General features: G+C 69.4%; 52 protein-coding genes and 6 pseudogenes. 33 read left to right on the top strand and 25 right to left on the bottom strand.

Annotated elements, in window-relative coordinates:
• Positions 1-43 precede the first annotated feature (43 nt).
• Positions 44-499 (top strand): Lrp/AsnC family transcriptional regulator, encoded by a 456-nt coding sequence (locus ACBI99_RS44080; protein ID WP_375075208.1) that lies wholly within the window; start codon positions 44-46, stop codon positions 497-499.
• 434 nt (positions 500-933) lie between these two features.
• Here ACBI99_RS44080 and ACBI99_RS44075 read toward each other — a convergent pair whose 3' ends face one another.
• Positions 934-1,440: a tyrosine-type recombinase/integrase gene (locus ACBI99_RS44075; protein ID WP_375075207.1), complete on the bottom strand. Its 507-nt coding sequence runs from the start codon at positions 1,438-1,440 to the stop codon at positions 934-936.
• Positions 1,441-2,083: 643 nt separating this feature from the next.
• On the opposite strand from ACBI99_RS44075, the gene ACBI99_RS44070 reads away from it, so the two are divergent.
• The 6 genes from ACBI99_RS44070 to ACBI99_RS44045 all read left to right on the top strand — a co-directional run bounded on the left by ACBI99_RS44070 (position 2,084) and on the right by ACBI99_RS44045 (position 6,402).
• Positions 2,084-2,422, top strand: a complete 339-nt coding sequence (locus ACBI99_RS44070; RefSeq protein WP_375075206.1) for an ArsR/SmtB family transcription factor — start codon at positions 2,084-2,086, stop codon at positions 2,420-2,422.
• 9 nt (positions 2,423-2,431) lie between these two features.
• Positions 2,432-3,661, top strand: a complete 1,230-nt coding sequence (locus ACBI99_RS44065) for a GNAT family N-acetyltransferase (RefSeq protein WP_375075205.1) — start codon at positions 2,432-2,434, stop codon at positions 3,659-3,661.
• A 118-nt stretch (positions 3,662-3,779) separates the two neighbouring features.
• The gene (locus tag ACBI99_RS44060; RefSeq protein WP_375075204.1) at positions 3,780-4,433 is read left to right on the top strand and encodes an arsenate reductase ArsC; all 654 of its coding nucleotides are present in this window, start codon (positions 3,780-3,782) and stop codon (positions 4,431-4,433) included.
• Between the two features lie 88 nt (positions 4,434-4,521).
• Positions 4,522-4,902, top strand: coding sequence for an ArsR/SmtB family transcription factor (locus ACBI99_RS44055; protein WP_375075218.1), 381 nt, complete (start codon positions 4,522-4,524; stop codon positions 4,900-4,902).
• Complete coding sequence (gene arsB, locus ACBI99_RS44050) at positions 4,902-5,996, top strand: ACR3 family arsenite efflux transporter (protein WP_375075203.1); 1,095 nt, start codon at positions 4,902-4,904, stop codon at positions 5,994-5,996. Before ACBI99_RS44055 ends, arsB begins: the two co-directional genes overlap by 1 nt.
• Positions 5,989-6,402 (top strand): arsenate reductase ArsC, encoded by a 414-nt coding sequence (locus ACBI99_RS44045; RefSeq protein WP_375075202.1) that lies wholly within the window; start codon positions 5,989-5,991, stop codon positions 6,400-6,402. Before arsB ends, ACBI99_RS44045 begins: the two co-directional genes overlap by 8 nt.
• A gap of 58 nt (positions 6,403-6,460) precedes the next feature.
• Here the strand turns inward: ACBI99_RS44045 and ACBI99_RS44040 are convergent, their stop codons facing one another.
• Positions 6,461-7,441 carry a hypothetical protein gene (locus ACBI99_RS44040; protein ID WP_375075201.1) on the bottom strand — a complete coding sequence of 327 codons (981 nt, stop codon included), beginning with the start codon at positions 7,439-7,441 and terminating at the stop codon, positions 6,461-6,463.
• Positions 7,442-7,507: 66 nt separating this feature from the next.
• Between ACBI99_RS44040 and ACBI99_RS44035 the strand changes: the two genes are divergently transcribed.
• Positions 7,508-7,771 carry a hypothetical protein gene (locus tag ACBI99_RS44035; RefSeq protein WP_375075200.1) on the top strand — a complete coding sequence of 88 codons (264 nt, stop codon included), beginning with the start codon at positions 7,508-7,510 and terminating at the stop codon, positions 7,769-7,771.
• A gap of 35 nt (positions 7,772-7,806) precedes the next feature.
• Here the strand turns inward: ACBI99_RS44035 and ACBI99_RS44030 are convergent, their stop codons facing one another.
• From ACBI99_RS44030 to ACBI99_RS43990, 9 genes and pseudogenes are all read right to left on the bottom strand, one after another.
• Positions 7,807-9,060, bottom strand: a complete 1,254-nt coding sequence (locus ACBI99_RS44030) for a M28 family metallopeptidase (protein ID WP_375075199.1) — start codon at positions 9,058-9,060, stop codon at positions 7,807-7,809.
• Positions 9,057-9,317: a hypothetical protein gene (locus ACBI99_RS44025; protein WP_375075198.1), complete on the bottom strand. Its 261-nt coding sequence runs from the start codon at positions 9,315-9,317 to the stop codon at positions 9,057-9,059. Before ACBI99_RS44025 ends, ACBI99_RS44030 begins: the two co-directional genes overlap by 4 nt.
• Before the next feature lie 151 nt (positions 9,318-9,468).
• Positions 9,469-10,526, bottom strand: a pseudogene (locus ACBI99_RS44020) (ArsO family NAD(P)H-dependent flavin-containing monooxygenase).
• Positions 10,523-10,906, bottom strand: a complete 384-nt coding sequence (locus ACBI99_RS44015; protein WP_375075197.1) for an ArsR/SmtB family transcription factor — start codon at positions 10,904-10,906, stop codon at positions 10,523-10,525. Before ACBI99_RS44015 ends, ACBI99_RS44020 begins: the two are co-directional and overlap by 4 nt.
• Positions 10,907-10,917: 11 nt before the next feature.
• The gene (locus tag ACBI99_RS44010) at positions 10,918-12,174 is read right to left on the bottom strand and encodes an MFS transporter (RefSeq protein ID WP_375075196.1); all 1,257 of its coding nucleotides are present in this window, start codon (positions 12,172-12,174) and stop codon (positions 10,918-10,920) included.
• A complete protein-coding gene (locus tag ACBI99_RS44005) occupies positions 12,171-12,434 on the bottom strand; it encodes a hypothetical protein (protein ID WP_375075195.1) in 264 nt (87 codons plus the stop codon). Before ACBI99_RS44005 ends, ACBI99_RS44010 begins: the two co-directional genes overlap by 4 nt.
• A gap of 14 nt (positions 12,435-12,448) precedes the next feature.
• A complete protein-coding gene (locus tag ACBI99_RS44000) occupies positions 12,449-13,864 on the bottom strand; it encodes an FAD-dependent oxidoreductase (protein ID WP_375075194.1) in 1,416 nt (471 codons plus the stop codon).
• A gap of 25 nt (positions 13,865-13,889) precedes the next feature.
• Positions 13,890-14,069: a hypothetical protein gene (locus ACBI99_RS43995; protein ID WP_375075193.1), complete on the bottom strand. Its 180-nt coding sequence runs from the start codon at positions 14,067-14,069 to the stop codon at positions 13,890-13,892.
• A gap of 231 nt (positions 14,070-14,300) precedes the next feature.
• The gene (locus ACBI99_RS43990; RefSeq protein WP_375075192.1) at positions 14,301-14,633 is read right to left on the bottom strand and encodes an ArsR/SmtB family transcription factor; all 333 of its coding nucleotides are present in this window, start codon (positions 14,631-14,633) and stop codon (positions 14,301-14,303) included.
• A 65-nt stretch (positions 14,634-14,698) separates the two neighbouring features.
• Between ACBI99_RS43990 and ACBI99_RS43985 the strand changes: the two genes are divergently transcribed.
• The 3 genes from ACBI99_RS43985 to ACBI99_RS43975 are packed head-to-tail and all read left to right on the top strand — an operon-like array spanning position 14,699 to position 18,046.
• Entirely contained in the window at positions 14,699-15,766 is a 1,068-nt protein-coding gene (locus ACBI99_RS43985) for a flavin-containing monooxygenase (RefSeq protein WP_375075191.1), read from the top strand.
• A gap of 1 nt (position 15,767) precedes the next feature.
• On the top strand, positions 15,768-16,625 hold the full coding sequence (locus tag ACBI99_RS43980; protein WP_375075190.1) for a hypothetical protein: 858 nt from the start codon (positions 15,768-15,770) through the stop codon (positions 16,623-16,625).
• Positions 16,622-18,046 (top strand): FAD-dependent oxidoreductase, encoded by a 1,425-nt coding sequence (locus ACBI99_RS43975; RefSeq protein WP_375075189.1) that lies wholly within the window; start codon positions 16,622-16,624, stop codon positions 18,044-18,046. The genes ACBI99_RS43980 and ACBI99_RS43975 overlap by 4 nt, the downstream gene beginning before the upstream one ends.
• A gap of 311 nt (positions 18,047-18,357) precedes the next feature.
• Here the strand turns inward: ACBI99_RS43975 and ACBI99_RS43970 are convergent.
• Both ACBI99_RS43970 and ACBI99_RS43965 read right to left on the bottom strand, forming a co-directional pair.
• Positions 18,358-19,491 (bottom strand): annotated as a pseudogene (locus tag ACBI99_RS43970) (transposase); the annotation flags it as partial.
• Positions 19,492-20,758: 1,267 nt separating this feature from the next.
• A pseudogene (locus tag ACBI99_RS43965) lies at positions 20,759-21,259 on the bottom strand (DUF4158 domain-containing protein); the annotation flags it as partial.
• Positions 21,260-21,900: 641 nt separating this feature from the next.
• Between ACBI99_RS43965 and ACBI99_RS43960 the strand changes: the two are divergent.
• The 4 genes and pseudogenes from ACBI99_RS43960 (at position 21,901) to ACBI99_RS43945 (ending at position 26,302) form a co-directional block, all read left to right on the top strand.
• On the top strand, positions 21,901-24,414 hold the full coding sequence (locus ACBI99_RS43960) for a cation-translocating P-type ATPase (protein ID WP_375075188.1): 2,514 nt from the start codon (positions 21,901-21,903) through the stop codon (positions 24,412-24,414).
• A gap of 323 nt (positions 24,415-24,737) precedes the next feature.
• Positions 24,738-25,597 (top strand): annotated as a pseudogene (locus tag ACBI99_RS43955) (transposase); the annotation flags it as partial.
• Between the two features lie 225 nt (positions 25,598-25,822).
• Positions 25,823-26,014, top strand: coding sequence for a hypothetical protein (locus ACBI99_RS43950; RefSeq protein WP_375075220.1), 192 nt, complete (start codon positions 25,823-25,825; stop codon positions 26,012-26,014).
• A gap of 57 nt (positions 26,015-26,071) precedes the next feature.
• Positions 26,072-26,302, top strand: a complete 231-nt coding sequence (locus tag ACBI99_RS43945) for a hypothetical protein (RefSeq protein WP_375075187.1) — start codon at positions 26,072-26,074, stop codon at positions 26,300-26,302.
• Between the two features lie 189 nt (positions 26,303-26,491).
• Here the strand turns inward: ACBI99_RS43945 and ACBI99_RS43940 are convergent, their stop codons facing one another.
• Positions 26,492-26,830 carry a hypothetical protein gene (locus tag ACBI99_RS43940; protein WP_219517795.1) on the bottom strand — a complete coding sequence of 113 codons (339 nt, stop codon included), beginning with the start codon at positions 26,828-26,830 and terminating at the stop codon, positions 26,492-26,494.
• Between the two features lie 414 nt (positions 26,831-27,244).
• Here ACBI99_RS43940 and ACBI99_RS43935 point away from each other — a divergent pair, with 414 nt between their 5' ends.
• Positions 27,245-27,418: a leucine zipper domain-containing protein gene (locus ACBI99_RS43935; protein WP_372455439.1), complete on the top strand. Its 174-nt coding sequence runs from the start codon at positions 27,245-27,247 to the stop codon at positions 27,416-27,418.
• Positions 27,419-28,197: 779 nt separating this feature from the next.
• Here the strand turns inward: ACBI99_RS43935 and ACBI99_RS43930 are convergent.
• The gene (locus ACBI99_RS43930) at positions 28,198-28,821 is read right to left on the bottom strand and encodes a response regulator transcription factor (protein ID WP_375075186.1); all 624 of its coding nucleotides are present in this window, start codon (positions 28,819-28,821) and stop codon (positions 28,198-28,200) included.
• Positions 28,818-30,020: a sensor histidine kinase gene (locus ACBI99_RS43925; RefSeq protein ID WP_375075185.1), complete on the bottom strand. Its 1,203-nt coding sequence runs from the start codon at positions 30,018-30,020 to the stop codon at positions 28,818-28,820. The genes ACBI99_RS43930 and ACBI99_RS43925 overlap by 4 nt, the downstream gene beginning before the upstream one ends.
• Before the next feature lie 146 nt (positions 30,021-30,166).
• Here ACBI99_RS43925 and ACBI99_RS43920 point away from each other — a divergent pair, with 146 nt between their 5' ends.
• Both ACBI99_RS43920 and ACBI99_RS43915 read left to right on the top strand, forming a co-directional pair.
• Complete coding sequence (locus tag ACBI99_RS43920) at positions 30,167-31,234, top strand: FtsX-like permease family protein (protein ID WP_375075184.1); 1,068 nt, start codon at positions 30,167-30,169, stop codon at positions 31,232-31,234.
• Positions 31,231-31,920 (top strand): ABC transporter ATP-binding protein, encoded by a 690-nt coding sequence (locus tag ACBI99_RS43915; RefSeq protein ID WP_219517787.1) that lies wholly within the window; start codon positions 31,231-31,233, stop codon positions 31,918-31,920. Before ACBI99_RS43920 ends, ACBI99_RS43915 begins: the two co-directional genes overlap by 4 nt.
• A 242-nt stretch (positions 31,921-32,162) precedes the next feature.
• Here ACBI99_RS43915 and ACBI99_RS43910 read toward each other — a convergent pair.
• Together ACBI99_RS43910 and ACBI99_RS43905 are read right to left on the bottom strand one after the other, a co-directional pair.
• Positions 32,163-32,330, bottom strand: a pseudogene (locus ACBI99_RS43910) (LuxR C-terminal-related transcriptional regulator); the annotation flags it as partial.
• Between the two features lie 575 nt (positions 32,331-32,905).
• Entirely contained in the window at positions 32,906-33,064 is a 159-nt protein-coding gene (locus ACBI99_RS43905) for a hypothetical protein (RefSeq protein WP_375075183.1), read from the bottom strand.
• A 248-nt stretch (positions 33,065-33,312) separates the two neighbouring features.
• Here ACBI99_RS43905 and ACBI99_RS43900 point away from each other — a divergent pair, with 248 nt between their 5' ends.
• Both ACBI99_RS43900 and ACBI99_RS43895 read left to right on the top strand, forming a co-directional pair.
• Positions 33,313-34,158 (top strand): universal stress protein, encoded by an 846-nt coding sequence (locus tag ACBI99_RS43900; RefSeq protein WP_375075182.1) that lies wholly within the window; start codon positions 33,313-33,315, stop codon positions 34,156-34,158.
• Entirely contained in the window at positions 34,155-34,655 is a 501-nt protein-coding gene (locus tag ACBI99_RS43895) for a DUF6544 family protein (RefSeq protein WP_219517783.1), read from the top strand. Before ACBI99_RS43900 ends, ACBI99_RS43895 begins: the two co-directional genes overlap by 4 nt.
• Before the next feature lie 162 nt (positions 34,656-34,817).
• Here the strand turns inward: ACBI99_RS43895 and ACBI99_RS43890 are convergent, their stop codons facing one another.
• Positions 34,818-37,715 carry a pyridoxamine 5'-phosphate oxidase family protein gene (locus ACBI99_RS43890; RefSeq protein WP_308126189.1) on the bottom strand — a complete coding sequence of 966 codons (2,898 nt, stop codon included), beginning with the start codon at positions 37,713-37,715 and terminating at the stop codon, positions 34,818-34,820.
• Positions 37,712-38,461 carry an HAD family phosphatase gene (locus tag ACBI99_RS43885; RefSeq protein WP_219517782.1) on the bottom strand — a complete coding sequence of 250 codons (750 nt, stop codon included), beginning with the start codon at positions 38,459-38,461 and terminating at the stop codon, positions 37,712-37,714. Before ACBI99_RS43885 ends, ACBI99_RS43890 begins: the two co-directional genes overlap by 4 nt.
• A gap of 129 nt (positions 38,462-38,590) precedes the next feature.
• On the opposite strand from ACBI99_RS43885, the gene ACBI99_RS43880 reads away from it, so the two are divergent.
• The 7 genes and pseudogenes from ACBI99_RS43880 (at position 38,591) to ACBI99_RS43850 (ending at position 47,229) form a co-directional block, all read left to right on the top strand.
• Positions 38,591-39,433 carry a universal stress protein gene (locus ACBI99_RS43880; protein WP_375075181.1) on the top strand — a complete coding sequence of 281 codons (843 nt, stop codon included), beginning with the start codon at positions 38,591-38,593 and terminating at the stop codon, positions 39,431-39,433.
• Between the two features lie 93 nt (positions 39,434-39,526).
• Entirely contained in the window at positions 39,527-40,183 is a 657-nt protein-coding gene (locus ACBI99_RS43875) for a CBS domain-containing protein (protein WP_219517780.1), read from the top strand.
• A 106-nt stretch (positions 40,184-40,289) separates the two neighbouring features.
• Positions 40,290-41,267: an Acg family FMN-binding oxidoreductase gene (locus ACBI99_RS43870; RefSeq protein ID WP_219517778.1), complete on the top strand. Its 978-nt coding sequence runs from the start codon at positions 40,290-40,292 to the stop codon at positions 41,265-41,267.
• A 109-nt stretch (positions 41,268-41,376) separates the two neighbouring features.
• Positions 41,377-41,903, top strand: a pseudogene (locus ACBI99_RS43865) (hypothetical protein).
• 186 nt (positions 41,904-42,089) lie between these two features.
• Entirely contained in the window at positions 42,090-43,007 is a 918-nt protein-coding gene (locus tag ACBI99_RS43860; RefSeq protein ID WP_375075217.1) for an RNA polymerase sigma factor RpoD/SigA, read from the top strand.
• A 172-nt stretch (positions 43,008-43,179) separates the two neighbouring features.
• Positions 43,180-44,850 carry a GAF domain-containing sensor histidine kinase gene (locus tag ACBI99_RS43855; RefSeq protein ID WP_375075180.1) on the top strand — a complete coding sequence of 557 codons (1,671 nt, stop codon included), beginning with the start codon at positions 43,180-43,182 and terminating at the stop codon, positions 44,848-44,850.
• An 81-nt stretch (positions 44,851-44,931) separates the two neighbouring features.
• Positions 44,932-47,229, top strand: coding sequence for a phosphoketolase (locus ACBI99_RS43850; RefSeq protein ID WP_375075179.1), 2,298 nt, complete (start codon positions 44,932-44,934; stop codon positions 47,227-47,229).
• A 96-nt stretch (positions 47,230-47,325) separates the two neighbouring features.
• Here the strand turns inward: ACBI99_RS43850 and ACBI99_RS43845 are convergent, their stop codons facing one another.
• Both ACBI99_RS43845 and ACBI99_RS43840 read right to left on the bottom strand, forming a co-directional pair.
• Positions 47,326-47,757 (bottom strand): pyridoxamine 5'-phosphate oxidase family protein, encoded by a 432-nt coding sequence (locus tag ACBI99_RS43845; RefSeq protein ID WP_219508860.1) that lies wholly within the window; start codon positions 47,755-47,757, stop codon positions 47,326-47,328.
• A gap of 106 nt (positions 47,758-47,863) precedes the next feature.
• Entirely contained in the window at positions 47,864-48,763 is a 900-nt protein-coding gene (locus tag ACBI99_RS43840; protein WP_219508861.1) for a GerMN domain-containing protein, read from the bottom strand.
• A 207-nt stretch (positions 48,764-48,970) separates the two neighbouring features.
• On the opposite strand from ACBI99_RS43840, the gene ACBI99_RS43835 reads away from it, so the two are divergent.
• Positions 48,971-49,810 carry a universal stress protein gene (locus ACBI99_RS43835; RefSeq protein WP_219508862.1) on the top strand — a complete coding sequence of 280 codons (840 nt, stop codon included), beginning with the start codon at positions 48,971-48,973 and terminating at the stop codon, positions 49,808-49,810.
• Positions 49,811-50,241: 431 nt separating this feature from the next.
• On the opposite strand, the gene ACBI99_RS43830 is transcribed toward ACBI99_RS43835, so the two are convergent.
• Positions 50,242-50,688 (bottom strand): hypothetical protein, encoded by a 447-nt coding sequence (locus ACBI99_RS43830; RefSeq protein WP_219508863.1) that lies wholly within the window; start codon positions 50,686-50,688, stop codon positions 50,242-50,244.
• 140 nt (positions 50,689-50,828) lie between these two features.
• Here ACBI99_RS43830 and ACBI99_RS43825 point away from each other — a divergent pair, with 140 nt between their 5' ends.
• A complete protein-coding gene (locus ACBI99_RS43825) occupies positions 50,829-51,344 on the top strand; it encodes a hypothetical protein (protein ID WP_375075178.1) in 516 nt (171 codons plus the stop codon).
• 155 nt (positions 51,345-51,499) lie between these two features.
• Entirely contained in the window at positions 51,500-51,898 is a 399-nt protein-coding gene (locus ACBI99_RS43820; protein WP_219508865.1) for a Tn3 family transposase, read from the top strand.
• Between the two features lie 160 nt (positions 51,899-52,058).
• Here ACBI99_RS43820 and ACBI99_RS43815 read toward each other — a convergent pair whose 3' ends face one another.
• Positions 52,059-52,253: a hypothetical protein gene (locus ACBI99_RS43815; RefSeq protein WP_246645815.1), complete on the bottom strand. Its 195-nt coding sequence runs from the start codon at positions 52,251-52,253 to the stop codon at positions 52,059-52,061.
• A 150-nt stretch (positions 52,254-52,403) separates the two neighbouring features.
• Here ACBI99_RS43815 and ACBI99_RS43810 point away from each other — a divergent pair, with 150 nt between their 5' ends.
• Complete coding sequence (locus ACBI99_RS43810) at positions 52,404-52,577, top strand: transposase (RefSeq protein WP_219508866.1); 174 nt, start codon at positions 52,404-52,406, stop codon at positions 52,575-52,577.
• Positions 52,578-52,972: 395 nt separating this feature from the next.
• Positions 52,973-54,031: a TerC family protein gene (locus ACBI99_RS43805; RefSeq protein ID WP_375075177.1), complete on the top strand. Its 1,059-nt coding sequence runs from the start codon at positions 52,973-52,975 to the stop codon at positions 54,029-54,031.
• A gap of 130 nt (positions 54,032-54,161) precedes the next feature.
• On the opposite strand, the gene ACBI99_RS43800 is transcribed toward ACBI99_RS43805, so the two are convergent.
• The gene (locus ACBI99_RS43800; protein ID WP_375075176.1) at positions 54,162-54,320 is read right to left on the bottom strand and encodes a hypothetical protein; all 159 of its coding nucleotides are present in this window, start codon (positions 54,318-54,320) and stop codon (positions 54,162-54,164) included.
• A 320-nt stretch (positions 54,321-54,640) separates the two neighbouring features.
• Between ACBI99_RS43800 and ACBI99_RS43795 the strand changes: the two genes are divergently transcribed.
• The gene (locus ACBI99_RS43795; RefSeq protein WP_375075175.1) at positions 54,641-54,922 is read left to right on the top strand and encodes a hypothetical protein; all 282 of its coding nucleotides are present in this window, start codon (positions 54,641-54,643) and stop codon (positions 54,920-54,922) included.
• The last annotated feature ends 110 nt before the right edge of the window (positions 54,923-55,032 follow it).

Here is a 55,032-nt window from a genome sequence, read left to right as displayed (position 1 = left end):
GACGGTCTCACGAGCGATCTCAAGGAGAATGGTGCTGACAACGATGGAATCACTCGACCGCATAGACCAGGACATCCTCGCCCTGCTCCAGGCTGACGGCCGACTGAGCGGCGCGGAGGTGGGGCGCCGGGTCGGGCTCTCGCAGCCCGCGGCCAGCGCGCGCATCCAACGATTGGAGAAAAGTGGTGTCATCACCGGCTACCGGGCCGTGGTCGACCCGGTAGCCCTCGGGTTGAACATCCACGCGGTCATCCGGCTCCGCACCACACACGCCCGGCTCGCACGCGCCCTGGACTTCGCCTCGCAGACCCCCGAGATCGTCTCCAGCCTCAGGGTTACGGGGGAGGACTGCCTCATCTTCCAGGTCTACTGTCCGCAGGCAGGACGACTCGAAAAAGTCGTCGATGCACTTGCCCGATACGGCCCTGTCACCACGTCCCTCGTGCTGCGCGCCTACCCCCACAAGCCGCTGACCGAAGCCACATCAACGACGTCATGACCCTCGACGCCTACACCACCGCTACGAACACCACGTTGGCCTGATTCACGCCGCCGGGCAGGTCTCTAGCTCTCGCTCAGCTCAAGGCGTCTCCTTCATGGCGCCCGCAACGTGCTGGCCAAGGGTCCTCCGGCTGGGTCAGGTCGCCGGTCGTGATTTCGACCTGGTCCGGAATCGCCCGACGCGGGGTTGCGGGTGACGACGCGGACCTTTTCACACTCCTCCAGGAGTTGGCGGATGACGTGGGACCCGACTTTCGCTGGCACCGGGGACCAGATCATGGTGGAGATCGGGGGGTGAGCAGCATGCGAACGAAAAGTCGCGTTAGCGGGTCGGGCGGAAGCGGCTTGGCGTGACATTCCGTTCCGGATCGGGGCGTCCGAAGGATCACGGCGCTACGATGCGTCCAAGCCAATACCTCGGAACAGCCCGGATCAGTGTCGGCGCCGGGGCGGAGCAAGGTGCTCGGTGACGGCGGCGATGGCCTCTGCTCCAGGCTTGACGTAGCGCATGGCGGTGCGGGGGTTCTTGTGCCGGGTCTTGCCCATGATGAGCTGCAGCGGGACCTCGGCCTCGCCGAGGTGGGTGGCGGCGCTGTGGCGTAGCTGGTGCAGGTCGAGGCCGGCGTATTTGTCCAGCAGGACGCGGGCGCGGTCGTAGCCGAGGCGGGCGCGGCCGGTGTGCGGGCAGATGTCGCCGGCCGCCGGTTGGCGGGCGGGGACGGGGCGGCGTTCGGTCAGGAACAGCGGGCCGTGCGTACGCGTGGTGCCGTCCGGGAGTCGGAGGAGGCGGGGCAGCAGGTGGGCGGTGCCGCTGTCCCAGTACACCCATTCGATCGCGCCGCCCTTGGACCGGACCGGCGCCCGCCGATGCTCCAGGTCCAGGTCCTCGACGTTGAGCGCCAGGACCTCTGCAGCCCGGGCCGCCGTTTCATAGAGCATCCGCCACAGGGTCTTTTCGCGCAGCGGGATGTCGCGGCGTGACAGCAGTCGGTGGATGGTGGTCTTGGCGACCGCGCGGGTCTTGTCGACGTTCTCCTTGCGGCGTTCGGCATCGGCCGGGACCGAGGGGGCGGCCCAGTGCTTCTTGGTCTGGCACCAGAGCAGCCAGGAGGTGACGGCGGCGCGGTTGCGGTTCCAGGTCGCCGGCGCGCATCGGCCCCATAGTTCGGTGAGCGCGACGCCGATCTCGGTTTCTGTGACTCCGGCGAGCGGCCGGTCGCGGCCGAGCAGAGTAGTGACGCGGTCGATGGCCGAGGCGTAGGCGCGGTGGGTGTTGGGGTTGGCCGTGCGCGGGGTGGCGAGGAAGGCGTCGGCGGCCGCGGCGAGCGTGACGTGCCCGCCGCGGAGGGGCGGTGATCTTCGGGGCGGCGCTCATGCCGCCCGCCGTGCGACGCCTTCGGCGATGTACCGGATAACGTGCCGGAGTCGCGCACCGTCCCGGTGGAGGGTTGTCCTGGTCGCAGCGCCGTCATGATCGCTTATGTACGTGATAATCGATCATTATCACGTACATCAAGTTCTCTCCGGAGAGGGACGCGTCGAGCTTCCGCATTCCTGTTTAATCGAATATCGTCGATGGACGATGATGAACGAGAACAAGGGGCCCTTGCCGCGCGCGGAGGCCGAAGAGTACGCCAGCTGGTTCAAGGCTCTGGCCGACGCCACCCGCATCCAGCTCGTGTCGCTGCTGGCCCGGCGGCGCGCACCGATGAGCGTCGGTGAGATCGTGACCGCCTCCGGCGTCGGTCAGTCCACCGTCTCCCACCACCTGAAGATCCTGGCCGAGGTGCGGTTCGTGCTCGTCGAGAAGCGGGGCACCTCCAGCCTGTACCGGATCAACGAGAACTGTGTGAGCTGCTTCCCCACCGCTGCGGACGTGGTGATGGGCAACCCCGTGCCGGCCGCGCCGGTCTGCGACTGAGGAGATCTCATGGCCCACGACGGGATCGTCGGCCACTACTCCGCCCTGGCTCGCACCGCGCTGACCGGGCAGCGCATCACCGACTGCGACCCCGCCGCCTTCACCGACGGCGGCTTCGGCCCGGCCAGCTACCACGACACCACGGCGCTACCCGACGGGGCGGTCCGGGCCAGCCTGGGGTGCGGCAACCCCGTCGCCGTCGCCGAACTCCGCGCCGGGGAGACGGTCCTCGACCTCGGCTCCGGTGGCGGCATCGACGTACTGCTGTCGGCCCGCCGGGTCGGCCCACACGGCACCGTCTTCGGTCTGGACGCCAGCCCGGCCATGGTGGAGCTGGCCCGCCGCAACGCCGAGCAGGCGGGCACGGTCAACGCGCGGTTCCTGCACGGCACGATCGAGGCGATCCCGCTGCCCGGCCACGCGGTTGACGTGGTCATCTCCAACTGCGTGATCAACTTGTCCGATGACAAGGCGGCCGTGCTGGCCGAGGCGTTTCGGGTGCTGCGGCCCGGCGGCCGGTTCGGCGTCAGCGACGTCGTCACCACGCAGGCGCTCGACGAGCAGGCGCGGCAGCGGGCCGAGCAGCGCATCGGCTGCGCAGCCGGATCACTCACCGTGCAGGAGTACCGGGGCCTGCTGGCCGCGGCCGGATTCGTCCAGATCGCCATCACGTTGAGTGCCGATCACGGCGACGGGGTGCACTCGGCCATCGTCCAGGCCGTCAAGCCCGCCATCGGGCCCGGCCTGGAGATCCGGCCGATGCGCGAGAGCGACGCCGAGCAGGTGCTGGCCATTTATCAGGCCGGGCTGGAGACCGGCCAGGCCAGCTTCGAGACCACCGCGCCCAGTTGGGAGGGCTTCACCGCGAGCCGGTTGCCGCACCTGCGGTACGTCGCCGTGGATGGTGACTCCGGCGAGGTGCTCGGCTGGGTGGCGGCCTCGGCGGTGTCGTCCCGTCCGGTGTATGCGGGCGTGGTCGAGCACAGCATCTACGTCCACCCCGGCTGCCAGGCCCACGGCATCGGCCGGGCGCTGCTGTCGGCGTTCATCGCCGCCGCCGAGGACGCCGGCGTGTGGACGATCCAGTCGGGCGTCTTCCCCGACAATGCCGCCAGCTTGTCCCTGCACCAGGCGCTCGGCTTCCGGGTGGTGGGCACGCGCGAGCGCATCGGGCGCCACCACGGCGTCTGGCGTGACGTGATGCTGATCGAACGCCGCAGCACCGCGGTCGGCGCCTGAGCGACCGCGAGGGCTGCTGTTGGCCCGCCGTTCACTCGCACGACATCGACGGCTGTCAATATCGAGCTGTATCGATATCGACAGCCGCCGATATGAGCGACGCCCGCCGGAGACCTTCATGGACAGCACCTACCGCCACGTTGATCTGACCGTCGATCAGCAGCATGCGCTGCTCACCGCAGCCCGCACCCTCGCCACCGAGTTCGCCGGCACCTTCGGCACCGAGACCATCGAGCGGTTCCTGCACACCAGCTACGACCAGTTCGCCGGCCGGGCCGTCATCGCCAACTACCTGCCGCTGCTGGCCGAGCGGTTCGCCCGCCAGCGGCTGCGCGCGCTGGCCCGCGTCGAGGGCAAGGATGCCAGCGGCGTGCCGATCGTGCTGTTCTTGTGCGTGCACAACGCCGGCCGCTCGCAGATGGCACTCGGCTTCTTCACCCACCTGGCCGGGAGGCGCGCGCTCGGCTGGTCCGGCGGCACCGAGCCGGGAGAGCTGATCAACCCGGCCGTCGTGGAGGTGATGCACGAGCGCGGCATCGACATCACCGGCGAGTTCCCCAAGCCGTGGACCAGCGAGATCGTCCAGGCCGCCGACGTGGTGGTCACCATGGGCTGCGGCGACGCCTGCCCGGTCTACCCGGGCAGGCGCTACCTGGACTGGGGCCTGGACGACCCGGAAGGTAAGACGTCGGAGCAGATCCGCCCGATCCCCGACGACATCGAGCGCCGGGTCCGCGCCCTGCTGGCCGACCTCGGCGTCCCGGCCGGCTGAGAGCAGGCTCACGTACCCGGCAGGCAGAGGCGCATGTCAATATAGACGTACACCTATTTCGATGAATGTCTATACGGAAGGGCCGTGGATGGAACTGCTGGAGATCTTGGAGTGCAGCCCGCCACTGACCCGCGAGCCGCTGGACGCCGGGCAGGCGGCCGGGGTGGCGCGCGTGTTCAAGGCGCTGGGCGACCCGGTACGGCTGCGCATCCTGTCGATCGTGGCCAGCCGCGCCGGCGGCGAGGTGTGCGTGTGCGACATCACCGACGCCTTCGAGCTGTCCCAGCCCACCATCAGCCACCACCTGAAGGTGCTCAAGGAGGTCGGGCTGCTGACCTCCGAGCGGCGCGCCTCCTGGGTGTACTACCGGCTGGTGCCCGAGACGCTGGGCGAGCTGTCGGCGCTGCTCACCCTGCCCACCAGCGGGCCCGCCAGCCTGCCGGCCGCTGCGGCGGCGGTGTCGCGGTGATGTCGGCTCAGCCCGCACAGGCCACCGCGCCGCCGACCGGCGTGATCGGCGCTCTGTCGGTACTGGATCGGTTCCTGCCGGTGTGGATCATCGCGGCCATGGGCGCCGGGCTGCTGCTCGGGCGTCTGGTGCCCGGCCTGGATGTCGCGCTGGACGCCGTCAAGATCGGGGAGATCTCGCTGCCGATCGGGCTCGGCCTGCTGCTGATGATGTACCCGGTGCTGGCCAAGGTCCGCTACGACCGGCTCGGCACCGTCACCGGCGACCGCCGCCTGCTGATCTCCTCGCTGGTGCTCAACTGGGTGCTCGGCCCGGCCCTGATGTTCGCCCTGGCCTGGGCCCTGCTGCCGGACCTGCCCGAGTACCGCACCGGCCTGATCATCGTCGGGCTGGCCCGATGCATCGCCATGGTGCTCATCTGGAACGACCTGGCCTGCGGCAACCGCGAGGCCGCCGCCGTCCTGGTCGCGCTCAACTCCATCTTTCAGGTGATCGCCTTCGGCGCGCTGGGCTGGTTCTACCTACAGGTGCTGCCCGGCTGCCTCGGCCTGCCGCAGTCCGCGCTCGACATCTCGGCCTGGGACATCGCCTTCTACGTGCTGGTCTTCCTCGGCATCCCGCTGCTCGCGGGCTACGCCTCGCGCAAGCTCGGCGAACGCGCCAAGGGCAGGGCCTGGTACGAGCAGCGCTTCCTGCCGCGCGTCGGCCCGGTCGCGCTGTACGGGCTGCTGTTCACCATCGTCATCCTGTTCGCCCTCCAAGGCCACACCATCACCTCCCAGCCGGCGGACGTGGCCCGCATCGCGCTGCCGCTGCTGGCCTACTTCGCGCTCATGTGGGGCGGCGGCTTCGCGGCCGGCCGGGCGATCGGCCTGCCGTATGACAAGACGACCACGCTCGCCTTCACCGCCGCCGGCAACAACTTCGAGCTGGCCATCGCGGTCGCGGTCGGCGTCTTCGGCGTCACCTCCGGCCAGGCCCTGGCGGGCGTGGTCGGCCCGCTCATCGAGGTCCCCGTCCTGGTCGCCCTGGTCTACGTCAGCCTGGCCGGCCGCCGCCTGTTCCGCGCCACAGAGGAGCCCACCCGTGCCTGAGAGCGCCGAGACCACCACCGGTAAGCCGTCGGTCCTGTTCGTCTGCGTGCACAACGCCGGCCGGTCCCAGATGGCCGCCGGCTGGCTCACCCACCTGGCCGCAGGCCGCGTCGAGGTCCGCTCCGCCGGGTCGGCCCCGGCCGATCAGGTCAACCCCGTCGCCATCGAGGCGATGCGCGAGGTGGGCATCGACATCGCCGCCCAGCCGAAGGTCCTCACCGTCGACGTGGTCAAGGCCAGCGACGTGGTCATCACCATGGGCTGCGGCGACGCCTGCCCGATCTTCCCGGGCAAGCGGTATGAGGACTGGAAGCTCGACGACCCCGCCGGGCAGGACATCGAGGCCGTCCGCAAGATCCGTGACGACATCCGTGCCCGGATCGAGAGGCTGATCACGCAGCTGTAGCCGCATCAGGCCAGGGGCGGCGCGTGGCGTCTGGTCCCGCGCCGCCGGATGGATGCCGTCAGGTGATGCCTCGGGCGATCTCCCCGACCACCTCACGCCCCGTCGGGGCAACCGCCTCCTGCATCACAAGCAGCAGATCCATCTCAAGGTTCGGGTTGCGCCGCGCCACCTCGGCAGCCAGTTCCTTGAGGTAGTCCCGCGCCGCAACCCGGGCGATCTCCTGCATGAAGACCAGCAGATCCACCTCCAGCTTCGGATGGCGGCGCACCAGGTCAGCCGCCAGTTCGGCGACGGTTTGCCGCGCCACCTGGGCCGCGGCCTGTTCCATCTGCATCTGAAGCGTCAGTGACAACTGCGAGAACCTCGCCGCACTCGCAGAAGCAGGCGCGGCGCCGGCCGGGGAGCGTTGAAGGTCGGCCAGTTGGTCACTCAGCCTGCTCAGCTTGTCCTGCTGAGCCTGGACGGTTTCGCGGAGCTCGGTGACGAGCTCGCGCAGCTCGGCCATCTGACCGCGCGGTGGCGCGGTGCGTACTCCGCCCTCGTCCAAGAACGCCTGCTGCCAGGCGCGTTCCCAGGCCGCGAGGTCTGGTGCCGCAACGCCTAGGTGAGTCACCAGCGCCAGGGTGACGGCCTTGCTGGCCAGACGTTCCCCCCGCAGCATCTTGCCTGCGGTCTCGCGTGCCACCGGCACAGGATCGTGCCTGGTGCGGCTCGCCACTTGCCGCATCGACAGTCCCGAACCGGCGAGTAGCAGGCTCAGTGCTTGAGCGAGCTGTTGAAGGGTCTGCACCTGTCCGGGATCGGCCAGTGGCCGGTCAGGCTTGGCTAAGGCGCCGGCCGATGCGGCATCCTTCACGAGCGTACGCTCCTTGACCTCGTCGGCGGCGCCGACGTCCGCCCGGGGATCACAGCGTAGACGCCCCTGGCCCAAACGGCCCCGAATGGCCGCCGATCCGGGGCCGGCCCGCCCGAGGCGGCCCCGGACGATCGGCCTTGGCATCACTTCGGTCTGCGCCTGGCCCCTGATCTGGCTGGTCACCCTCGGTTGCCGCTGTGCTGGGAGCAGCTGTACCGCTGCGGGCCGCCTGACGGCGTGCTCGCCTTCATGAGAAAGAACGTCATGCAGATTCTCGACCTGCTCACCAGCATCCTGCAGGTGGCCTCCGCCGCGGCCGGTCTGTACGCCGCCATCACACTGGCGCGCCGCCAGCTTGCCCGTCGCGTAGAAGGCGAGCCCGCCGAGCCGCCTGTCGTGACGCTGCCGGCGACGACGCCCCCGTCCACCCAGCCTTCGTCCGTCCCGCAGCGGACGCCAGGAGTGCCGGTGGAGGCGTCGCCCTCACCGCCGGAGGCCGACGCGCGTTCATGACGATCCCGCTCTCACCATGGCGCGGCGCACGCCCGTCACGGTGCTGAGGCGGCCGAGGGCGCCAGGTGCCACACGGTGGCCACCAGCAACCGGGCTGCTGCCGGCAGGGTGTCCGCCTGGACGCGGTTGGGGGTTTCGGCGGGGGTCTGGTAGCCGGGCATGCCCATGCCGATGCCGATCGCGGCCAGGCCGGCGGCGGCGTAGCGGCGGTTGTCGGAGGCCATCGCACCGGCCCGCAAGGGCACGCCGGTCAGGCGGGCGGCCTGGTCCAGGGTGGCGAGCAGGGCGTGGGCGGGTCCGCCCGCTTCGACGGCGGCGGCCTGGTGCAGGTGCGCGGCGCCGTCGAGGTTGATCACGAGCGTGTCCGGCGGCAGGGTGGGGGCGTGGTGGGCCGAGCCCCATGCGCCCGCCTCCTCTGCGTCCAGGAAGGCCACCATCAGCTCCAGCGCCCCGGGCGGCGGAGCGGCGGCCAGCACGCGGGCGGCCTCCAGGACCGCGGCCACTCCGGAGGCGTTGTCCGCTGCCGCGGGCAGGCGCCGGTCGGGGTCGTCGCCGACGCCGTCGTAGTGCGCGCTCAGCAGAACCCGTACCCGGCTCGCATCGCCCTGAGCAGGGTGGGGGAAGCGGGCGTGGACGTTGTGGCCGCGAGTGGTGATCTGTCGCAGCGGCATCGAGCCGGTCACCTGGACCGGGCCGTCGGCCAGGGCTTCGGCCAGATGGGCGTGGACCTCGGTGTGCAGGGCGATGACGGGCACCTGCCGGGTTGGCGGTCCGGCGATCATTTTGGGCATCCAGCCCTCGGCATCGGCGCCGCGCACGGTCAGCACCCCGGCGGCGCCGTGGGCCTCGGCTCGCTCGCACGCCTGCGCCCAGTTGCCGGCTTCGGCCAGCACCCACCGGTCGCGCAGGTCGGCGTCGGAGTGATGGGCCAGTGGCGCGGAGTTCGGGTGCGGCAGGTCGGCGGAGGCGAGGTGTTCGACGAAGTCGCGGCGGTGCTCCAGGCGCTGCGCCTGCCCGCCGGTGCTCCATTCGAGGACGGGCGTGGCGTACAGTTCGCGGACGTTCGCCACGTCGAAGCCAGACAGGTCTGTTGCGGCGCCCAGCTCGCCGAGCCGCTCGGCGAGCCAGGTGGCGGCGGCCAGGCCGCCGGGCGTACCTACCCGCCGCCCGGTGTAGCGGTCGTCGGCCAGTTCACGCACCGTGGACTGCATCCGCTGCGCCGACACTGCTTCGAGCAGGGTCGCCAGGCCGGCCGCGGGCCGCTCCGTGCCTGGGAGCGTGGAGCTCATCCGCAGCATCCGGCGGACGTGGCGTCCGTGGCGTTCTTGGCCTGGGCGGCGGGGGCCGGGGCCTGGCCGCAGCAGCTGGCCTGTGCGGCCTCCTGCGCCGCGGCCGGACTGCCGCAGCAGCCCGTGGCCGCGGCCGCCTGATCCGCATCACTCGCGCCGGTAGCGGCGGCGGCTCCGCAACAGCCTCCGTCGGCAGCCGGGGCGAATGCCTCCGCCAGGTCGCCGGTGAAGCCGCCGCTGGTCTGATTCGTCATCATGGTCTCCTTCGCTGGCGTGGACAGCAGTGGCCGCCACCCAGACGCTTAGATGGATGTCTAATCAAGAGATACGATCTCACGTTATTTCGATGTGCGTCAAGATAGACGTAAATCGAATCAGTGAGATGGCGACATGCCTCAGTGCGGCGTCCTACAACTGGGTGGTGAGCTCACCGGCAAGTTGCCGGGCCGTGCGGGCCGAGCCGACGAGGGTGGCCGAGGCGGGGCCGGTCCAGTCGCCGTAGCCGAGCAGGTGAAGGCGCGGCTCGGCCAGGACGCGGGTGCCGCCGGTGGGGATCGCGCCGCCGGGGCCGCGCAGACGCAGCGGGGCCAGGTGGGCCAAGGCGGGCCGGAATCCCGTGCACCACACGATCGCGTCGAAGGCCGCAGTGCTGCCGTCGGCCCACGCCACTCCGCCAGGGGTGATGCGGGAGAACATGGGCTCTGCCTTGAGCACGCCCCGGTCGCGGGCCTCGCGTACGGGCGCGACGGCCACGATGTCGCCCAGGTCCCCGATACCGTCGGCCTCAACCCCTGCCAGGGCGGCCCGATGGCGGCGGGTGGCCAGGTCGAACAGGGCGCGGCCGTCCACTTCGTCGGGAAGCAACCGGGGCGGGCGCAGTGTTGCCCAGGTGGTCTGGGCGACCTGGGAGAGCTCGGCCAGGATCTGCGCGGCGGAGTTCCCGCCGCCCACGACCAGCACCCGGCGGCCGTGGAAGAAGTTGGGGCCGCGGTAGCCGGCGGTGTGCAGTTGCTCGCCGCGGAGTCGCGGATGCCGGGGTAGTGCGGCACGTACGGGCGCCACCAGGTTCCGGTGGCGCTGACGACGATGCGGGCGTGCCAGGTTCCGGTGCTGCTGTCCACGGCGAGGCGGTCAGCCACGCGTCGCACGGCCCGCACCGGAGCGGGGCGGATGATCGGCAGCCGGTAGCGCTGCTCGTAGTCGGTGAGGTAGGCGACGACATGGGTGGCGTCTGGATAGCCGCCGTCGGCCGGGATCGGCATCATCCGGCCGGGCAGCGAGCTGTACTGCGCGGGCGAGAAGAGCCGCAGCGACGGCCAGGCATGCTGCCAGGCGCCACCGGGGGCCTCTTGCGCGTCCAGGATGACGAAGTCGACGCCTGCCCGCCGCAGGTAGTACCCGACCGCCAGCCCGGCCTGCCCGGCGCCGATGACCACGACATCGGCCAGGCGTGCCGCGCCGGTCATACGGTGATGAGCTCCACGTCCACCGGGCGGCCCGCTGGAGCGGGTGCGGCGAGCGGGGCGAAAAGGGCGCCGAGCTTGTTCACCACTTCGGGGATGATCCGGTAGTAGACCCAGGTGCCGCGCCGCTCGCCGTCGATGAGCCCGGCGGTGCGCAGCACCTTGAGGTGGTGGCTGATGGTGGGGGCGGTCAGGTCGAAGGAGTCGGTCAGGTCGCACACGCACGCCTCGCCGCCGGCGTGGGAGCCGATCATCGACAGCAGCCGCAGCCGTACGGGGTCGGCGACGGCCTTGAGCAGGGTCGCCAGCTCGGCCGCCTCGGCCTCGGCCAACGGCTCGCGAGCGATCGGCGCGCAGCACTGGATGGTGACGGGGGCGGCCATGACGCGACTCCTTAATTTGATGCCGATCTAAATTGTAGGCGATGGTAGGCGAGCAGCGCGAACGCAGCCACCGAGCACGCGGCGGCCACCGCGCCCATCACCCAGCCGTAGCCGGCGGCCTCGGCGAGCGCGACCGCGCCGAGCGGGGCCAGCGCCTTGTCGGCGACGGAGAAGATGGCGATGCGGCCTGCCAGGCTGGCGTAGGCGGCGGTGCCGTAGCGTCCGACCAGCAGGTGCGGCAGTGTGATCGAGGCGATGCCGAAGCCGAGCCCGAACAGCAGCACCGCGCCGATCGCGCCGGCGACGCTGCGGCCGATCAGCGGCAGGAGGAGGGCGGCCACGCCTTGCAGGGCGAAGATGGCGGCGGCGATGAGGGCGACGGGCAGCCGGGTCTGCAGGCCGGTGGTGATCAGCCGTCCGGTCACCGACAGCACGCCCAGCAGCCCGGCCAGCGTGGCGGCCAGCACGGGCGGGTGGCCGAGGTGGATCAGGTAGGTGATGAGCAGGACCGCCACGGTGGCGACCGCGCCGCCGTTGGCGGTGAAGGCGATCACCAGCAGCCAGAACGGCCGGGCGCGGGTGGCCGCCTTGACGATGGCGGCTCGCTCCTGCGCCGCGGCCGGTGCCTGCGTTCTCGCTGTACGGGCGCGGCGCAGCACGAGGGCATGCACCGGGATCGCCGCCAGCCCGTAGATCAGAGCCAGGACCACCAGTGCCGTACGCCAGCCGTACCGGTCGACCAGCAGCCCGGTCAGCGGCAGGAAGATCGAGGAGGCGAACCCGGCCACGATGGTCAGCGCCAGCAGCCCGTTCGCCCGGCCGCGCTCGTTGCCGGCGAACAGGGAAACGATGACCGCGAACGCCGCCTCGTACAGCACCATGGAGCAGGCGACGCCGACGAGCACAAACACCGTATACAACTGCGGCAGGCTCTCCACCCGCGACCAGGCCAGCACCGCCACGGTGCCCAGCAGCGACCCGGCGGTCATCAGGACGCGCCCGCCGCGGGCGTCTAGCAGGCGGCCGACCCGCGGCGCGCACACCGCGGCGATCAAGACGGACAGGGTGAGCGCCGCGGCGATCTGCGCAGGCGTGGCGTGCAGGTCGCGGGCCATCGGGGCGAGGAAGACGGAGAAGGCGTAGTAGAGCACGCCGTAGCCGATGGTCTGGGTGACGGCCAGCGCGGCGACGACCCGCCAGCCGTATCCGGGACGTGGCGGACCGCCGCCCTGCTGGTGGAGGGCGGCGGTCTCGGTGGGGGAAGTCATGCCGGACAGGCGATCAGCGCTCGGCCCTCGGCCGTGGTCGCCAACCCGCCCGCGCGGGTGTCGGCGATGAAGCCCTGGGCCTGCAGCCGCCAGGCGAGAGTGCCCGCCATCCGGGCGATCGCCTTCGCGTAGCCGGCGTTGGGGCTGGGCCTGCGGGCGGTGACCAGGGCCTCAGCCAGCCGGTGAGCGGGCATCGGCTCGTGGTCGCAGATGAGGCGCAAGGCCTCCTTCTGGGCGGCGGTCGGGTAGCCGTCGGACATCAGCGGTGTTCCTTTCAGCCGCAGCAGCCGCCGCCGGATTCAGTGTTCGCGCCGGCGGTGGCCAGCGGGAGGGGCGTGGACAGCAGGCCGCCGCTGATGCCGGTGGCCAGGCCAACCCGCTGTTCCTGGGCCTCGGCCAGGCCGGAGGAGCACACGCCGGTCTCGGGCAGGTCGAGCTGCACGTCGCGGGCCGCCTCCCAGTCCCCGGCCAGCGCCGCCACGACCGAGCGGGCCTGCTCATACCCGGTGGCCATGAGGAACGTCGGTGCGCGGCCGTAGCTCTTGACGCCGATCGTGTAGAAGCCGGGCTCGGGGTGCGTGAGCTCATCCACGCCATGGGCGGGGACGGTGCCGCAGGAGTGCTGGTTGGGGTCGATCAGCGGGGCCAGGGCGCGGGTGGAGCCGAGCACCGGGTCCAGATCGAGCCTGAGCTCGGCGGCGATGGAGTGGTCGGGGCGGTAGCCGGTGGCGGCCACGATCCGGTCGGCGGTGACGCTCTGCTCGCGGCCGGACGGGTCGCGGCTGACCACCTCGACGCCCTGGCCGGTGGCGTGGACGCGGTGGGTGAAGAAGCCGGTCAGCAGCCGGATGCGGCCGGAGTCCACGTGGGCGCGCAGCCGGGTGCCGAGCGCACCCCGGGCCGGCAGCGCGTCGGCCGCGCCACCGCCGTAGGTGCGGGCGGCGTCACCGGCCCGGATCGCCCAGGTGATCGGCGTGTGCTCCAGTTCGGCCAGCGCGAGCAGCGTGGTGGCGGCCGAGTGCCCGGCACCGGCGACCAGCACCCGCTGGCCCTCGAAGCGGTCGCGGTCCGTGCCGAGCACGTCGGGCAGCGCGTGATCGATCAGGTGGTCGGCGGCGATGCTCTCCTCGCCGTGGGCGGGCAGGCCGCTCGCACCGAGCACGTTCGGGCTGGTGTAGGTGCCGGAGGCGTCGATGATCGCACGGGCCTGCAGTTCGCTGCCGTCCGCCAGCCGGATCAGGAATGGGGCGTCGTCGCGGCCGGCCGTGCGGACCCGGTCGTAGCCGAGGCGGCTGATCGCGCTCACCTTCGCGCCGAGCCGTACCTTGTCGCCCAACAGCTTGGCCAGCGGGGCGAGGTAGTCGTCGATGAGCTCGCCGCCGGTCGGCAGCCAGCCGGGGTCCGGGGCGCTCCAGCCGTCGGCCTCCAGGAGGCGGCGGGCGGCGGCGTCGATGTTGTACTTCCACGGGCTGAACACCCGCACGTGGCCCCACTGCGCGATCGACGCGCCGACCTGCGTTCCGGCCTCCACGACCAGAAAGTCCAGGCCACGTTCGGCCAGATGCGCGGCGGCGGCCAGGCCGGCCGGACCGGCGCCGATCACCACCACGGGCAGCGCGCCGGCGTCGCCCGTGGTGAGGACCTGCTCGGATTCGAGGGAGGCGGTGGTGCCACAGCAGCTGTCGCTCATGGTGATTCCTCTCAGGTTTCGGGTGTCAGCGGAACAGCAGGGTGGCGGCCTGGACGCGGGCGCGCTCCAGGACGGCCTGCGATCGGCACGTGGGGTCGCACACCTCACCGGTGACCTCGTTGCACGTGGGGTCGCACACCTCACCGGTGACCTCGTTGAACGAGATGTGCTGGGCCTGGCGGGACCGGCGGAACAGAGCGCGCATGATGCGCACCTCCTGCTTTGAAAGTCGTCGAAGTAGGCTTGAGTGTGCAACACAATTTAGAGGCTTGTCAAATTAGATGCTTACCTAATCAGCGAATCCAGCGACGGCTCGGGCCGGAAGCTGCTCAGCGCCGCGACGTCGCGGCGCCGGCGATGGCGTCGCGAGTCCAGTCGTGCTCGCGGCGGGGCTGCCCGAGCTGCCGGGCGATCGGCCATGCCCGCCCGTGGATCGCTAGCCACATCCACCGGCAGGCTCTTGCTCCGGGGGAGGGCAGCAGGCGTTGAGGGTGGAATACAGGTCGGTCAGCGCCTTGCCGATCCGGGTGGGGTCGGCGCGGTAGTAGACCGTCTTCCACTCGCGTCGCGAGGTCAGCACGCCGCCGGTGCGCAGGGTCGCCAGGTGGGTGGAGGTGGCCGACTGGGCCAGCGACATGCGCTCGGCCACTTCGCCGACGGTCAGCTCGATGCCGCCGGCGAACAGCATCATGATCTGCTGGCGCGTCTCGCTGGCCATCGCCTTCAGGAAGCCGCGCGCGGCGTCGGTCAACTCGATGTCGCTCGCCATCTCCATAGGATGACTCCACATTTTTCATATTGTCACTTCGAGAATTAAGGATATGATCCGGCGGCATGGACACCATCGTCATCGGCGCCGGCCAGTCCGGCCTGGCCGCCGCCCGAGCCCTGCGCGCCGCCGGCCGCACGCCCGTCATCCTCGAAGCCGGCCCGGCACCCACCGGCTCGTGGAGCAGCTACTACGACAGCCTCACCCTGTTCTCGCCCGCCCGCTACAGCACCATGCCCGGCCATGAATTCCCCGGCGACGGCGACCACTACCCCACCCGCGACGAAGTCGTCACCTACCTGCAGCGCTACGCCGACAGCCTGGACGTCGAGATCCGCACCGGCACCCGCGTCACCGCGGTGGAAGCCGACGGCGCGGGCGGCTTCCTCGTCCACACCGCCGCCGGGGAGACCCTGCGCGCCATGGGCGTGATCGCGGCCAGCGGCTCCTTCGGCAACCCCTACATCCCCGCCCTGCCGGGCCAGGACGGCTACCCTGGGCAAGCCCTGCACGTGGCCGACTACCGCAACCCCAAGCACTACGCCGACCAGCGCGTCGTGGTGGTCGGCGGCGGTAACTCCGCCGTCCAGGTCGCCTACGAGCTGGCCGAGGTGGCCGACGTCACGATCGCCTCCCGGCAGCCGCTGCAGCTCATGCCGCAGATCGTCGGCGGCAAGGACGTGCACTACTGGCACACCACCACTGGCTTCGACCAGCTCCCGCCCGCCTGGCTGGCCCGCGTCGCCAGCGGCACCCTGGTCATGGACACCGGTGACTACGCCGCCGCCCTGGCCGACGGCCGCCTGCAGCGCCGCCCCATGTTCACCGCCTTCGATGGCGAGCACCTCATTTGGGCCGACGACGAGCGCGAGCGCGTCGATGCGGTGATCTACGCGACCGGTTACCTGCCGCATCTGGACTACCTGGCTCCGCTCGGCGCCCTTGACGAGGCGGGGTTGCCCCTGCACACAGGGGGCCTGTCCACCACCCACCTCGGGCTCGGCTACGTCGGCCTGGAGTTCCAGCGTTCCTTCGCCTCCAACACCCTGCGCGGCGTGCACCGCGACGCCGAACACGTGGCGGCGCCGATCGCCGCCTACGCCGGAGGCGTTCTGGCTGCCTACGGCCTGTGACATGGATGCTCCGCTGATCACCCTGGCGCTGGTCGTGCTGCTGCTGGCGACCATGTTGACCGTCGGCACCTCGCTGACGCCGGCCGGCTTCGCGGCACTGCTGCGCCGTCCGCTCGCCCTGGCGGCGGCCGTGCTGGTAAATGTCGTGGTGGTGCCGGCGATCGCGGTCCTGCTCGTCGGCTTGCTGAGCCTGGACGGCGCGATCGCCTACGGGGTGATCCTGGCCGCCGCCGCGCCCGGCGGCGGCACCGGAGCACTGCTCACCTACCACGCCCGCGGCGACCTGGCCCTGGGAGTGAGCCTGCAAGGCGCCCTCGCCGCCGCAGGCCTGCTCTCCGTGCCCGCCTGGAGCCTGGCCGCACCGTACGAGGGCGCACCCGTCGGAGGTGACGCGGACCTCCAGGTGATGGCGATGCTGCTGGCCCAGCTCATCCCGATCGCCGCCGGGATGTGGCTGCGCGCCCGATCGCCCGGCGCCGCCGATCGGGTACAGAAGGTCAGCAGGCGGGTGGCCGACGTGCTGCTGGTGACCTCGACCCTCTACATCGTCTTCACCACCGCCGACCGGTTGACCGCCATCCCGGCCTCCGGCTGGGCCGCCTTCGCCCTGCTGACGCTCCTCAGCCTGGCCGCCTATGCCACTCCCGGCCTCGACAGCCCGGCGGCCCGGCGGGCGGTCGCCATGACCACCACCATCCGCAACCTGTCCCTCGCCCTCCTGGTCGCCGGCCTGTCCGCCGACGCGGCCCTCGTCAGCCTCACCGTGCTGGCCTACGGCCTGGTGATGTACGCCGTCTCCGGCCTGGCCCTGGCGCCGCTCCGCAGAACCGCTCGCCTTGGAAAGGACTTCGCCCGATGAACACCGCTTTGCCCGTGGCCGTCATCGGCGCCGGCCCCGTGGGCCTGGCCGCCGCAGCTCACCTGGCCGAACGACACCTGCCCTTCGTCGTCGTCGAAGCCGGGCCCGTCGCCAGCTCCTCCGTGCGCCAGTGGGGCCATGTGCGCATGTTCAGCCCGTGGCGCTACAACACCGACGCCACCGCGGTGCGCCTGCTGTGCGCCTACGGCTGGACGGCACCCGACCCCGAGGCGCTGCCCACCGGGCAGCAGCTCGTCGACGCCTACTTGGAGCCGCTGGCCGGTCACCCCGCGATCGCTCCGCACGTCCGCTATGGGGCGCGCGTGGCGGCGATCAGCCGCCTGGACGTCGACCGGCTCCGCACGGCAGGCCGCGACAGCGCGCCGTTCGTCGTCCGGCTGGCCGACGGCAGCGAGATCCACGCGCGGGCGGTGATCGACGCCTCCGGCACCTGGGCGACGCCGAACGTGCTCGGCGCCAACGGGCTTCCCGCCCACGGCGAACGCCAGGCGGCCGACTGGATCGACCACGCCCTGCCCGACGTGCTCGGCTCCGACCGGGACCGGTTCGCCGGCCGGCACACGGTCGTGGTCGGCGCCGGACACTCGGCCGCCACCACACTCCTCGCGCTCACCGACCTGGCCGAGCAGGTGCCGGGCACCCGCGTCACCTGGGCCATCCGCGCGGATGCGCCGGAGCGCGCCTACGGCGGCGGCGAGGCCGACGCCCTGCCCGCCCGCGGCTCCCTCGGCTCCGGGCTGCGCCTGCTCGTCGACAAGGGCCTCATCGACCTGGCCGCAGGTTTCAAGGTCGGCGCCGTCCACGTCCTGACCGACGGCACCGTCGAGCTGCGCTCCCGGCAGCCCGCAAGCCCCGACCGCATCCTCAAGGCCGATCAGGTCGTGGCCGCCACCGGCTACCGGCCGGACCACTCCATCGCCGCCGAACTACGGCTCGACCTCGACCCCATCCTCCGCACCACCCGCCTGCTCGCCCCGCTGATCGACCCCAACGACCACTCCTGCGGCACCGTCCGCCCGCACGGCGTGGACGAGCTGGCCCATCCCGAGCCCGGCTACTACGCCATCGGGATGAAGAGCTACGGCCGCGCCCCCACCTTCCTCCTGGCCACCGGCTACGAGCAGGCCCGATCCGTCATCGCCGCCCTGGCCGGCGACTGGACAGCTGCCCGCGACGTCCAGCTCGACCTGCCCGAGACCGGCGTCTGCTCAGTCACCCTGGCCGTGCGCGCCATCACCGACGACTTCGGCCTGCCGACCGACACCCCCGCCAAGCTCATGGCCGCCACCACCCGCCACCTCGCCCAGCAGGCCAACGCCGCCGACGCGGTCATGGCCGCAGCCCACGAACTGGGCATCGACCCGGCCGCCGCCCTCAAACTCGCCGCCCTGGCCGGATAAACCGCCCACGCCCCGAAAACGCTCGGCGCTTCCCATCGAGGCGGGTGGCCCCGCACGTCAGCAGGGCCACCCGCAGCGCCGCTCGGTATCTGCGCAGCCGCGCAGCACCGGCTGGTGCACCGCCGCCCGCAGCTCCCGCTTCCACGAAACAACTCCGCGCGGGCATCGCCGCCGGCGTCAGTCATCCCAGTCGGGGCGATCCGGGTCGCGCAGGTCCCGCACGCCCGCGGGGCCGAGGTCGGGCACAAGGTGTAGGTGCCGATCACGTTGATGTGCCGGCGGCCGAACGGCGACAAGCGGGCGACATCCTCCTCAGCCAGCGAGTAGCCCGAGGCCCGCAGACGGGCCAGGACCTGATCGATGTAGAAGGTATTCCACAGCGTGACGCAGTTGAGCACCAACCCGAGCGCGCCTAGCTGATCCTCCATGCCCTTGTAGTAGCGCTGGTAGATCTCGCCCTTGCGGCCGTGGAAGATCTTCCCTGCCAGGGCGTGGCGAGATTCCTGCAGGTTGCGGATGCCCTTGATGTCACGCCGATACGGCTCCTCCACCACGTAGGTGAGGATGTGCAGCGTCTTGAAAATGCGGCCGTAGGCGGCGATCGCGTCCCCGAGCGGAGTGGGGTTGCCGTCGCGCTGCAGCATCCTCATCACGTCGTAGGCGCGGATCCGGCCGGTGTAGATCGACACCACCACCCGCAGGATGTCGTCCCAGTGCCGTTTCACCTTGCCCAGGTCGATCTTGCCGCGGGCAAAACGCGCCAGCGGCCCGTAGTCGGCGTCCTGGATCCGCCAGCCCTTCTGATCCGGCAGGTCGGCCAGCGCCGGCCGATACTGCATGCCCAGCAGATGCACCAGCCCGAAGACCACGTCACTGTAAGATCCGGTGTCGGTCACGATGATGTCCGGCCGCTGCCCGCCGTCGCGCCGAAACAGCACATCGATCATGTGCAGCGAGTCCCGGACGGTGCCCGTGACCACCTTCGCGCCCAGCCCCGCACCCTGGTCATTGACCATATTGAGCCAGGTCAGGCCCCTCTTGCCGCCGAAAAACTTCCGGTTGGGCCGGGTGTAGATGGACGGCACCGGGACCACGAACCGCAGGCCGTCGATCGCGGCGACCAAGCCGCCGCCGAGCTGCCGGGCGAAACCGATCTTCGCCTGCTCCTCGATCAGCGGCGCATTGGCCAGCGAGAACGTCTCCGCCGACAGGTAGTTCTGCGCCACGTGGCTGAGCCGGTCCCGCTCCAGCGCCGCGGTGCCGGCCTTGATGACCGGCGCGTAGCCGATGTTCAGCGCGCTGGCGGTCAGGCAGGCCACCACCGAGACACCGAAGTCGGCCAGCTTGCTCACCCCGCCCGCCACCGAGGTGAACGCCGCCTCGAACCCCGGGACGCGGCCCGGCACCTCCAGCAGCAACTCGGGCAGGTCCACCCGGGGCAGCATGCTGGCCACCCGCTTGCGCAGATCCACCAGCGACGGCGGCTCGGGCATCGCCTGCAGGCGCCACGTGCAGCCGCCCCTCCTCATCGACGGTGACGTCGACGCCGTCGGTGCCGAGCCGGGCGGCCACGTCCCGCAGCGCCAGATGCAGCACCAGCGCGTGCTCGGCCAGCAGCGTCTCCGGATGCTCCGGCAGCTGCAGGTCCGTCAGCGCCGGCCCCTTGGCCGCCGCCCAGTCCGCGCCGTCCAGCAGCTGGCCGCGCGGGTCCCGCCAGCGGGCCGAGGCCTCGGTGTAGACATCACGCCGCTTGAGATGGCGGTGGAACTGGGTCAGTACGCACATGGTGTAGGCGTTCTTGTCCACCGTGCTGCCGTGCGAGCCGGCCCGGAACACCAGCCGCTTCCACGACCCGGTCACCAGTGCGACGTCGATGTCGTCCTCGGTCACCTTCTTCTTACGGCCGTCCAGCAGCCGCGGCAGCGTCTTCATTGCCGTCAGCACCCGCTGCGCCTCGGCGTTCGCGCCAAACTCGATCACCGTGGTCAGCGTCTTGAGGAACCCCGACACGGTCGCGATCCGTTCGGCCAGCAGGGCGCGCATCTGCCCATTGGCGTCGGCGTCCGGCGGCGGCACCATCCCGGTCACCGCGGCCACCGCCTCCTTCAGCTCCCGGCGCGGCACGATCGCATCGATCGCCTCCCACACCTGCTCCAGCCGCAGCTCCTCGCCGTACTCGGTGACCTCCAGCAGCGTCTCCACCGCCACCGCGAGGGTGGCCGAATGCCGGGCGAGCTTGGGGTGCTGGCGGGCGCGCTCCTTGTCGGTGGCGGTCTCGGCCTTGCCGATCAGCTCGGTCGTCATCAGCAGATCGAGCAGGTCCAGGCAGTCGTCGACCGACTTGCCCTCAAGGTAGATGACCGTGGCCAGCAACGTGGCCAGCTGCCGCGAGGGGCCGTGCCGGCGCAGCGTGGTCGCCGTGGCGGTCATCCCGTACCGGGCCAGATCCACCATCCGCCGGTGCGGCACCCCCGGCGGCAGCTCCATCGCCCCAAGCCCGACGCTGAGAATCTCCCCGGCCCGCTCCAGCGCCTTTTCCATGTTCCGGCCCGAGGGCACCGACGGGCCCTTGCGCCAGCGCTCCAGATCCGACGAGCGCGCCCCTTCCGGCACCTCCAGCAGCCGGGCCAGGATCGCCTGCTGTCGCGGCGACAAGATGCCGTACAGCGTTTGATGTAGCCGCTCGATCGCCTCATCGCGCACCCGGGCGATCAGCCGGGTCAGCGTGGTCACCCCCGGCAGCAGCACCTTGTTGGTGCGCAGCCAGCTCACCCCGTCGATGAAGATGTTCTTCTTGCCGTCACCGGTGTTCCACGCCCGCGCATCCACCCGCGCGGTGAACTCCGCCTCGACCGGGGAGAACTCCCGCAGCCCGTACGCCTTCTTGATCTCGTCCTGGTGGTCGAGCTGCGTCTGGCGCCGCTCGGTGTACTGCTGGATCTGCGAGACGTCCGTCACCCCGAGCTGGCCGGCCAGATAGTCGATCACCTCAGCCGGGACCTCCAGCGGGTCCGGCAGGAACCGGCCCACGAACCGGGCCGTGGTCAGCTGCAGGGCGAACCCGAGCCGATGCTGATCGCCACGGCGGCGCCCGATCAGCTTCCGGTCCGCGTCGTCGAGGAAGAACATCTTCTCCAGCTCGGCCCGCGTCGGTGCCCCTACGTAGCGGCCGTAAGCGGCCGCCTCTTCATCGCTTAAGAACTCAACTGGCATGGGCCCAGAAGGTAGGACTCATCCATCAGCGCGGGCCAGGCTCAAGATCGAACTGTTACGAGGAAACAGCTTCGACGACCCCTGAGCAGTACGATTCCGCGCAGGTCAACGGCATCGGAACAGCCATCAACGGTAAGCGGGGCTCTGGGGGCGGCTAAACGCGACTGTTCGTTCGCATGCTGCTCAACCCCCGAGATCTCTTAGTTCCGTTCTGGTGTGTACCGGCCACGTCACCAACGAGGAACCTCGCACCAGGGGCGGCGTGCGGGGGTGAGACTGCCGCCCCGGCCCCGCAGCGAGGGCGTCAGCCGATGAAGGACTCGGGGTGAAGAAGCGGTCCCGTGCGAGGATGAGATAGGCCTCGGCGTGCTCGGTCAGCCAGCCACGCGGTGTTGCACCAAGGCGATCCTGCCAAGGTTGAGTAATTTTGTAATAACGCCTGCCCGCGGTGAGGAGTTGCGATGAACGACTTCCGTCGTGGTCATGTGGCGGGGCGAGTCGCCTTGTCGCGGCCGATATATGCCTCTTTACCAGATCACTGCCGAGAACGTGAGCGTCGACCGAAGCAGCGCGGGGAGAGCTGAAGGCAGAGTGGGTCGCGTGGGGCGCGGTCCCCCTGTGGTAGGAGAACGAGGTGTGCGATGACCAGCCATGCCTCGGACGGCTCTGTGCCTGTTCAGGGATACCAGGGACTCAGCTCGGACGAAGCTCGCTATCGCTTGGCCGCAGATGGCCCCAACCTGCTGCCCGAGGGCGAAGGGAATTCAGCAGCGCTCCTCCTCCTACGCGAACTGGTGCACTTCTTCGCGCTCATGCTGTGGGTAGCCGCCGGGCTGGCGCTACTGGCAGGACTGCCGGAATTGGCGGTCGCCATCATCGTGGTGGTGCTGTTCAACGGCGCTTTCGCCTTTGCTCAGGAATACCGGGCCGATCGGGCCGGCCAGCGGCTTCGCGAGCTCATCCCCGCTGATTCCACGGTCCGCCGCGACGGTCGCCGTGTTGTGGTGCGCGCTGCCGATCTGGTCAGAGGGGATCTGGTGCTGCTCGAGTCAGGAGACCGAATCTCGGCGGATCTCAAGATCGTGCAGGCGCATTCCCTAGCGGTCAACCAGTCCATGCTGACAGGGGAGAGCGTCCCCGTACGGCCGGTGGAGTCGGAAGCTCTGTTCGCGGGCACCTATGTGGTCGAAGGACAGGCCGAGGCCGTGGTGACGGCTACAGGGGCGCACACCAAGCTGGGCGCCCTCGCGAAGCTGACCAGAGCGGCGAGCCGTCCTCCCAGCCCGCTGGCTCGTGAGCTCAGCAAAGTGATCAAAGTTGTCGCCGCTATCGCACTCGGCGTCGGAGTCGCATTCTTCGGGCTCACACTGCTGTTGGGCATGTCCCCTTCCAACGGCTTCCTGCTGGCGCTGGGCGTCACCGTGGCCTTGGTCCCTGAAGGGCTGCTTCCTACCGTCACTCTGTCATTGGCCCGTGCCGCCCGTCAGATGGCGCGTCGCAAGGCTTTGGTTCGCCATCTCGAAGCAGTGGAAACGCTCGGGTCCGCCACGTTCATCTGTACCGACAAAACCGGCACGATCACTCGCAACGAAATGAGTGTCGTTCAGGTTTGGACACCGAATGGACCGCTTGACCTGACTCGTCCTGAAGTGGCCATCGAGATCATGCGTTCGGCTGTCCTGTGCTCTACTGGGCGGCTGGTGCGCGCAAATGGCGGCCACCAGGCCATCGGCGATCCCATGGAGGTCGCGCTGCATGCGCTGGCCCTGCGCGCCGGGTATTGCGAGGAGGAGGTCGTCACCCGGCGCTACCCGTTCGATCCGGTTCGCCGCCGCTCCTCGGCGGTTGTCGACGGCAAGCTTCATCTCAAAGGGGCTCCGGATGCGGTCCTGCCGCTATGCGGGGACGTGCCGGAGGCCGCGGTGGTTCTGGAGGCGATGAGCGCGAGCGGTCTGAGAGTTCTGGCGGTGGCCCGTGCTGATGACCCTGCTACCGGCAGTGCTGAGCAGGCCGAGCAGGATCTGACGCTCCTCGGACTGGTCGGGCTGGAGGACCCACCCAGGGACGGGGTTGCCGAGGCTATCGTCACGTGCCGCAGGGCCGGTATCAGGCTGGCCATGATCACCGGCGATCACCCCAGCACTGCGCGAGCGATCGCACAAGAGGTCGGCTTGCTGGCGCGGAAGCCGCTCGTACTCACCGGGCGGGAACTGCCGGCAGACGATGCCACTCTGGGTGAAGTCCTTGACCAAGATGGCGTGGTCGTAGCCCGAGTGACCCCGGAGGACAAGCTGCGCATCGCTCGTGCCCTCCGCGGCCGTGGTCACGTGGTCGCGATGACCGGCGACGGCGTCAACGACGGGCCGGCACTGCGGGAAGCCGATATCGGCGTGGCCATGGGCGCTTCAGGCACCGATGTCGCTCGTGAGGCCGCTGATCTGGTGCTGCTGGACGATCACTTCGCCACCATCGTCACCGCCATCGAATTGGGGCGTTCCACCTACGCCAACATTCGACGCTTCCTCACATATCACCTGACCGACAATGTCGCAGAGCTCACACCGTTCCTGGTGTGGGCCTTGTCCGGGGGCACGCTTCCGCCAGCACTGACTGTGCTGCAGGTTCTCGCCCTGGACATCGGGACGGACTTGTTGCCCGCTCTCGCGCTCGGAGCGGAGCCGCCCAGTCCGCGCGCAATGCGTGGAGCCGCCCGCACTGGTGCGTTGATCGAGCGGCGGCTGCTCCGCCGAGTTTTCGTGGTGCTTGGCCCGACCGAGGCGCTGGCCGTGATGGTTGCCTTCTTCACGGTGCTGGCCGTGGGTGGCTGGACGCTCGGGGTCGAGCCCTCCGCCGAAGTATTGGCCGCGGCCTCCGGGAGCGCCTTCGCCGCAGCGGTCTTGGGGCAGTTCGCCAACGCCTTCGCTTGCCGGAGCGAAACAGATCGGGCGTGGGGTGTGCCTCTACTGGCCAACCCTCTCCTGCTTTGGGCGGTGGCTGTCGAAGCACTTATGCTGCTTGCTTTCGTGGGTTTCCCTCCGCTGGCCGGTTTGCTGGGTGGCAGCTTTCCACCAGCCGTCGGCTGGGCCATGGCCGCACTCGCCATACCGGCAGTGCTTGTTGCAGACGCCATGTACAAGACCGGGCGGGCGCGATGATCGCATCGACCCCGCGGGTTTCCGTCGAAGCAATGATTGAAACCTGTGGATCTGCCAGGAAGGGGCGTATCTTCCCGGATCATCCGATGATGGTTCCGAGATAAGGCCGACGTTGCAGCGTCGGTCGGGAGGGCACGGCACACCCGTGCCGCTTACCGTAGTGCCCGAGCCGCCCGCTGACGCAACCCGAACTCGGCTTCGCCGATCGATCAGATCGTCCGCGAGGGTGCCCGCAAGATGCTCGCCGCTGCGTTGCAGGCCGAGGTGGAGGCAGCATTGCCGCCTTCGCCGGTGAGCGCGATGAAGCCGGTCGCAGCCTGGTTATGCGTAACGGTTGCCACGCCCCGTGTGAGATCCTCACCGCGGCTGGTGCGGTAGAGGTCACGGTCCCAGGGTCAACGACAAGCGCACCGACGAGGAGAGCGGTGAGCGCCGACGGTTCTCCTCAGCGATCCTGCCGGCCTGGGCGCGCAAGACCCCGCAGATCACCGAGGTGCAGCCGCTGCTGTATCTGCATGGGCTGTGGTCAGGCGATTTCGTCCCCGCGCCGGTGCAGTTCCTCGGCTCGGCCAGCGGCCTGTCGGCCTCGGTCATCACCAGACTCACCGAGCAGTGGAAGGGCGAGCAGCGCGCGTTCGCCGCCCGTGACTTTGTCCGGCGTGGACTACGTCTACCTGTGGGTGGACGGCATCCACGTCAACATCCGACTGGAGGAACACAAGCTGTGCCTGCTGGTGATGATCGGCGTGCGCGCCGACGGCCGCAAGGAAATCGTCGCGCTGACCGATGGCTACCGCGAGTCCACCGAGTCATGGGCTGACCTGCTGCGCGATTGCGCCCGGCGCGGGATGCGCGCCCCGGTGCTGGCGATCGGCGATGGCGCGCTCGGCTTCTGGTCGGCGCTTCGAGAGGTGTTTCCGCAGGCCAGGGAGCAGAGGTGCCGGTTTCACAAAATCGCAAACGTGCTGGGGGCGCTGCCGAAGTCGGCCCACCCGTCAGCCAAGAAGCACCTGGCTGAGATCTGGAACGCCGAGGACAAAGAGCACGCCCAGTCCGCGGTGACCGACTTCCAAGCCGCCTACGGCGCCAAGTACCCAAGGCCGTCGCCAAGGTCGTCGACGACCTGGATGAACTGCTTGCCTTCTACGACTACCCGCTGGAGCATTGGGTGCATCTGCGCACCACCAACCCGATCGAGTCCACCTTCGCCACCGTCCGGCACCGCACCAAGGTCACCAAAGGGCCGGACTCACGCACTGCCGGTCTGGCGATGGCCTTCAAGCTCATCGAATCGGCCCAGGCTCGCTGGCGCGCGGTGAACGCCCCTCACCTGGTCGCCCTCGTCCGTGCGGGAGCCCGCTTCGAACGCGGGGTGCTGCTTGGAACGTCACGAGGAGAAAGATGCCGTATGACCAACCTCGACCGCTACGACTACTGCGCGCTCTTCCTACGCGGCGCCAGCCACGAGGCCGCGATCGAACTGACCGCCCGCGCCACCGGCGCCACACGCGATGGCCGCCTGCTGCGCGTCGGCACCATGGAGATCGAGATCCGGCGCAATGACAACTGCACCCACGATGGGGCCGACTTCCCCACCTGACCGATCAAGATGGAGATCGAAAGAGGGAACGCTACCAGCCACCAGATCATCGATACGGTGTCCAAGATCCTGAACACGCCTGGCAGGCAGGCCATGACGCAGTCGCTGCCTGCGACTACGAAGACGAACTTGCTGAGCTTGGTGGATATCCCTGCTACCCGGGTGACCACCCCACCCGATCCACAGGCATTGACAACTGCTCCTTTTCTCCGTCTTCTGGACAGACCCGACAGCCATGTCATTCCGATCTTCTTGCTGCGCGCCATGCAACGGGACCGCTTACGGTGAGGTCGCTTGTTTCGGTCTTCACACGCAAGTCGTTTGCGGGCTGTGCTTGCCGGCACGATCGGGCACGTCCGTTGTGAATCTCGGGAACTAGCCGGAGTAGAAGGCCCGACCCAAAGCGACGCGACGATGCGATGGCCGCTCCGGGCTGAACCGAGCGTCAGACCTGGCTCAGCCCGGGCGACCTGAGCCTCAGCAGCCCCAGCTGTCGTGATAGACGCCGTAGACATTCAGGTAGTAGCCGAGTTCGACCTGCTTGTTCGCCGGGACGCAGAAATGCTGGTTGTCGGAAGACCTCCTGTAGGTGACCCAGATCCTCTCGCTGATGTCCTTGCAGTTGCGGTAGTACTCCGTTGAGCCCTTGGTGTAATGGCCGCACGTGTCGTCCGTGAGTGCGGTGGGTCGCATGCTGGTCGGCTGTGCAGCGGTCGGCGTGCCGACACTGGCGGCGGCGGGAAGCGTGACGGCTGCCGGGCCAAGGGCCAGGACGGTGACTGCGGTCAGCAGGGCAGCCTTGAGCTGAGCGTGCATGGGACTTCTCCTTATCGCACTTGCGGTGGGTGTCTACGATCACCGCTGTGTGGCACCAGCCAAGCCGGGCGGGAGTCGTGTCCAACAGGGCCTCGGACGGAGTCGGCCGAAGCGATCCACTTTGCGTCCACCCTTGGACAGGTGCAGGCACCGGAACTCGCGCGGCTCGACCTGGGCAGGGTAGGTCTGCTGCGACCTTCACCAGCGACGCCACGTACTTCAAGGAGGCGGTTTCTACACTGGCCCCCCTTAGGTGTACGTGGCCAAGATCTTGGTGACACGCGGTCTCGGGCCATTGATCAACTGGAAGTCTCCGGGCGTAGTGGAGTTGCCTACTTCACCACCACTCGGAGATCTTGATGGGTCACGCTGACGCCTGGCTGACGTTTCATGGCGGATACCTGCTGATTCGCCGTGTCGTGTACGGCGGTCGCCCGGTCGCGCGTGTGGGCTGAGCTCGGGGCCTGCCGCCGGTGCGGGCATCGGTGGATGCGCCGGTTCCGCGCAGAGGGCTGGAACGGCCTGCGCGAACGGCGCAGCGGCCCCGCTCCTGCCGGCACCGCACCCCCGACGCCACCAAGGTGCTGACCGCCCGCGCCCACCTGCGGGACTCGGCCCGCCTGCATCGCCCCGGCCATGGGAGTGTCGGCCTGGACCATCACCCGCGTCCTACGCCGCCACGGCGTGCCCATTCTGGCCGACTGCGGCTCCCTCACCGGCGCCGCGATCCGCGCCCGTCGCTATGAGCGCGCCGTACCTGGCGACATGATCGACCTGGGCATCACAAACTCGGCCCTGCTGGCCGAGCGCGTCGGACTGGAACGCGCAGACAAGCCGCCGGGCAGTCGGCCGACGGCAGGTTCCGCAGGATCATCCCTCTGGCCCGCTGACTGCGGCGCGGGCGGCGGCCTGCACCGCGCTGGGCGGGCAGGCGGGTCTCACCTCCGCACCACGCTCACCGTAGCGGCGATCCGGCCTACTCGCCCGTATGCCATCGAATTGCGGGCACACCCCTTCTTAGATCAGTTTGTAGTTTCTGAGCACGCCAGCCAATACTGCGCCCAAGATCGAAACCTGCCGCGGGCAGAGGTCAGCTTCGTCAGTGGAGGCCGTAGCGAGGTCGTGAGGCGCCGAACGCGGGGCTAGCGTCCAGAGGCGAGTCGCGGTTCAGGTGCGGCACCGTATCTGACGCGCCTGTCGGCCGGTGCTGATCCCGTCACCAGGCACACGCCAAGCCCAGCACGGCCAAGCGTTGAGGGTCGCGGCTGTCGCGGTGGACGTGAAGCAGACACCGACTCGGCCGGGGGAGCCTTCAGGCCCAGCTCTGCCGCTGGCTCGCAAGCCAGAAACGTCGCGTTGCCAGCGGGTCACGGCGGACGGATGAGACCCTTCTTCGAGGCCACAGCCACGGCTGAGGTGCGGGAATCCACGCCGAGCTTGGCGTAGATGTGCGCCAGGTGGGTCTTGACCGTGGTCTCGCTGAGGAACATCGCCTTGCTGATCTGCCGGTTGGACAAGCCGGCAGCCACATGGCTCAGGACCTCCAGCTCACGGGGGCTGAGCACGGTATCGGGAGCGCGGACGCGACCCAGCAGACGTGAAGCCACGCTGGGAGCCAGGGCGCTGGCTCCCGCGGCGGCCGAGCGGATGGCGGCGTGCAAATCGTCCGAGGGCGCGTCCTTGAGCAAGTAGCCGATCGCGCCCGCTTCCACGGCAGCCACGATGTCCGCGTCGGTGTCGAAGGTCGTCAGGACCAGGACCCGGGGACCGTTCAGCTCGACAATCCGCCGGGTCGCCTCGCTGCCGTGCATATCCGGACCCAGCTGAAGATCCATCAGCACGACGTCCGGTCCGAGCGTCTTTGCCAGGTTCACACCCTCCTCGGCAGTGGCGGCCTCGCCGACCAGTTCGAAGTCGGGCTGCCCGGCCAGCATGGCGCGAAGGCCGGAACGGACCACAGGGTGATCGTCGACCAGGATGAGCCGGATCACACCGCCTCCCCTCGCGGTAGTGGCAGCGTGGCCACGATGGCCGTTCCTTCTCCAGGAGACGATTCCACTGCGAGCGCGCCCCCGAGAGTAGCTACTCGTTCGCGCATAGCCCGCAGGCCGTATCCAATTCCCGGCGCCTGTCCGAGGGGCCTACGCGGGTCGAATCCGCGGCCGTCGTCGTAGACGTCCAGCATGACGGCGTCGCCCATATAGGTGAGGGTCACGCCGGCATGTGCGGCGCCGGAATGCCGGCCAACGTTGCCCAGGGCGCCCTGCGCGACACGAAGCAGCGTCGCGTCGTAGTCGGCGGGTAGCGGGAACGGGATGCCAGAGATTGCGAAACGCGCCTGGATGGAGGTCCCGGCCAGGGCCGAGTCGCCGATCCTGCGCAATGCCGCAATCAGCGATGATTGCTGCAGCGCCGGCGGGGCCAGAGCTCGCACGAAGTTCCTTGCCTCCTCCAGATTCTCCTTCGCCGCGTCGGTCGCCTCGACAATGCGGCGCTCCGCTTCCGCTGGTTGTTCGGCGAGGTCGCGGCGGGCGGCGCGCAACAGCAGGATGATGCTGGACATGCCCTGCGCCAGGGTGTCGTGAATCTCCCGGGCGAGGCGTTCGCGCTCGGCCAGCCTGGCGGCGTCGCTTTCCGCTTCGACGAGCTTGCCACGGGTACGGATCAAGTCGTCGATCAGCAGGCGGCGCTCCTCGCTCTCGGCGTGAAGCGCCTTGTAGACCATCGCCATGAGGGTCGCCACGACGGCACCGATCGTGGGCCCGATGACCTGTGCGGCGGTCAACCGGTCCTCGTGCCAGGCCGCAGCCAGGATCGCCGCCACGGTCAGCACCGCTACTCCGGGCAACGCGACGGCCAGGGACAGCAGGTGGAGGTAGGCGAAAAAGAGCGGGAAGGCCAGCCAGACGAACTGCTGGGCGGTCAATGCGAGAGCCGCCCACCCGGCCGTGATCAGCACCAGCCACAGTCGCCCTAACCGCAGGTGAACCGGCCCGCCGAAGTGCGGCAATCGCCCCTCGATCACCAGGCCTGTCGCGTACAGGGCTCCGAGCGATGCTCCACCCAGCGCAGGCAGGGACTGTCCCTGCCGGGCGACTCCAGCAACCGCGATCATCAGGAGGGTCGCGAAGGTGCCGTGGATGGCCCACCGAAGCAGCCGGAGAGCGGGTGGGAACGGGTAGTCAGCCATGTCTCGCTCAGCGTATGCAACAGCGCTCCCCGCCACATCATGCAAAAGAACGATTGCGGCCCGACCGAGTGCACGATGTACGCAGACGTCGAGAGGGCGGAAGCTGAAGCAGTCATGTTGGCTTCGCTTGCAACGGGGGACGCGCCGTGTTTGTGGCGCTCAGAGATCTACGCTTCGCCAAGGGACGGTTCGCACTGATGGGCGCCGTCGTCTTCCTCATCACTCTGCTGGTAACGATGTTGTCCGGTCTGACCGCCGGCCTGGCGCAGGAGAATATCTCGGCGGTGGAGAACCTGCCCGCCGACCACATCGTTTTCGCCAGCGGCGACAAGCCTGCCTTCGCCGACAGCCGCATCACCGATCGAACCTGGAAGAACTGGCAGAAGGTAAGCGGAGTCACCGCAGAAAGACTGGGCGTCTCCATGTCGAGGCTTACCTTTGGTAACGATCAGAGCACGGGAGCGGCCCTCTTTGGCGTCCAGCCGGGAGGCGAACTCGCGCAGGGGCGACCGGTCAGCACTGGGAAGGTCGTCCTATCCGCCGCGCTGGCAACAGACAGCGGGCTGAAAGCCGGAAACACTGTACGAATCTCCGGCAAGGACTTCATCGTCGCTGGAATCGGGGGCGATGCCTCCTACAGTCACACCCCGGTTGCCTGGATCGGCATTGACGATTGGGAGTGGATGGGCCGGCAGGCCGGCGCTGACACGGTGGCCACCGTCTTGACTCTGCGCACCAGCGAGGCCACAGAACTGTCGGTGGCCGACACCAAGCTCGGTACCACGACCGTCCCGTTGCCCGACGCTCCTGCCGCAATTGGCTCCTTCTCATCCGAGAACGGTTCGCTGCAGCTCATGCGCGGTTTCCTGTTCGCGATCTCCGCCCTGGTCATCGGCGCGTTCTTCACCGTCTGGACGATTCAGCGGCGTGGCGACGTCGCTGTGCTCAAGGCGCTGGGCGCGAGCGCGGGCTACCTGCTGGCTGACGCGCTTGCCCAGGCCGTCATCGTGCTGCTGCTCGGTGCCGGTGCCGGTGGGGCGGTCGGCGCGGCGCTCGGCGCGCTCGCCGAAGGCACCGTCCCGTTCGTGCTCTCGGTGACCACGACTGTGGTGCCGGCTGCGGTGATGATCCTGCTCGGCGCCGCCGGTGCCGCGCTGGCCATCCGCAAGATCACCTCTGTCGACCCTCTGATCGCGCTCGGAGCCTCCCGATGACACTCAAGCTCACCGACGTCGTCCTCACCTACCCCGACGGTGGGCGCGTCCTGACCGCGCTCGACCGGGTCAGTTTGTCCGTTGAACCGGCAGAGTTCACCATCGTCGTCGGCCCATCGGGCTCGGGCAAGTCGAGCCTGCTCGCCGTCGCTGCCACCCTCATCACGCCCGATTCGGGCACCGTCAGCATCGTCGGACAGGACGTCTCTCGGACCGGCCAGGGCAAGCGCACCAAGGTCCGTCGCGACCACATCGGCATCGTGTTCCAGCAGCCGAACCTGCTGCCATCGCTCAGCGCGCTCGACCAGCTCTTGACGATGGCTCACCTGGCGGGGCAATCCCCCCGTGGCGCGACCAAGCGGGCAAGGGAATTGCTGCACGCCGTAGATCTCGCCGGCAAGGAGCACAAGCGCCCGCACCAACTGTCCGGAGGCGAACGCCAGCGGGTCAACATTGCCCGCGCACTGATGAACGCACCCGAAATCCTGCTGGTCGACGAGCCCACCAGCGCACTCGATCACCACCGGGGCAACCAAGTCGTGTCCTTGCTGGCCGACCTCACCAGGAACAACAACCTGGCCACGGTGATGGTCACGCACGACCTGGCTACCCTGGCCATGGCGGACAGCGTTCTGACCATGACCGATGGCAGGCTCACTGAGGGAGTTGCGGCACCGGTTGCTTGACCGCACTCCAGGACAGCTTCGACCGCTTACGCAACAGAGCTTTTTCGAGGAACACGGACGTTGCCAAGGGCAATGCCCCCACGCTCGGCTCTCGGCATCATTGTGGGCGCCTGGGGCGGCTCTGTGCGCAGCGGAACCACCATTTGCGCCCTCCCCGTACCAACAAGATCGGCCTCACGCCCCTTCTGCGCCCCGCCGCATTCGGCGGGGCAGCAAGGGTCCAAACCCGCCGAGCGGGGTGTTCACGGCTCGTGGGGCTTGGCGAACAGGCGTGCGACGAGTTCACCACGGCTGAAGGTCTCCGCCTTGCCGAATGCGGCCTTGAGGTGGCCGCGAACGGTGTTGGGAGAGATGAGCAGGTCCGTAGCGATCTCGGCGGTGGACAGGCCCCGCGTCACCAGATGAGCGACCTGGAACTCCCGGGTGTCAGCCCGTACGCCTGTGCGACGATGACCGCCAGGTCGGCGGCGGGGGCTCGATGACGAGCGTTGTCGGGACTGGCCGTCGGCCGGGGCCGCCCAGGCCTGAGGCGCGGCAGGTCAGCCAGCGCCGGCCGAGGGTTCGGATGCGGACGTGGCACTGCCGCGATCGTGTCCTCGGGAGGCCGCCCGCGCCTCGAGCGCTGCAACGGGCGGGAGGACCCGAGTCAGCTTGCCCGTTTCCGACGTCCGCCAATCCCACCATTTGAGGGGTCGCCTCCCGCCGATCTTCCTCCAGGAGGGATGGAGCGGCGTCAGGCAATCCACGGGGCTCAAACGACCTTTCGGACGAACTTGGAGGAACGTCATGCGTATCGCCATCCTCGGAAAAGCGCCGCCGCGGTCGGCCGCTGGACGCGCTGGCTCATAGATGGGGCCGGGGCAGGTGACCGAGTTCGAGCTCTCCGCGCACCTGGGGACGGCAGGCTGGGCGCGGTGCTGCTGTCGTGCCTGCGTTGGCCGCCGTGCCCGGTGGTCGTGGTGCCCGCGACCCGGCTCGGATCTCCTCAGCCGGTCAGGGGGGAGCTGGCCGAGGCGCGGTAGAGCTTCTCCAGGCTGCTGGCGAGAGCGAGGTTCGCGGCCGTCAGCGTACGCACCTGCTCCTCCAGGTGGTCGAGCCGCTTCTTCAGCGCCAGCAGTTCAGCGTCGACTTGCGGTGATTCCATGAGCATCCGTCCGCCGATCATGACACTCCACCTTTCCGTTGGGCCAATCACAGGGTGGATGCTGCACGAGGCGACGAGAAGCGGCGAACGTCCTCGGACGCGGGGACCAAAGGCACTCGCGGCCCTTGATCCATCCGTTCGCCCTCGAGCGAAGGGACCTTCTCCTCTGGGGCCGGAAGTCGGCCGGACGTGTGCTGTAGGCGGCATCGAAACCATGCCGTCCGATCGCGCACAGAGAGGACAGGGCCATGAGCAATATGATCGTCGTAGGAGTCGACGGGTGGAAATCGTCGTACGCCGCCCTCGATTGGGCGGCAGATGACGCCGCTCGGCGCGGGCTGGGCGTGCGGATCGTGCACGTACGCGAGCCGTGGGCGGTTGAGCACCCGCTGAACGCGGCCAGCGATCAACAGACGCTGACCGAGTGGTGCGAAGCTCTGGTACGGGTGGCGGCGGAACGGGTTCAGGTCCGGCAGCCAGGTCTGGCGGTGGCCACGTCGGTGGTCACGGGTGCGGTGGCAGAGAGGCTGAGGGACGCCTCACGCGACGCTGACACCGTGGTTCTGGGCAGCCGCGGCCTGGGCAGGCTCGCCGGGCGGGCGCTCGGCTCGGTCGGGCTGGCACTGGCCGGTCGCGTCTCGGGCCCGGTCGTCATCGTGCGGGAGGTGGCCCCAGTGGCGTTCGACGAGGTCGTCGCGGGATTCGACGGGTCGGCCGGTGCCGAAGCCGCCCTCGCGTACGCCCTGGCGCAGGCACAGATCCGGGGCGCGCGCCTGCGGGTGATCTACGCCGTGCAGGCGCCCCACCCCGGGGGCCACAGGTCCACACCGGCGGGCCCCATCGCGCAGGAGGTCGCGGAGCGGCTGGCGCCGTGGCGTCAGAAATACCCGGACGTCGAGCTGACTGAGACGGTGGTGGCGGGCGCTCCGCCGGTGATTCTCGCTCGAGCCTCGCGCCAGGCAGATCTGGTCGTGGTCGGGTCTCGGGGACTCGGCGCGTTGGCTTCCGTCGTCCTCGGCTCGGTGAGCCACGGCCTTCTGCTTCGAGCCCACTGCCCGGTCGCTGTGATTCCACCATCGGGGACGCGGTCATGACGGTGATCGTCGCGCCACCTCAGGTTACCGGCCAAGCCAACGAAGATTGGCAGGAGCTGCAGGCCGAGACGGCAGACGCTCCCGCGTTCGAGCCAGGGCAGGCGGACCGGCTGCCCTGGCCGGCGCGGCGCTGGGTGCTGCACGCCATCGAGCCGGGTACGCCGTTGCTGCGCTCGGTGGTCCTGGTGACGCGTGGACAGATCAGGCTCGGCCGCGGCGGCGGTTCGACGCGGTGCAGGTGCTGTCCCCGATGCGGGGATTTCGTCTGGGAGGCCAGAACTTGGCTGGGACCGGTGCCAGTACGGGGCTTCGGCCGCAACCGCGGGGGAGCGGGGGAGATGCGGAGGCAGGTGCTCGAAACCGTCCCGGTGATGTCCGGTTCGGGGCCGGACATCACCGGGAGCGCGGCTGGGCGGTTGGCGTACGAGTTCGTCCTGGCGCCTGCCGCGGCGCTCGATCTGCGCGTCCGGTGGACGGCTGTCGACGACCGCGGGTGATCGCCAGCCTGCCTGCCGGGGACGAGGACTATGACGTGACGCTGAACGTCGATCCTCTCGGCGTTTTCGCCAGGGTCACGGTGGAGCGGTGAGGCAATCCGGGCAAGGACGGATACGGCCTGCATCCCTTCGGGGTGGAGTGCGGGCCCTCCCTACCCGGCGTCACAAGCCGTGAATACGGCGACCGGTGACCCGATGCGGGATGATCCGGATGTAGAGCTGGCGGTCGCCGCCTGCCCACGGGGTGACGTCAGCTGCGGCGATCTTGTCAGCCTCGTCCTCGGGCACGTGGTGTGCCGGGCCTTGGACGAGGACGCTCCAGCCCTGCCGCCGGGCCTCGTCGATCCTGTCGATCTCGAAGGCGATCTTGATTTCCACGCCCGTCAGCCCTGTGCGCAGATCCTGGTCCATCGGACCGCCGTAGGCCGTACGGAAGATGACGGCGCCGTCGTGCATCTTGTAGTTGACGGGCAGGACCGTGGGCCCGTGGGAGCCGTTGAACGCCACCCGGCCGATGCCGCCGGACGCGATCAGGCGCAGACATTCCTCGGGCTCCAACACCTTCAGCTCCGGGTTGGCCATGGTACGGCCGCCGCCTGGCGCCCGGTCGTGGCCGCCACCCAGCAGGTCCTCGACCGTGGTCTCCAAGGCGCCGGCCAGGCGGGTCATCGTGCCCCTTTCCGGGACGTCCGGGTGGCTCTCCAGGTACTGGAGGTAGCCGGCGGACAGGTCCGCGCGGTCAGCGAGTTGCTCAAGGGTGAGGCCCAGGCGCTCGCGGTGATAGGTGAGGCGGTGTCCGAAGTCGCCGGCTCCAGGCATGCGTATCTCCTCCATGATGATGGTGCGGGCGGCGCCGCGGGGCAGGGTGACGCCGTCGATGCGGGTGCGGTCGTGGTCGGTGTCGATGGCGAGCCGCCTGCCCCGGAATGCGATCGTCAGTGACAGTGTGCCGAGCCGCTCGGGCAGCAACGGGTTGAGGCGCAGGCCCTCGCGGCGGGGCTCCAGGCCGAGATAGCAGCGCTGGAGCAGGTCGAGCGTGCCGGCCATGGCGCCGAGGTGGATGCCTTCCGCGGTGGTGCCGCCCTGCACGTCTTGGACGTCACTGAACAGGGCTTCGGTGAAGAACTGCCAGGAGCGTGCCCGGTCGGAGCGGGCCAGCACCCAGGCGTGCACGACGGCGCTGAGGGTGGAGCCGTGGCTGGTGCGTCCGAGGTAGTAGGCGATCGTGCGCGGGATGAGGCCGGGTTCGGCCGGGTAGCCGAGCTGGTGCAGGATGTCCAGCAGCTCGTCCGCGGTGAGCAGGTAGAACAGCATGAGCGTGTCGGCCTGCTTGGAAGCCCGGTAGCGGTTGACGTCGTCACCGTCAGCCTCCAGTGCCCGGTCCAGCCGCCGCACGCCGCGGTAGCGGGCCCAGTCGAGCTCGGCCAGGTCGGCGTAGCCGGTGAACTGGCTGATCACGCCGTCGTGGAAGTCGACGCGCATGTGGCGGGTGATGTCCTCCCAGCGTTCGGCTTCCTCGGGGCCGGCTTCGCCGAGTTCGAGCGCCCGTCGCAGCAGCCACACGGTCATGATGTTGGTGTAGGCGTTGTTGTCCAGCCCGACGGAGGCGGCGCCCGGATAGGCGGTGTGATACTCGTCCGGCCCCATCACCCCACGAACCTCGTAGCGGTCACCGACGCGTACGGCCAGGGAGGCGAAGAACCGGGCGATCTCCACGATCAGCTCGGTGCACCACGACGGCATCGAGCCGGTGGCGAGGTAGTACTGCCAGACGTTGTAGGCGATCGCCAGGCCGACGTGCCGTTGCAGGTGGGAGACGTCGGGCAGCCAGCGTCCGGAGGCGGGGTTGAGGTGCCAGGTCTGGGTCTCCTCACGCCCGTCGCTGCCGCTCTGCCACGGGAACATCGCGCCGTCGAAGCCGGCGGCACGAGCCGCGGCCCTTGCCTCCGGGAGCCGCCGCCACCTGTAGCGCAGCAGGGCCAGGGAGATGTCGGGGAGGCGCAGGTTCAGCCAGGGGAGCACGAACAGCTCGTCCCAGAACACGTGGCCCCGATATGCCTCTCCGTGCAGGCCGCGGGCGGGGACGCCGACGTCCAGGTCGGCGGTGTGCGGCGACAAGGTCTGCAGAAGGTGGAAGACGTGCAGGTGAACGATCTGCGACAGCTCGGGCCCGTCCACGTCCAGCTCCGCGTGCTCCCACAGCCGTTCCCAGGCCGCCGTGTGCCGGGACAGCAGCTCGTCGAAGCCGGGGGCCTGCCGTGTCCGCCGCAGGGCTGCCGACAGAGGGTCGTGGACGGCCACGTCGCGAGACGTCACCAGTGACACGATCTTGGTCACCGTGCGGGGCTCGCCTTCGGCCAGGTCAATCACATGATGGCTGGCGATGTGATCGGACTCGCCGATGACCTCGCCCGGGGCGGGCGCGTCCATCCGCGCCACCAGGGCGACGGTGATACGGGAGGAACGGGTGACAGCGGACAGCCAGGCCAGGCCGTCGTCCTCGCCGGCGGCGTGCCCGGCCAGGTGGTCGCCCCGCAGGTCGCGGTATCGGGCGACGCCGCAGTTGGTCACGCGGCCGTCGAGCGTGGCGCGCACGCGCAGCGGGCCGGACCAGTTCTCGGCGGTGAAGGTGGTCTCCAGCGCGGCCAGCCAGGGGTCGGCCATGGAGACCAGGCGGCGCTGCCGTACGCGAGTGATGCGGCCGTGCTCGTCACGGCAGCGCAGCCGGCGCAGCAGGATTCCGCGCCGTAGATCGAGTTCTTGGCGGTAGTCGAGCAGCTCGGCCCGCTCGGGACGGAACCAGCCGGCGCCGGGGGTGGCGAACGTCAGCGGCAGCCAGTCCGGCAGGTTGACCATGTCCTCGTTGGTGACCGTCCGCCCGGCGACCGTCGAGGCCAGGCGGTCGTAGCAGCCGGCAGCGTAGGTGCCGGGCGTGCGCTCATCGCCGTCCGGGGTGGCGCCACGGGTGGCGAAGCGGCCGTTGCCCAGCGTGCAGAGTGCTTCACGCAGTCCTTCGGAGGCCGGGTCGTAGCCATCGTAGGTGAGCAGCCACGCGTTCATCGACGCTCCAGGGGAACGCGGCCGGTGACTGTCAGCTCGGCCAGGTCGGCCACGACGGCGTCCGCTCCGGCCGCGCGCATCGCGACCTCCTGGGACCCGGAGCGATCCACTCCGACGACCATGGCGAAGCGGCCCCTGCGGCCGGCTTCGACGCCGGGCAGGGCGTCCTCCACCACCGCGGCTTCTGCGGCGGTCAGTTCCATGCGGCCTGCGGCTTCCAGGAACAACGCCGGGTCGGGCTTGCCCGGCAGCCCGAGCCGGGCCGCGTCGTTGCCGTCGACCAGCACGTCGAACAGGTGGATGAGGCCCGCGGAGGTGACGACCGCCCGGCAGTGCCTGCTGGCCGACACCACCGCGGTGCGGCAGCCGCGCCGGCGCAACTCGTGCAGCAGGGTGACGGTCGAGCCGAACGCGGCGACCCCGTGCTCGGCCACCCGCCGGACGAACAGTGCGTCCTTGGCCTGCCCGAGCCCATGCACGGTCGGCGCTCCGGGATCGTCGCCCGGCCCGCCCTCCGGCAGCGTGATGCCGCGAGAAGCCAGGAACGTGCGCACCCCGTCCAGGCGAGAGCGCCCATCGACGTGGCGCAGGTAGTCGGCGCGGATGTCGAACGGCGCGGACCGGCCGCGCAGGAACCGGTCGAACACCTGCTTCCAGGCAGCGGCATGCACCCGAGCGGTGTCGGTCACCACGCCGTCGGTGTCGAACACGACGCCACGCAGCGTCGTCAGGTCGAGGAAGGCCATGGCGGTCACGCTACCCACGTGTCCTGGTGTCAGACAGGGCCCTTCGCCCCTTGCACCGGCGACCTCCGGCCCTGCAATGGCGACAGGTGGGCAGGTTGCGATGGAGAGGAGGACAGAGGAGGAAGCATCATGATCGTTGTTGGTGTCGACGGCTCGGTGACCGCGCGCGCCGCCGTCGAATGGGCCGTCAATGACGCGTTTCGCATGCGATTGCCGCTGCGGATCGTGCACGCCGTGGACCGCGGGCCGTATCAGATTGCCCGATTCCCTGAGGCCGGGCTCTCCGACGCGCTGCTGCGCGAGGGCCGGCGGATCCTTCACGAGGCGGCCGCGCTGGCGCGGGAACGCCAGCCGACCGTCGAGGTGACCACGCAGAACATCGAGGGCACGCCCGCCGCGGTCCTGCGCGAGCTGGACAAGGAGGCCGTCGAGATCGTGCTGGGCAGTCGAGGGCTCGGCGGGTTCGCCGGCGCCCTGATGGGTTCGGTCAGCACGCACGTGGCCGGACACGCTCACTGTCCCGTTGTGGTGATCCGCGCCGGGCAACGGCCTGCGAGAGGAGAGATCGTCGTCGGTATGGACGACTCGCCCGGGTGCGAGCCCGCGTTGGCCTACGCCTTCGAACAGGCCAGGCTGCGCGGAGCCGCTCTTCGGGTGGTGCACTCCTGGCAGTTGCCGGTGCACGCCTTCGCACCGGAGGTGTCCTACGACCTGGACGAGATCCGCACCGCACAGCATCGCGTCGTCGAGAACCGGGTGGCGGCCATCACCGGGGACCACCCCGAGGTGGCGGTCGTGTGCGAGGCCCCGTCGGCGCATCCCGTGGACGCGCTCGTCTCGGCATCCGAGCAGGCCGACCTGCTGGTGGTGGGCTCGCACGGCCGCGGAGCCGTAGGAGCGATGCTGCTCGGCTCGGTGAGTCGTGGCGTCCTGCACCACTCACGCTGCCCGGTGGCCGTCGTCCGGGGATGAGGGACTTTGGCCCTGCTCACGCGGGCCGTTCGCCGCTGCCGATCCCGCTCGCGACGCAGGAACGTGAAAGGTGGGAAAGCGAGGAGGAACATCATGTCGATCGAAGTCAAGGACGTCATGGGACGCGTGGCCATCGCCGTGTCGGAGGGGGCGTCGTTCGCCGAGATCGTCGCCGCGATGAGGCGGTACGCGGTCGGCGCCGTGACCGTCATCGACGCCGACCGGCGCCCGGTGGGCGTGGTGTCGGAGGACGACCTGCTGCTCAAGGAGACCGACCCGGTACGTCACCCTGTGTCGATCTACGAGTCGAGGCGGCAACGGCAGGAGCACCGTAAGGCCGCGGCGGTGACAGCAGCCGAGCTGATGACCTCACCGGCGATCACGGTCACGCCAGGTACGCCGGTGCGTGACGCGGCACGCCTCATGCACGCCAAGCGCATCAAGCAACTGCCGGTGATCGACCCGGTGACGGGCCGCGTAACCGGCACTCTGCACCAACACGACGTGCTGAGGGTCTTCACCCGTCCGGTCGCGGAACTGGAGACGGAGATCAGGGCCGTGCTCCCGCGCCCGGAAGCGTTCTCCATCGAACTCGACGCCGGTGTCGTGAGGATCAGCGGCAGGGTCGAGTGGAAGTCCCAGGCCATCGCCCTCGTGGAAGCGGTTCGTGCTGTCGAGGGGGTCGTCGACGTGGTCAGCGAGGTGGCATGGGACAAGGAAGACCTGCTCACCGTTCCGCCGCTGTTCTGAGAGCCGGCAAGCGACGCGGAGGTGCGAGTCCAGCGCTGGAGGGGAGAGGAACCGGCGATGCCTTCGGTCGTGACGTGCTGAAATCAACACCCGTGGAGGTGTACACATGACCGTCCATACCGCCAAGAACGCGCTGGAGGCGGCCGTTGAGGCGGCCCGCTGGGCGCCGTCGGTGCACAACACCCAGCCCTGGACCTTCGCTCTGTCCGGAGAGGAAGTGAGTCTGAAGGCCGACACCGACAGGAAGCTTCGTGTCAGCGACGCAGCCGGCCGCGAACTGCTGATCAGCTGCGGCGCCGCGCTGTTCACCATGCGCACCGTGCTGCGCCTGGAGGGCTACCAGCCTCTCGTCCGCGTTCTGCCCGACCCCGACAGGCCGTCGCTGCTCGCGACAGTCCGGCCGGGCCGCGAGGCGCAGGCCGACGACACCACCCGGATGCTCGGCGGCGAGATCGAGCGGCGCCGCACGCATCGAGCCGGCTTCGCGGACGTGCCGGTGCCCGACTCGCTCCTCGACTCGCTCGTCAGAGCCGCGATGAGCGAGGGCGCCACGCTGACGCCCGTCCGTTCGCCGGACGCGGTGGCCGTCCTCGCGGCGCTCACCCGGGCGGCCCAGGGCGTGCAGTCCCAGGACCGGCGCTTCAGCCTGGAAGTCATCCGCTGGGCCCGCCCGCCCGGCAGCAGCCGAACCGACGGCGTGCCCGCCGAGGGCTACCCGCGCCAAGCGGCACGTACCGAGCCGCACTTCGCGCAGCGCGACTACGCCTGGCGCCACGACTGGGGCGCGCAGACCGATCAAGGCGCCGCGACGTCGACCGGCGTCGTGACCCTGCTCACCACCACCGGTGACGGCCGCCAGGAGTGGATCGCCGCAGGCCAGGCGCTGCAGCACGTGTTGCTGCTGGCCAGCGCGCACGGCGTCAGCGCGGCCTTTCACACGCAGGCCCTGGAGATGGACCTGCTGCGTGAGTTCCTCCGCCATGAGCTCTGCGCTGGCGAGCACCCACAGATGATCATGCGGCTCGGGGTCAGCTTCGAGGCCAAGGATTCCGTACGGCGCCCCGTGCCAGATGTCGTGGAGTGAGGCCCAAGGTCCTTTCCGGCCGGGCCTTGCGGCACTGCCCGACGTGGGCTGGAGCCGATGTGATGGAGATGCGAAGGAAACACTCCATCACTTCAGGAAGGGGGCCGTCATGGCCGCCACTACTCAGCAACCCGTCGTGCGCCGTCACATCGCTGCCGAGGCGCGGCGTCCGGTCGATGTCGTGTGGGCGGTCGCCCGGATCGCGCTCGGCTGGATCTTCCTGTGGGCGTTCCTGGACAAGACGTTCGGGTGGGGGTTCGCCACACCGGCCGGTAAGGCGTGGATCGCGGGTGGGAGCCCGACGACGGGGTTCTTGAAGGGCGCCGGCGAGAACGCGTTGGGCGGGTTCTTCGCCGGGCTGGCGGGTCAGGCGTGGGTGGACTGGCTGTTCATGGCCGGTCTGCTCGGGATCGGTGCCGCGCTCGTCCTGGGGGTCGGCCTGCGGGTCGCCGCGATCGCCGGTGGTCTCCTGTGGTGCTCATGTGGGCGGCGGCGCTGCCACTGGACACCAACCCGTTCCTGGACGACCACCTCGTCTACGCGATCGTGCTGGCCGGTCTGGCGCTGGCCGACGCCGGGACCGCGCTCGGCCTGGGCAAGCTGCCGATCGTGCGGCGCAACGCCTGGCTCCGGTAGTGTGCACCACCTGACGCCCACCCCCGACGCCACGGGGGTGGGCGTCGCGCCGTCCGGCGACGCTGCGGACACCTGTGGACTGCAGGCGAACGTCATCGCGGCTCGGGACCTTCGTCCCCTCCGCTGATGCTCCGTCGGCGTCACAGTAAGAGTCGCGCCTATCGATCAGGACCGGGAGTGACCGTGATGACCGACGCACAAGCCGCATCCAGTCGGCGTGACTACCTGAGCGACTACCTGGCCCGAATCGGGGGCACCGCTCTGCTCAGTGCAGACGAGGAGATCGAGCTGGCCAGACGGATTGAGGCGGGGACATACGCCGCCCGCCTCATCGAACAAGGCTCCGCAACCCCCGATCTGCAGGCCGTCGTCGCGGACGGCCGGGCCGCCAGGAAGCACATGATCGAGGCGAACCTGCGGCTGGTGGTGTCGGTCGCCAAGCGCTACGCACGCCGCGGCATGTCGCTGGCAGACGTGATCCAGGACGGCAATCTGGGACTGATCGAGGCCGTCGAGCGGTTCGATCACGCCAGGGGCAACAGGTTCTCCACTGTGGCCACCTGGTGGATCCGCAAAGCCATCCAGCGAGGACTCGAACACGCACAAGTGGTGCGTCTGCCGATGGCGGTCCAGGACCAGCTGAGGAAGGTCAGCCTCGCCGAGGCCGCGCTCACGCACCGGTTCGGTCGCATGCCGGCGGAGCGAGAACTGGCCGAGGAGACCGGGCAGGAGCCGGCCAGACTGGCTTTCCTCCGGCAGGTGCCTCAGGAATGCGCCAGCCTGGACCTGGCGGTAGGAGAGGGGCGTCACGTGACGACGCTCGGAGACCTGATGGTGGACACCCAAAGCCCTTCGGCTGCCGATCTCGTGGAGCGAGAGGCGCTGAAGGTATTGCTCACGTCACTTGTGGACGGGCTGGCGCCCCGGCAGGCGCTGATCTTGCGGTTGCGATTCGGCCTGGACGGGCGCCCGGAGCACACGCCTCGGCAGATCGCCGACATGCTCGGGCTGGCCCCCTTCTGGGTGCGCCAGCTGGAGAAGGAATCGCTTGAGCGGATTCGGAGGCATGGAGTCAGGCGGGGCCTGCTCGCTTGGGCATCGTGATCCCGTGATCAGTGCCCACCAGTTCAGCGCTGATGCCACGACACCGTCACCTCGGCGACGTCGCTGAAGGAGGTGTTCCGGTGCTCCGCCACCACCGGAAGGCGGGGGGTGGGCGTCGGGATTCCCGGGTGGCAGACTGATCAGCATGTCGGATAGCGAGCATCGTGCACTGATGCCCCAGATGCGGCTGGATGAGCTGCTGGCCGAGCTGCAGACTCGGCTGAACGCCGTGCTTTCCACGCGGGATCGGGTGCATGCGCTGCTCGAAGCCGTGGTGTCCGTGGGCAGCGATCTGGACCTGGAGACAGTGCTGCGCCGGATCGTGGAAACTGCGATCAAGCTGGTGGACGCCAGCTACGGCGCACTGGGCGTTGTGGGTGAGGAGAGCACGCTGCTGCAGTTCATCCCGGTCGGGCTGAGCGAGGAGGAGATCGCCAGGATCGAGCACTGGCCGCACGGGCTCGGCTTGCTCGGCTTGCTGATCAAGGATGCCCGGCCGCTGCGGATGGGCAAGATCTCCGACCACCCGGAGTCGTACGGGTTCCCGCCCGGTCATCCGCCGATGGGCACCTTCCTCGGCGTCCCGGTACGGGTGCGCGATGAGGTGTTCGGCAATCTCTATCTGACGGAGAAGCGCGGCGGCGGTGAGTTCGACGAGGAGGACGAGGCGGTCGTCATCGCGCTGGCCACCGCCGCAGGTGTTGCCGTGGAGAATGCCCGGCTTTATGAGGAGTCGCGGCGGCGCGAGACCTGGCTGCAGGCGTCGGCCGAGGTGACCACGAGCCTGCTGTCCGGGGCCGACCCCCGGCAGGTGCTCACCACGATGGCGGCGCGGGCCCGCGAGATGTGCGACGCGGACCTGGTCCAGGTGCTGCTTCCCGGGCCGTCGGGAGATTCGCTGAAGGTGGATGTCATCGAAGGCGAGGGCGCGGACGAACTGCTGGACGCAGAGTTCGAAATCTCGGCCACGCTTGCGGGCGAGGCGTTCACCCGAGGCGAGCCGGTCGCGGAGAAGAACTTGCAGCAGGCCCCCTACCCTGAGTCGCCGTTGCGCCGGCTGGGGTACGGGCCTGGGCTCATGGTGCCGCTGGGAGCCGCCACGTCGACACGCGGGGTGCTCGCGCTGGCCAAGCGGAGCGGGCGGCTGCCGTTCAGCGACGCCGACCGGCAGATGCTGCAGTCGTTCGCCGGGCAGGCCGCGATCGCGCTGGAGCTGGCCGAGGCCCGCCGCGACGCCGAACGGCTCGGCCTGCTGGAGGACCGCGACCGGATCGCCAAGGACCTGCACGACCTGGTCATCCAGCGGTTGTTCGCGACCGCCATGACGTTGATGAGCACGGTCCGGCTGGTCGAGCGGCCGGAGGCGGGCAAGCGGCTGCAGCACGCCATCGACGAGCTGGACGAGACCATCCGGCAGATCCGCTCGTCCATCTTCGCGTTGCAGGGAACGCGCGAGGACTCCGCGCCCAGCCTGCGGGCCAAGATCGTCGATCTGGTCGAGGGCGCGGGCGGGCATCTCGGCTTCATGCCGGGCCTGCGCATGGAGGGGCAGATCGACACCGTCGTGCCCGAGCCAGTCGCCGAACACCTGCTGGCCGTGCTGCGTGAGGCGCTGTCGAACGTGGTGCGCCACTCACATGCCACTCGGGCGGAGGTCACTGTCGAGGTCGCGGACGCCCACCTCACACTTACGGTGACCGACAACGGCGTGGGAGTCGGTGAGAGCGGACGGCGCAGCGGCCTGCGCAACATCGAGGAACGGGCCGTCCAGTTGGGCGGTACGGCGGAGATGGACAGCATGGACAGTGGAGGAACGAGGCTGCGCTGGCATGTCCCTCTGTGATCGGGCGGCCGACCTTCTGCCCTGACCGGCGGGGACCAAGGACCCTGGCTGCGGTCGCGGCACCTCGGCAGTATCGAGCACATGACAGCGATGGAGCGAATCGACGCGTACTGGCGTGCGGCGAACTACTTGTCCGTAGGGCAGATCTACCTGCTGGACAACCCGCTGCTCACCGAGCCGCTGCGGCCCGAGCACGTCAAGCCGCGCCTGCTCGGCCACTGGGGCACCACCCCCGGGCTCAACTTCTGCTTCGCCCACCTCAACCGGATCATCGCCGAGCGCGCCCAGGACATGATCTACATCGCCGGCCCGGGTCACGGCGGACCTGCGGCGGTCGCGCACGCGTGGCTCGAGGGCTCCTACACGGAGAAGTATCCGGACGTCTCGCAGGACGCGGCCGGCATGCGGAGGCTGTTTCGCCAGTTCTCCTTCCCTGGAGGCATCCCCAGCCATGTGGCGCCCGAGACGCCCGGCTCCATCCACGAGGGCGGCGAACTCGGCTATTCGCTGGCCCACGCGTTCGGCGCGGCCTTCGACAACCCTCGCCTCGTGGTCGCCTGCGTTGTAGGCGACGGTGAGGCGGAAACCGGACCGCTGGCGGCCAGCTGGCACTCCAACAAGCTGCTCGACCCCTACCGCGACGGCGTGGTGCTGCCGATCCTGCACCTGAACGGCTACAAGATCGCCAATCCGACCGTGCTGGCCAGGATCCCGGAGCATGAGCTGATCAAGCTCATGGAGGGGTACGGATACCGTCCCCACATCGTCGGCCCGGATCACGAGCAGATGGCGCGAACGCTGGACGAGGTGTTCGACCAGATCGCCGCCTATAAGGAGGGCCGCGAGAACCGCCTCCCGATGATCATCCTGCGTACGCCCAAGGGCTGGACCGGGCCCCGTGAGGTCGACGGCAAACCCGTGGAAGGCACGTGGCGCGCCCACCAGGTGCCGCTGTCCGGCGTCCGCGACAACCCGGAGCACCTGGCGATGCTGGAGGAGTGGATGCGCTCCTACCGGCCGGAGGAACTGTTCGACGCCGACGGCCGGCCGGTGCCCGCGCTCCTGCAGACGGTCCCCGAGGGATCGCTGCGGATGAGCGCCAACCCGCACGCCAACGGCGGCGAGCTGCTGCGGCCGCTCACCCTGCCGGACTTCCGGGACTATGCCGTCGAGGTCAAGGCGCCCGCGACCACCGCCAGCGAGCCGACCCGGGCTCTGGGCGCCTTCCTGCGCGACGTGATCTCCGCCAACTCGCACACCTTCCGGCTGATGGGCCCGGACGAGACCGCCTCCAACCGGCTGCAGGCCGTCTTCGACACCACCGACCGCGCCTGGAACGCCACAGTCGAGCCGACCGACGAGAACCTCGCCGCCGGCGGCCGGGTCATGGAGGTGCTCAGCGAGCACCTGTGTCAGGGCTGGCTGGAGGGCTATCTCCTGACCGGGCGGCACGGGCTGTTCAACTGCTACGAGGCGTTCATCCACATCATCGACGCGATGTTCAACCAGCACGCCAAGTGGCTGCAGACGTCAAAGAAGATCGCGTGGCGACGGCCGGTGGCGTCGCTCAACTATCTGCTGTCCTCGCACGTGTGGCGGCAGGACCACAACGGCTTCAGCCACCAGGACCCGGGCTTCCTCGACGTGGTGGTCAACAAGAAGGCCGAGGTCGTCCGGGTCTACCTGCCCCCGGACGCCAACACCCTGCTGTCGGTGGGCGACCACTGCCTGCGCTCCCGGGACTACGTGAACGTGATCGTGGCCGGCAAGCAGCCGGTGCTCGACCTGTTCACCATGGACGAGGCCATCGCCCACTGCACCCGCGGTCTCGGCATCCTGCCGTGGGCCTCCAGCGACGCGGACGCCGAGCCCGACGTGGTGCTCGCCTGCGCCGGCGACGTACCGACCCTGGAGACCCTGGCGGCCGCCGCCATCCTGCGCGAACACCTGCCGCAGCTGAAGGTGCGCGTCATCAACGTCGTCGACCTGATGCGGCTCCAACCGCCGTCGGAGCACCCGCACGGCATGCCGGACGCCGAGTTCGACACGCTCTTCACCACCGACAAGCCGATCATCTTCAACTTCCACGGCTACCCGTGGCTCATCCACCGCCTCACCTACCGCCGCCACGGCCATCACAACATCCACGTGCGTGGCTACAAGGAGGAGGGCACCACCACCACGCCGTTCGACATGGCCATGCTCAACGACATCGACCGCTTCCACCTGGTCATGGACGTCATCGACCGCGTCCCGGGGCTGGGCGCCACTCAAGCACACCTGCGCCAGCGGATGTCCGACGAGCGGCTGCGGGCCCGCGCCCACACCCGCGAACACGGTGAGGACGCCGCCGAAATCCGCGATTGGACGTGGGCCTGACGGTCCGACGAGACAAGCCTGGAAGGCAGCTTCGTGCCTTCCAGGCTTGTCGTGTGTACGAGAGCCTTGATGATCGTGACCACCGACGTATGGGAGTCACCTCTGCGTGAGGCGGTGCGGCGACGCGGAGATACGCCGGCCGGAGAGCTGCTCGGCTTCGACCACGATGTAGTGGTCCCTGTTGCCAGGCGCCCAGGGTGTCAGCGGAAGCGCTGCAAGCTGGGCGATCTCGCCGGGGTCGGTGACCGCCCGGGCGTGCCCCACGACGGTCACCGACCAGCCGGTGCGCGCCTCGGCGTCGAACTCGTCCGCCTCGAAGGCGACCACCGCGTTGCGGGTGGCGGCGGCGAGCTTGGAGCCGGACCCCGTGCGGATCACGATGCTCTCACCGTGAAGAAGGAAGGTGACAGGCTGCACGGCCGGCAAAGCCCGGTCAGTGAATACGATCCGGCCGATCGGCGTGGACGCGAGCAGACGCAGGCACTCAGCGTGGGAGAGCACCTGCAGGCCGGACGAGTCGAGTTCCATGCTCCCAGCCTTCCCGCTCGGGCCCAGCACAGGTAGGGACAAAAGCCCCGACATTGCTGGTGATCGCCCCAGCGGGAGGTTCTGGCCGAGGATGACATCAGCGTGGTCACGGCTCCAGAGATCGGGGAATGGAGTCGGACGGCCCGTAGGGCTGCTGAGTGTGCCCGCGGGCGTCGTAGATCTTCACCCACTTGATCGACGGGAACTGCTTGAGCGTGGGCTTGATCTGATCGGCGATGGTGAACGTCGATCCTCCACTGGTGATGTGGCCGGTGAGGTGCACCCGGGCGGTCCCGTTCTTGATGGTGAGCTTGCTGAAGCCGATGGCCTTGGAATCGACGAAGCGCAACCCGCGCGCCTTCTCAGCCTGGGTGGGGCCGGCGAACAGACGCTGAAGGGCGCCGTATGCGGTCGCCGGTGGGATGGCCGGCCGCTGCACGGCTGTCGTGTACGGCCTGCGTCCGGTGTTGTAATTGGCGGTGTTGAGGAAGTAGTCGCGTACCGGCACGGTCCGGTACGGCGTGGCGATGTCGACGACGACGCGGCTGGGCCACCTGAGCGTGTAGACCCGGTAGGGCGTGCGCTTGGCCAGCGCGGCGCCGAACGTGAGCGTCGCCTCGAAGTCGCCGGTGTTGACGACCTGGATGATGCCGGGCAGTGCGTAGGTCCTGCGGGTCGGCCCGTAGGTGACATGGCCGTGGCGGTCGTGGCCGTCGGCGTGGCCGAAGCGGATCTGCAGCAGCGCGTCGCCGACTGCGGGCACGTGTCGGCCGGAGCCGTCGGCGATCAGCTTGGGCACGTAGCGGACGTCGCGCCTGGCGGGCACGCCGCCGCGGAACTCGAAGACCAGCCGGTCGAGGCCGTCATGGTGCGCGGCTCGGATGCCGATCAGGGTGGGGGCGCCGGCGTGCTGGGTGATGGCCTGCGCCGGTACGGCGAGCAGGCCGGTGGACGTGGCCACCATCGCGGTGGCGACGAGGGGACGGATCGGGAGCATGTCGATCATCTCTTCTCCTGTGAGTGCTCCTGATCTCAGAGTGCTCTCCACCACCGCCGGACAACAGCGGCGAACGTCCTCAATCTCCATGCCTATTGGCTGATGGGACGGACTGCTGAGGGCAGTCCGGGACGAAGGTCCTTCCGTATAGGGCCATTTGGCGCTTGGTCTGCGGCGATCTCAGGAGTGTCCTTGAAAGGACACAAGGGAGTAACCATGATCCTGGTTGGGGTGGACGGCTCGCAGGCCGGACTTGTAGCCGTCGGTTGGGCCGCGCGAGAGGCGGCGCTGCGCGGAGTGCCACTCACCGCGGCTCACGCCATGCCGCGGTGGGCGTACGAGACCACGACCGGCCGCTATGCCGAGGTGGCTCGCTGGATGTGCGAAGGCGGCAGAAGCGTCCTGGCCGCGGCCGAGGAGCGGGCACGCCGGGAGCAGCCGGAGATCGAGGTGAGGACGACGTTCCTCCCGGATGATGCGCGCGTTGCCCTGATCGCGGCGGCGAAGGACGCCGAGCTGCTGGTCGTCGGCAGCCACGGACTCGGGGGCGTGCGCGGGATGCTGGTCGGCTCGGTCGCCTACGGCGTGGCCGGGCACGCACCGTGCGACGTCGTGGTGGTTCGCGAGCCTTCCTCGCCGCCCGGTGCGGAGGTCGTTGCCGGGGTCGACGGTTCGCCGGCGTCGTCGAGGGTGCTGGAATTCGCCGCCGCCGAGGCGCGGCTGCTTGGAGCACGGCTGCGGGCCGTGCACGTCAGGGCGTATCCCAATCCGGGCGCCTTCGGCCTGGTGGAGCAAGAGGACGGCGGCGACGATCTGCTCGTCCTGAAGAAGACGATCGCCGCCCTTCGCGATCGATACCCGGACGTCCGGATTGTCGAAGAGGTCGTGCACGGCCATCCCGCCGAGCTCTTGCGGCAGGTCGCGAGCGGTGCCGAATTGCTGGTGGTGGGCTCGCACGGGCACAGCACGTTCGCCGGCATGATCCTGGGCTCGGTCAGCCACGAGCTGCTTCACCGGGCTCCTTGCCCGCTGGCCGTGGTGCGGACCGCGCGATGAACGGCCGGTCTGAGGGCTGCGAGCCGCGGCCCAAGAGCTGGTGTCATGCCTTCCAGCTCTGCCGCCGTCGATGTCTGGGGGAGCCCTCGCCGGTGCCGGCTACGGAGAGTGCGACGGTCCAACGGCACGCAGTGTGGTGACCAAACCGTGGACGAAACCCTCTTGAATGATCCTGCTCTAAGGACTGTTGCGGAGGGTAGTTGGATTTGTGGGGGAGCGTCATCACGCAGCGCGGGCTCTGAGCCCGCAACCGTCACACGGGCGGGCGGTCGAGGGTGACTGCCCGCCCCGGACCGGTGGCCGCTGGGCATGGGTCGGGCAGTCCAGCGGGCTCCCCCTCACAGCGTGTGGCCCGCCGCCGCCATTATCTACAGTGACTGAACAACTACGCAATGCGTGCGTTGGTGGGCGGATCGAGCTGACGCAACGGGCTACCGGTGGACACACGCCGGGGATGTGGGCGGGCGGTTGGCGAATGCGGGGTGGTCGGCGGGGCGCAGACGCAGATGCACGCGGGATGCTCCGGTGTCCCAGTCAAAGGCGATGAGGTCACACAGGAACAGGACGACAGCCAGGGATGCGTCACTGCCGGTCAGGCCGGAGTGTGGGCTGAGACTGGCGGTGATCCGGTCATCGGTGATCGCGTTCGTCGGGTCGTAGAGGTGGAGGCTTACGCATGCCTGGTCGGCCCACAGGCTGAGTGTGGCGTCCGGGCGTGCGGTATTGATGAGGAGGAGGGCTGCCTCGTGGACGGCGAGCACAAGATCGGCAGCCCGGCAAGGACACAGCCCCTCGATCGTGGCGAAGGCGTGCACCCGTTGACGCAACCTCGCGGGGTTGTCTCGGAGGGGCGACGACAACGGGATGGGCAGGAACATGCGTCGCGCTCCTTCTATGTCTGTCAGCACCCGGGAGGTGGAAGCCTAGTCGCCGCGCAGTCGCCCTGAAGATTGTTGCAGAGTAGCTGAGCGGGCATTCTTCGTGTACGGACGGGGTGTTACCGGCTGATCCGTTGTGGGTGGAGACGTACACCGGGCTGCCGATGAGCCGGTTCCAGCGGCTGGTGCGAGTGGTGAAGAATCGAGGCGGCGAGGGGCCCGGTGGCGAGGGACCCGTGGGCGGCACCGGCGCCGCGGAGTTGATGGAGGTGGTGGCCCTCTTGAAGCGGGTGAACCAGAGCGGCGGCCGCAAGGTGCCCGAGGGCGCGCCCACCGCTTTCGTGCCGGCCCGCTACGCCGAGTACCTGGCCAAGGCGCGCAAAGACGGTGATGAGACCGCCTACCGCCACTATTGGGAGTTGCGCGTGGTGCTGGCGCTGCGCGACGGGCTGCGCTCGGGGGATGTGTTTGTGCCGGCTCGCGCCGCTACGCTGATCCGGCCGCCTACCTGTACACGCCCGAGCAGTGGGCGCCGCGGCGTGCCGATTTCTGCAGGTTGGTCGGCAAGCCCGGCGATGCCGCCGAGGCGATCGAACAGGGTGAGGAGGAACTGCTCGCCGCACTGGCCCACAGGTGCTGGCCCAGGCGTTGCCTGACGACACCGGCATGGTCCGGCTCGATGAGGACGACAAGCTGGTGATCCCGCCGCTGTCGGCCGAGGACGTGCCGGGCGAGGCCACGGAGCTGAGGGGGAGCTGGCCGGGATGCTGCCGTTCGCGCCGATCGCCTCGCTGCTGATCGAGTTGAACGTGTGCGCGCATTTGTGGACTGCTTCACCCATGCCGGCGGCCGCAAGCAGGCCCGCCCGGCCGATCTCAAGCGCAATATCCTCAGCGTGCTCATCGCCAACGCCACGAATCTGGGGTTGTCCAGGATGGCGGAGGCTTGCGGCATCCCGTATGACGTGCTGCGCTGGACGCAGGAGTGGTACGTGCGGGCCGAGACGCTGCGCGAGGCCAACATGGTCAACAGGTCGTCGTCAACTACCACCGGTGGGAGGCGGCAAGAGCATGACCGCGCTGGACATGACCGTCCACGGCGGCCAGGTGCTGTCATCCTGCACGCACGTGTCCGACCAGCACTCCACCTTCGGCACCAAGACATCGCACCGAAGCCCGCGAGGCGCATTTCGTGCTGGACGACTTTCTGAGCAACGCCACCGACCTCCGCCGTTCGAGCACCTGAGCGATACGAATGGCGTGATGCTCACCAACTGCGGTCTGTTCGAGCTGGTGGGCAAGCTGCTGTCCCCCGCACCCGCGACCTGGGCAAGATCGCGTAGATCCGGGACGAGACGCCCACGGAGACGGTCAAGCGCTACCCGCATGCAGGGCCGCTTCGAGCGCGAGCTGGAACGAAGACCTCATCACCGAATGCTGGCCGGATCTGCTGCGCATGGCCGGGTCGCTGAAATGCGGGCAGGCCACCGCCTCGCTGGTGGTGGGCAAGTGATCGGTCGCCTCCCGGCAGAACACCCTGGCGGCCGCGCTGAAGGTGTGGGACATGCTGCGCCGCACCCTGCACGCGCTGCGCCGGGGCCTGCATTACGCCCAGCAGGGTGCCGTCATCTAGCCGGCCCTGGCCGATCAGGTGTGGTGTCTGACCGTGTTGACAACGCCGTCATCACCTGGACGGCAGAGTAGTACTCGCTGGCCGTGAGGCAGTTGCGCGCCACCGGCCGGGACGTGCCAAAGCTGCTGGCCCACATCTCCCCGGCGCACAGCGAGAACGTCAACTTCTTCGGGGTCATCACCGTGGATGTGGAGGCGGAGCCGGCCGAGCTGGACGGTGGCCGCTGCCGTCCGCAGGCGATGCAGGAGACCAGCTGATCCCCAAGTGATCGCCGCTTGTGGTCGACTGCAGGACGTGACCGCCCTTGCCGGGGGGCCGGGTGCTCGACCTGAGCACGGGGGCGCCCGTGATCTTAGGTGAGGCGGCTTGCCACTTCAGGGCGGCGCAGCTTCGGCGCTGCAGTTCCCTGCCGTCGAGCGGCGGGGTCTCGGATGAGATACCCGACACTTGACACACGAAATTTGTGTCGTGAATAATAGAGCATAGTTCGAGGGGGAGTACCCGACTCGTTACCGCACCGCCGTCAGTACGGGCCCAGCCATCCGGGCCCCGGCGGGGCAGCCACCGCCTTAGCCGGTGGCCCCGGGGAGACCGTCGGCCACAGAGCGCCGCCGCGCAGCGCGCGGCGGCCTGGTCGAGGAGGTCTGCTCCGTTGTCTGTCACCTGGTGGGCCTGGGCCGCGGTGCTGCTGGCGGTGGCCATCATGTTGGCCATCGACCTGCTGCTGCATCGCGACAATCACGTCATCGGCTTTCGTGAGGCGGCCATTTGGTCGGGCGTGTGGGTCACGGCCGGCCTGGCCTTCGGCGCGATCTTGTGGGTCTGGCAGGGCGGGCAGGTGGCCGGCACCTACTTCGCCGGCTACCTGATCGAAAAGGCATTGTCGATCGACAACGTGTTCGTCTTCGCGCTGATCTTCACCGCCTTCGCCGTGCCCGCCGCGCTGCAGCACAAGGTGCTGTTCTGGGGCGTCATCGGCGCGCTGGTCTTCCGGCTGGTGTTCATCTTCGTCGGCGCCGAGCTGCTGGAGACGTTCTTCTGGACCGCCTACCTGTTCGGCGCGTTCCTCATCTACACCGGCTACAAGATGGCCTTCCGGCACAACCAGCAGCCCCCGCCCGACCGTAACCCGGTGGTCCGCCTGATGCGCCGCGTGGTGCCGACCGACCCCCGCTACCACGGCGCCCGCTTCTTCGCCCGCATCGACGGCAGGTGGGTGGCCACGCTGCTGTTCGTGGTGCTGATCGCGGTGGAGGCGACCGACCTGATCTTCGCCATCGACTCGGTCGCCGCGATCCTGGCGATCACGACCAGCACCTTCATCGTCTGGACCGCCAACGCGTTTGCGATCCTCGGGCTGCGCAGCCTGTACTTCTGCCTGGCCGGGCTGCTGCGCCGGTTCGTGCACCTGCACTACGGCCTGGCGCTGCTGCTGGCCTTCGCCGGCGTCAAGCTGATCGCCTCGGAGACCCCGATCGGGAAGCTGCCCATCCCCATCACGCTCGGCGTGATCGCCGTCACCATTGGCGTCTCCATCGGCTGGAGCCTGCTGGCCACCCGCGCCACCGCCGCAACCGGCAGTGGCGGAAACGGCAGCGGCGGCACCGCCGCCACACATCCGCCTGCGACCTCCGGCACGAACGGGCGGCAAGCCGGTGCGGGCAACGCAGCAGCCGCCGACCGCAGCACCGTCGTCAACGACCCGTCGTGAACCTCCGCCCACGCAACGCCCCCGGGCGCGAGCGCCGCGGGGACAGGAAGGAACAACACCACCATGCGCAACCCACCCGCCACCGCCCAGCCCACTGCGGGCCCCGTGCCCCTGCCGGCGCGTACTGCCATCAGATCACCGACCGCCTGCCGGGCACCGGACCGGTGCTGGCCGTTCTCACCGGCGGCCCCGCCGACCTGGCCGTGGCCCGCACCGCCGCCACCTGGGCGGCCGGCACGGGCAGCCTGCTGATCGCCGTCACCGTGGTTACCAGTACCGGCTTCAGCATCAACCCGCTCCTGCACCAGGTACGGGCCCGCCGCCAGGATGCCGACAGCCTGGCCGTGATCGACCGACTCACTCCGATCCTGACCGCGTCCGGGGTTGCTTGGCTACGCACCATCGTGGCTGTGCCCACTCGTGCCGGCCCGACCCCCACGCTGGCCCCGGCCCTGCCGCTGGCCACGATCCGGCGCTTGGTCGACCGCTACGCCGGCCTGCAACAGGTCCGCGAGTATCCCGCGATCTCCCTGCTGCTGAGCACCACCCCCGGTCGCCGAGCTCACCGGCGCCGACGCGCTCGGGCTGGACGCGCTGACCGCCGAAGCGGTGGAGCGGCTGCGCGGCGAACCGCAGTCCGCCGCGGCCACCCCGGCGATCGGCCGCCTGCACACCCTGCTCGGCCAAGCCCGGCACGGCCCCACTCGCCATGGGCCGGCCGTGTATGCCAGCGCCGGCAGCCAGGCGTTGATCCGGCTGCCGATCGGTGTACGCGACCGCGCCGTCGGCGATCCGACATTTGCCACCCGCGACCCGACATTTGCCACCCGCGACCTGATCCGCGCGCTGCACCGCACCCCACGCCACCTAGTGCCAACGCCGTTCAGTTAGGGCTGGGGTCGTGGCGTCAAGGGCTGGCCCGGAGCATGTTGATGCTGATGGTGGCTTTGTAGGTGGTCCGGTCGATGGCGGGTCCGCGGGCGTTGTATTTGGAGATCGCG

The sequence above is a fragment of the Nonomuraea sp. ATR24 genome (assembly GCF_041950485.1).
GTDB lineage: Bacteria > Actinomycetota > Actinomycetes > Streptosporangiales > Streptosporangiaceae > Nonomuraea > Nonomuraea ceibae.
The sequence above is the reverse complement of the archived record's forward strand: the minus strand, read 5'-3'. Positions and strand labels throughout refer to the sequence as shown.

Excerpts from the sequence above, each read along its gene's own strand:
- arsB (WP_375075203.1), top strand. The coding sequence starts at position 4,902 with ATGTCGGCTCAGCCCGCACAGGCCACCGCGCCGCCGACCGGCGTGATC.
- ACBI99_RS43975 (WP_375075189.1), top strand. The coding sequence starts at position 16,622 with ATGAACACCGCTTTGCCCGTGGCCGTCATCGGCGCCGGCCCCGTGGGC.
- ACBI99_RS43880 (WP_375075181.1), top strand. The coding sequence starts at position 38,591 with ATGATCGTTGTTGGTGTCGACGGCTCGGTGACCGCGCGCGCCGCCGTC.
- ACBI99_RS44015 (WP_375075197.1), bottom strand. The coding sequence starts at position 10,906 with ATGGCCGCCCCCGTCACCATCCAGTGCTGCGCGCCGATCGCTCGCGAG.
- ACBI99_RS43985 (WP_375075191.1), top strand. The coding sequence starts at position 14,699 with ATGGACACCATCGTCATCGGCGCCGGCCAGTCCGGCCTGGCCGCCGCC.
- ACBI99_RS44035 (WP_375075200.1), top strand. The coding sequence starts at position 7,508 with ATGAGAAAGAACGTCATGCAGATTCTCGACCTGCTCACCAGCATCCTG.
- ACBI99_RS44060 (WP_375075204.1), top strand. The coding sequence starts at position 3,780 with ATGGACAGCACCTACCGCCACGTTGATCTGACCGTCGATCAGCAGCAT.
- ACBI99_RS43855 (WP_375075180.1), top strand. The coding sequence starts at position 43,180 with ATGCCCCAGATGCGGCTGGATGAGCTGCTGGCCGAGCTGCAGACTCGG.
- ACBI99_RS44005 (WP_375075195.1), bottom strand. The coding sequence starts at position 12,434 with ATGTCCGACGGCTACCCGACCGCCGCCCAGAAGGAGGCCTTGCGCCTC.
- ACBI99_RS43905 (WP_375075183.1), bottom strand. The coding sequence starts at position 33,064 with ATGGAATCACCGCAAGTCGACGCTGAACTGCTGGCGCTGAAGAAGCGG.
- ACBI99_RS43845 (WP_219508860.1), bottom strand. The coding sequence starts at position 47,757 with ATGGAACTCGACTCGTCCGGCCTGCAGGTGCTCTCCCACGCTGAGTGC.
- ACBI99_RS43925 (WP_375075185.1), bottom strand. The coding sequence starts at position 30,020 with ATGGCTGACTACCCGTTCCCACCCGCTCTCCGGCTGCTTCGGTGGGCC.
- ACBI99_RS44080 (WP_375075208.1), top strand. The coding sequence starts at position 44 with ATGGAATCACTCGACCGCATAGACCAGGACATCCTCGCCCTGCTCCAG.
- ACBI99_RS44030 (WP_375075199.1), bottom strand. The coding sequence starts at position 9,060 with ATGAGCTCCACGCTCCCAGGCACGGAGCGGCCCGCGGCCGGCCTGGCG.
- ACBI99_RS43815 (WP_246645815.1), bottom strand. The coding sequence starts at position 52,253 with ATGTCCCACACCTTCAGCGCGGCCGCCAGGGTGTTCTGCCGGGAGGCG.
- ACBI99_RS43990 (WP_375075192.1), bottom strand. The coding sequence starts at position 14,633 with ATGGCGAGCGACATCGAGTTGACCGACGCCGCGCGCGGCTTCCTGAAG.
- ACBI99_RS43995 (WP_375075193.1), bottom strand. The coding sequence starts at position 14,069 with ATGCGCGCTCTGTTCCGCCGGTCCCGCCAGGCCCAGCACATCTCGTTC.
- ACBI99_RS43980 (WP_375075190.1), top strand. The coding sequence starts at position 15,768 with ATGGATGCTCCGCTGATCACCCTGGCGCTGGTCGTGCTGCTGCTGGCG.
- ACBI99_RS44065 (WP_375075205.1), top strand. The coding sequence starts at position 2,432 with ATGGCCCACGACGGGATCGTCGGCCACTACTCCGCCCTGGCTCGCACC.
- ACBI99_RS43960 (WP_375075188.1), top strand. The coding sequence starts at position 21,901 with ATGACCAGCCATGCCTCGGACGGCTCTGTGCCTGTTCAGGGATACCAG.
- ACBI99_RS43940 (WP_219517795.1), bottom strand. The coding sequence starts at position 26,830 with ATGCACGCTCAGCTCAAGGCTGCCCTGCTGACCGCAGTCACCGTCCTG.
- ACBI99_RS44055 (WP_375075218.1), top strand. The coding sequence starts at position 4,522 with ATGGAACTGCTGGAGATCTTGGAGTGCAGCCCGCCACTGACCCGCGAG.
- ACBI99_RS43895 (WP_219517783.1), top strand. The coding sequence starts at position 34,155 with ATGACGGTGATCGTCGCGCCACCTCAGGTTACCGGCCAAGCCAACGAA.
- ACBI99_RS44010 (WP_375075196.1), bottom strand. The coding sequence starts at position 12,174 with ATGACTTCCCCCACCGAGACCGCCGCCCTCCACCAGCAGGGCGGCGGT.
- ACBI99_RS43875 (WP_219517780.1), top strand. The coding sequence starts at position 39,527 with ATGTCGATCGAAGTCAAGGACGTCATGGGACGCGTGGCCATCGCCGTG.
- ACBI99_RS43915 (WP_219517787.1), top strand. The coding sequence starts at position 31,231 with ATGACACTCAAGCTCACCGACGTCGTCCTCACCTACCCCGACGGTGGG.
- ACBI99_RS43890 (WP_308126189.1), bottom strand. The coding sequence starts at position 37,715 with ATGAACGCGTGGCTGCTCACCTACGATGGCTACGACCCGGCCTCCGAA.
- ACBI99_RS44075 (WP_375075207.1), bottom strand. The coding sequence starts at position 1,440 with ATGCTCTATGAAACGGCGGCCCGGGCTGCAGAGGTCCTGGCGCTCAAC.
- ACBI99_RS44000 (WP_375075194.1), bottom strand. The coding sequence starts at position 13,864 with ATGAGCGACAGCTGCTGTGGCACCACCGCCTCCCTCGAATCCGAGCAG.
- ACBI99_RS43800 (WP_375075176.1), bottom strand. The coding sequence starts at position 54,320 with ATGCTGAAGCCGGTACTGGTAACCACGGTGACGGCGATCAGCAGGCTG.
- ACBI99_RS43830 (WP_219508863.1), bottom strand. The coding sequence starts at position 50,688 with ATGTTCCTGCCCATCCCGTTGTCGTCGCCCCTCCGAGACAACCCCGCG.
- ACBI99_RS43885 (WP_219517782.1), bottom strand. The coding sequence starts at position 38,461 with ATGGCCTTCCTCGACCTGACGACGCTGCGTGGCGTCGTGTTCGACACC.
- ACBI99_RS43900 (WP_375075182.1), top strand. The coding sequence starts at position 33,313 with ATGAGCAATATGATCGTCGTAGGAGTCGACGGGTGGAAATCGTCGTAC.
- ACBI99_RS44025 (WP_375075198.1), bottom strand. The coding sequence starts at position 9,317 with ATGATGACGAATCAGACCAGCGGCGGCTTCACCGGCGACCTGGCGGAG.
- ACBI99_RS43835 (WP_219508862.1), top strand. The coding sequence starts at position 48,971 with ATGATCCTGGTTGGGGTGGACGGCTCGCAGGCCGGACTTGTAGCCGTC.
- ACBI99_RS43840 (WP_219508861.1), bottom strand. The coding sequence starts at position 48,763 with ATGATCGACATGCTCCCGATCCGTCCCCTCGTCGCCACCGCGATGGTG.
- ACBI99_RS43950 (WP_375075220.1), top strand. The coding sequence starts at position 25,823 with ATGACCAACCTCGACCGCTACGACTACTGCGCGCTCTTCCTACGCGGC.
- ACBI99_RS44070 (WP_375075206.1), top strand. The coding sequence starts at position 2,084 with ATGATGAACGAGAACAAGGGGCCCTTGCCGCGCGCGGAGGCCGAAGAG.
- ACBI99_RS43860 (WP_375075217.1), top strand. The coding sequence starts at position 42,090 with ATGACCGACGCACAAGCCGCATCCAGTCGGCGTGACTACCTGAGCGAC.
- ACBI99_RS43870 (WP_219517778.1), top strand. The coding sequence starts at position 40,290 with ATGACCGTCCATACCGCCAAGAACGCGCTGGAGGCGGCCGTTGAGGCG.
- ACBI99_RS43850 (WP_375075179.1), top strand. The coding sequence starts at position 44,932 with ATGACAGCGATGGAGCGAATCGACGCGTACTGGCGTGCGGCGAACTAC.